We start from the raw sequence: 57,671 nt of genomic DNA on the forward strand, positions 1-57,671 counted from the left end.
CCATCAGAAAGCGCTATTCCCTAAAGGCTGCATACCCAACATTTGACATTATCTCTAGCAGGGCACGGAAAAGCTCTTGTGTTGTTCCGTTGTCTTGGGTGGAGTAGAGGCGCGCTTGACCATTTACTCCGGGAGATTCAGAGAGGGCTCCGGAAATTCGGATAGCATGAGTAGGTTGTAGCCTGGATTCACCAGGGCCGCCGGGCGATGGCGAACCAAAGGAGCGAGACGATGAAGCGAACGAGATGAAATCACGGAGCTATCTTCAAAGCCCAGGTGGCCTTGGCTGCGGTCAAAGGGGACAAGACTGTGGCGGAATTGGGCCAACGTCAGCACTCCTGGACCACTGGGGTGCAAAGAAGTTGGAGTGCATAGCTGAAACATTCGAAGGACAAAACTCGGACAGATCTTGTGCTACATAAATGGGACAACTTAACCTGATATCTACACGGTGGTAATGAAATAGAGATTCTCAATTTTGTGAATTAGAAAGCTACACATGAAATCTCTTTTAATCTTGCAGAATGAAATAATGGAATATCGCAAACCTGTATACAATGGGCTTGCTGAACATTATGACGTTACGGTTTTTCATTCTGGCTTACCAAGTGTCACGGTGAAGGATACATATTACGAGGTCATTGCGCCATACAAGAGGATCGGACCGTTTTTCATTCAGCCTCATTCGTCACTGCGTGAGCGACTTGATCGCTCCGATGTTGTTATCGCAATGTTCGATTTACGCTGGCCGTCTTATTTGCTTCCGCTCCTCAGGGATCAGAGACCTAAGTATATCCTTTGGGGGCAACGATACAGCAGGAACTCACTTGCTAATGCCGTCAGAGACCGACTTATTAACATGGCCGATCGGCTGCTAATGTATGGTGATGAGGAGGTTGAGCAGATGATCACACGCGGAGTGGATCCTCACAAGTTCGTGCTGGCGCCGAATACCATCCATGTTGCAAATCATGCTGACTATAGTGACGCGCCCAAGAGCAGTCTTCTGTTTGTTGGCCGGCTACAGACGCGAAAGCGGGTTGACCTGCTCATCGAGACGTTTGCTCACTTGCTGGGCCGTATTGGTGAGGGGGTAAGGCTGGACATTGTTGGTGACGGGGAAATGCAGAATGACCTCAAGCAACTCGCGGCCAAGCACCACCTGTTGCATAAGGTCGTTTTCCATGGGCGCATCGACGATCCAGAAATACTGGCCAGAATATTTTCCCAAGCTTATGCGTATGTTTCGCCGAGTCCTGTTGGACTTGGTGTGCTCCACAGTCTTGCGTATGGCGTTCCAGTAATTACACTCCGCAATGTGCGGCATGGGCCGGAGTTTCACAATCTGGTGGATGGCAAGAACGCGATCATTTGCGAAGACATGGATGAAATTGAGAAGGCAATGGAAAAAGTTTGCACAGACCAAACCTTCTCCACCGAACTTGGTCGCAACGCTTATCAACGCTATGTAGGCGAACGAACTTTGGTGAAGATGCTCGAAGGCTTTCGCAAGGCAATAGATGAATGAGTGAATATGCAGGAACTGGTGGGGCGATATTCGCGGTATTTGACAAGAACTGGCATCTGGGGCAAAAAGGGTGATCTTATGGATGTGGACATGAAAATGTATCTCTCTGGTGAAAAGCTGTATGGTGATGATTTTTCTCTGGAACAACTCAAGAAATGGGTTGAAGAAGAGGCTGAAGGATATAGTGGTCTTGTTAGAGAGGCGGAGGCAGCATACACCTATGTTTATCATGAGCTAAACAAGATGCACGGTTTTCAGTATGTTAAGTTGCCCCAAAAATGCATTGCGCTGGGTGTAGGATCAGCCAACTGCCAGGAATTCTATCCGATCCTGCCGTACTTGAGTCATATCACATCTTTGGAGCCGTCGAACCATTTCAGCACAGACAAGGTGGGGGGGGTGCCGGTTTTGCATGTGAAGCCTTCCGTCGACGGAAAGATGCCGTTCCCTGACGATCATTTCGACGTCATCACTTGCTTCGGCGTATTGCATCATATCGCTAATGTCACATTTACTATTGCGGAGTGTTTCCGTGTGCTAAAGCCTGGTGGTTTTATGTTTCTACGTGAACCTGTCGTTTCAATGGGAGACTGGCGAAGACCCAGAAAGGGCCTAACAAAGAATGAGCGTGGTATCCCTTATGCCTTGTTCATCAATATGGTCAAACGGCATAACTATACGATTGTGAGGCTCACTCAATTCGATTTTGCTCCTCTGGGCCGACTGCTTAGTTACTTCGGAGTCAGCACATTTTCCCACAGATCGACAACCGTCCTTGATTATGCGCTCAGTCAGATCTTTGCATTCAATAAGAAATATCATAGGGTAACTAGGCTGGAAAAATTTGGACCGGCGTCCGTCTATATGTGTTTGCTGAAAAACCAGTTTTCTAGCGGTTCTAAATTTGCATGAAAACTATCGCCTTCAACGCGCTCAATTCCAATTCAGGAGGTGGCAAGAGTATTCGTGACAGCTTTCTGGAATTGCTCAACAACGAGGTTTTGGTCGATCGATATGTTGTTATCGCCGCCCAGGGTTCGGCTCTCGGTTTTGTCACCAATCCGAACATAGAAATTCTCAGGATGCCGGGCCTTTGTAGTTGGACTCTGGCTGCGCCAATTATCTACCGATTCGTCCTGGGACGAGTGCTCGACAGGGTCGGGGCTGACGTCGTTCTCAATATTGGCGACCTGATCATTCATACTACAGTGAAGCAGATTTACGTATTCGACTGGGCTTATGCGCTCGATGTGCACCCAAAGGTCTGGGCGGATATGAAATCAATCGATTTGCTCATCAGGAAAGCCAAGCTGTGGCTGCTCAAGCGCTACTTCCACCGCCCTGACATCGTTATTGCCCAAACCCACTTCATACAGAACAGGCTTAAGGAGTTGTATAGCCTGAAAGATGTTCGGGTGATCAATAACGCTGTCACCATCAAGACTGCAAAGAAAGGTCTATCGCCCAATTTCGATCTGCCACCGGGCGTCAGGCTGGTGTGTCCTGCTGTCTACTACCCCCACAAGAACATCGAGGTTCTTCTTGATCTTGCGAGCCTCATCATGCACCAAAATCTGGACTATCGCATCGTGACAACGGTTAACCCTGACACCGGTGCGGCACAGCGTTTTGTTGATGCGATTGTCGAGCGTCGGTTGCAATATGTTATAAAGAACATCGGGCAGGTGCCACTCGATCAAATGTACATTTTGTACGAACAGTGCGACGCACTATTAATGCCCACTTTGCTCGAGAGTTTTAGTATCGTGTATTTGGAGTCAATGCATCACGGTCTCCCGATTTTCACCAGCAACATGTGGTTTGCCCGTTCGGTCTGCGGTGAGGCGGCGAAATATTTCGATCCCTTCAATGCGGAGGACATTCTTCGCTCACTCAATGAAGTGATGCCTAATGCCGACGCAAAAGAGGCATTGGTAGCTGTCGGGAGGCGGCAGTTGGCGTCGTTTCCCACGTGGGAAGAGAACTTTGCTGCATATTGCGAATTCATCAACGAACTTTCATGAAAGATTCGTACGGTCTCCAAGGTTCAACCATGTATGGCCGCTGCTCAGTCGAGACCTTCACGGATTAACTGATGGAAGAGACTCACTCTGAAATCAACGTGTTCCTGAATCCTATAGAAGCTGTGCTATTGGGTTAGGCGCTGGCCGATGAACCGTTGATGTCGTTTCCCGCTGGAGGCGCCTTCTGAGACTATGAAACCGAAAGCCACTCATGAATAGCTATCAGATCTGCACAAACTGTGTCATGGACACCACAGACTCCATGATCGTCTTTGACGATAAGGGGGTCTGCGATCATTGCAACACCTTTTGGAAGCATACGTTGCCAAACTGGCATACGGACGACCGGGGACGGCAGGAATTGCAAACCCTCGTTGAAAAAATCAAACAAGTTGGGAAGGGAAAAGACTTCGACTGCATCATTGGTATGAGCGGTGGCATTGATAGTTCATTTTTGACGTATGTGGCTAAAGAGCAACTAGGGTTGCGTCCGTTGGTGTTTCATGTCGATGCAGGATGGAATTCTCAGGAAGCGGTTAACAATATTGAAAAGATGGTGGATGGTCTTGGACTGGATCTGTACACCGAAGTGATTGATTGGGAGGAGATGAAGGATCTCCAGTTGGCGTTTTTTAAATCGGGGGTACCACATATCGATACTCCTCAGGACCACGCCTTTTTTGCGACCATGTACAAGTTCGCGGAACAGTACAAAGTAAATTACATTCTTACTGGTGCGAATCTTTCTACGGAATGCGTTCGCAACCCAGTCGAGTGGATGTACTACCAGTCAGACTCCGTACAGCTTCAGGATATTCATGGGCAATTCGGAACCCGTCCGTTGGTCAATTACCCGGTAACCTCGATTCTCTGGCATAAGGTCTACCTGCCCTATCTGAAGGGGATCAAGGTGGTTCGACCGTTGAACTACGTCTCCTATATCAAGCAGGATGCCATGAAGTTGCTAATCGATAAGTTCGGCTGGCAGCCCTACCTTCAGAAACACTTTGAGTCTCGGTTTACTCGCTTCTACGAAAGTTTCTGGCTGCCTAAGCGTTTCGGCTACGATGTACGGCGAGTTCAATATTCGAGCTTGATCCTCACAGGGCAGATGACGCGCGAGGAGGCCCTAGCCAAGCTGGAACAGTTGCCCTATGACGAGTTAACCATCAGCCATGACCTAGAATATGTGGCCAACAAGTTGGGAATCTCAGTGGATGAACTGAAGAGCTACATAGATCTGCCCAAGAGGACGTATCGGGATTACAGGTCGCAACGGAAGATTTATGACTGGGGAGCCACGGTGATGAAGGCATTGGGGGTAGAGGTGGGTGGCAAGCGATGATCACGTTGGTCAATTACGGACTAGGCAATATCCAAGCGTTCGCCAATATCTATAAACGTTTGAATATTCCGGTCGTCGTTGCCAACACAAGTGATGAGTTGGCCCGGGCAGAGAAGATCATTCTTCCCGGCGTAGGGGCATTCGATTGGGCCATGACCCGGCTGAGCGAGTCGGGAATGCGCGCGTGTCTGGACGATCTAGTATTAGTGAAAAAATGTCCAATCCTCGGTGTCTGTGTGGGTATGCAGATGATGGCGAAGTGCAGTGACGAGGGGAAGCTACCTGGGCTCGGTTGGATTGATGCAGAGGTTCGTCATTTCGGGCAAGGCGTGGGGGGTGAGAAATTTGGAGTTGGGAATACAGTGCTAGGTATGAAGGGGTTGGCTCTGCCGCACATGGGATGGAATGATGTTGCTCCTCAAAAAGCAGAGTACCTTTTTAAGGGTATGCAGACAGGTGCCCGTTTTTATTTCCTGCACTCCTATTACTTTCTTTCGCAAAATCCTGACACGGTGTTGGCTGTGACGGATTACAACGGCCCTTTTACCTCCGCGATCTGCTCTGGGAACATGGTGGGCACGCAGTTCCATCCTGAAAAGAGTCATCAGTGGGGCATCCAACTGTTAAAGAATTTCGCTGAGCTCTAAGTATGTTACGTCCACGGATCATTCCCTGTTTGCTGGTAAAGAATGGCGGACTTGTCAAGACGGTGCAGTTCGACAAACCGAAGTATGTCGGGGATCCTATCAATGCTGTGCGAATCTTCAATGAGAAAGAGGTTGATGAGCTCATTGTTCTAGATATTGATGCCACAGTGCAGAACCGAGAACCGAACTATACGATGATTGCCAATCTGGCGGCAGAATGCCGAATGCCGCTCTGTTATGGTGGTGGCGTCAGAACGGCGGAGCAGGTTCAAAAAATCATCAGTCTAGGGGTTGAAAAGGTGGCGTTGAGTGCCTCCGCAGTGCAAACGTCTAGGCTGATTTCAGAAGCCGCTGAGCGGGTGGGCAGCCAAAGTGTCGTGGTCGTCATGGATGTGAAGAAGTCCGGCCTGCTTCAGCGCTACGAAGTATATACTCATAACGGTGGGCGAAAAACGGGCCTTGATCCAGCTGAATTTGCAAAGCAGGCAGAGGCCCTTGGAGCTGGCGAAATAGTGGTGAACTCGATTGATCGGGACGGTGTCATGAAAGGGTATGACCTTGATCTGATATCACGAGTGCGAGATGCCACATCGTTACCGATGACCGTTCTTGGCGGTGCCGGGTCGTTGAATGACATTACCAACCTGATTCGCTCATTCGGTGTTATTGGCGCTGCAGCGGGAAGTTTATTTGTGTTTAAGGGCGTTTACCGGGCCGTGTTGATCAATTACCCGAGTCGTGCCGACAAAGATGCCTTGATCATGCAGGCGTTTCAATCCGTATAGTTTTCGTGGTGCACTATCCGAGAAAGAGTCATTCATGAAGCAAATCCTGCAAAACCTTTCAAATGGCCAAACAGAACTGGCTGAAGTTCCATGCCCCCAAGTGAGATCCGGACAACTGCTCCTACGCACCCGTACCACACTTGTCTCGGTAGGCACGGAGCGGATGCTGGTCGAGTTTGGTAAAGCTAACCTGCTCGACAAGGCGCGCCAGCAACCGGACAAAGTTCGGATGGTGCTAGAGAAGGTCAAGACAGATGGGCTCTTGCCGACACTGGAGGCGGTGCGCAACAAACTCGATCAGCCGTTGGCGCTTGGCTACTGCAACGCCGGCGTGGTGGTCGAGGTCGGCGCCGGAGTCGAGGGGGTTCATGTAGGCGACCGTGTGGTGTCCAACGGCAAACATGCGGAGATGGTCGCCGTCTCGAAGAATCTCTGTGCACGCATTCCGGACGGCGTCAGCGACGAGGCTGCGGCCTTTACCGTGATCGGTGCGATCGCGTTGCAGGGAATCCGCTTGATTGTACCAACATTGGGTGAGTCCATCGTCGTGACGGGATTAGGGTTGATTGGCCTCATTGCGGTTCAACTTCTACGGGCCCATGGTTGCCGGGTGCTCGGCATCGATTTCGATGCGGATAAACTGGAGCAGGCGCGGGAGTTTGGGGCCGAGGTTGTCAATCTTTCAAACGGAGGAGACCCTGTCTCGGCGGCGCTGGCGTTCTCGCGTGGGTGCGGCGTCGATGGGGTTCTGATTACAGCTTCTACCAAGAGCAATGAACCTATGCATCAGGCCGCCCTCATGTGCCGCAAGCGAGGCCGCATTGTACTGGTTGGTGTTACTGGGCTCGAATTATCACGTGCTGATTTTTACGAGAAGGAACTGACGTTCCAGGTATCGTGTTCCTATGGGCCGGGCCGTTATGACCCGCTCTACGAGGAAAGTGGGCAGGATTATCCCTTGGGTTTTGTCCGATGGACCGAACAGCGAAATTTTGAGGCGATATTGGATATGCTGGCCGACGGACGACTGAACGTTGAACCGCTGATCTCGCACCGTTTTCCTTTCGAACAGGCCACTCAAGCTTATGAGTTGTTTGGCAGCGGTAAGAGAGTGCTCGGGATTGTCTTGCAATATCCGGATAGCACGAAGAATTCTGATACGAACCTTCTGCACCGGACTGTCAGGCTTGCTCAGACCGTACGCCGTGAAGATACGGTGAAAATTGGGATCATTGGTTCTGGGAATTATGCAACGCAGGTGTTGATCCCGGCTCTGAGCAAAACCGGTGCGGTGATGAAATCAGTGGCGTCTGCTACCGGGGTGAGCGGGGTGCATGCCGGGAAGAAGTATGGATTTGAGGAGGCCACGACCGACAGCACTGCCCTCCTCAATGACCCGGACATCAACACGGTGGTGATTACCACGCGCCATGATAGCCATGCACGGCTTGTGTGCGAGGCGCTTAAGCGCGGCACGAATGTGTTTTGCGAAAAGCCGCTGGCGCTCACGCGCGATGAGCTTGACGAGATTGAACGGACATATCACGCGGCACATGAGATGTCCTCCTCGCCACCTATCGAGGGACCGCTGTTGATGGTGGGCTTTAACCGTCGTTTTTCGCCACAGGTCCAGAAGCTTAAATCCTTGCTCGCCAGTGTCCATGAATCCAAGAGTTTCATCATGACGGTGAATGCAGGAGCGATCCCTCCCGAACACTGGACGCAGGACAAGGCTGTAGGCGGTGGACGCATCATTGGAGAAGGATGCCATTTTATTGACCTGCTTCGATTCCTGGCAGGTGCACCGATTGTTTCTGTGCAGGCCATCGGGATGGGACAGGCGCCGGGTATGGTCGTGCGTGATGACAAGGTGAGTATCAACCTCGGCTTTGCTGATGGATCTTTCGGGACGGTCCATTATTTCGCCAACGGCCACAAATCCTTTCCCAAGGAGCGACTGGAAGTTTTTTGCGAAGGTCGGATTGTGCAGTTGGACAACTTTAGGAAGATGAGAGCCTATGGGTGGCCAGGGTTTACCACGATGAACCTTTGGCGGCAGGACAAGGGGCAGGGCGCTTGCGCCGCCTCGTTTGTGAATGCCATTCGAAATGGTGGGCCCTCGCCTATTTCATTCGAGGAATTGATAGAGGTGACACGGGTTAGTTTTGAAGTGATGGAGCGAATGAGCTAACCCAGGATCACAGTTAGATGTTGAGTATATATTCGAAATGCTAGCAGCGGGTCACTCTGTGGAAACCCAGTTAAAAGGTTGTGTCCAGCTAGAATATGTGGGTATCCAGACAGGCCTGGCGTACGCCAGATGAATAACCGATCTGCAACAAATCGCCTGTGTCTTTACCTCCGGACTGCTTCCCACCTTAAGCCAACACAAGTTGCTTTTCAGATCTTACGCAGGGTTTTTCTTTCACGGCCTCCTCAACTTGGTAACGATGCCATCCCTCTTCGCAATGGGATGCACTTGCTGTGTGAGCCCATACCATCAAAGTTCTCCGGCTCCGATACAGCATTTTTGTTTCTCAACGCTACGAAGGCATTCTGTGCTGGGGGCATCGACTGGAAAAGCGCTGAGATGCCCAAACTCTGGCGCTACAATCTACACTATTGCGACTATCTGCTCGATACCGACCGATCGCTTCAGAGTAAGCGCCAACTGATAAGCCACTGGATTACCCATAATCCACCAGGGACTGCGGATGCTTGGGAGCCCTACACTGTTTCACTGCGCATCGTCAATTGGGTCAAGTTGTTCTTGCAAGAACCAGAAATTGTGGTGCCGGAATGGTTGAACGTTCTGTATCAACAGGCAGCCTGGCTTGAGAAGAATATTGAGTATCACATACTGGCCAACCATTATCTCAAAAACGGCAAAGCGCTCTTTTTCGCCGGAAGTTTTTTCGCTGGCACGGATGCAGAACGATGGCTGCAGAAGGGTTTGAGGATATTAATCGAAGAAGCGGACGAGCAGTTCCTGGAGGATGGTGGGCATTACGAGCGGAGTCCAATGTATCATTCGATATGTCTCGAAGACTACCTAGATGTGTTGAACCTCATGACTTCGAACCCTGGTCTCATAAGCCAGGAGGTGGTCGATCGGCTTACGGAAAAGTCAAACACGGCTCTGGATTTCTTAAATGATGTCTGCTTGCCCGATGGGGAGATCCCACTCTTCAATGACTCGGCTTTGGGCATTGCACCTGCGCCCGCTTGTATTTTTGAGTATGCCCGGCGGATCACTGGTTATGAACGGCCATCGCTGCCTACAAATCTGACGATTATTGAGAAGGCAGAAAGCGGCTACTTCGTAATACGCAATGACGGAGACATGATGATCGTTGACTGCGGACCCGTGGGACCCGATTACCAACCAGGGCACGCCCATTGCGATACTCTCAGCTATGAGCTCGCACTCGACGGCCAACGCGTCGTCGTAGATAGTGGTGTGTACGACTATGAAGCGGGTGCACGTCGACGATACTCCCGCAGCACCAAGGGGCACAATACGATCTCAGTGGACGGAGAGGAACAGTCGGAGATCTGGGGGGTATTCCGGGTTGCTAGGCGTGCATATCCCATTGGTGCGACCATCGTGAAGTTGTCGGGAGATCGGGTACGGTTTGAGGGGATGCATGATGGATTTAGACGGTTGTCTGGGAAGGTTATGCACAAGAGGGCGATTGAATACGATGGGCGTGGCACATGGACTGTGCGGGATGAAGTGACCGGGACGGGCAAGCACGATGTCGAAAGCGCTATTCACCTCCATCCGGATTACTCCACAAAACAAGTCAACGATTGCATCAAGATTCTTAAGAAGGATGGGAAAGCAATTGTCCGGCTGGAGCTCGTTGGAAACGCGTTGATTCGTGTGGAACCAGGTCGCTACTTTCCAGAATTTGGAATCGAGCACAAAAATGAGGTTATCGTGCTGTCTTGTTCCGGCACACTACCTCTGGAAATTGGTTATCGAATCAGTAAGGAATGCTGAAACATGCGGGTCCTGTTTCTTTCCCACTATTTTCCTCCTGAGGTGAATGCTCCAGCCTCGCGAACGTATGAGCACTGTAAGCAATGGGTGAGGGATGGCCACGAGGTGACGGTCGTGACCTGTGCACCTAATCATCCGCGCGGCAAGGTGTATGAAGGGTATAGCAACCGTTTCTTTCAACGGGAGGAAAAGGACGAGATTCGAATCATTCGGGTTTGGACCTATGTGACGGCCAATGAGGGTTTCTTTAAACGGACGCTGAACTATGTTTCATTTATGGTGTCGTCGATTGTGGCAGCGCTTTGGTTGCCACAATCAGATGTGGTCGTGACGACCTCTCCCCAGTTCTTCAATGGCCTTGCCGGGTATTTCGTCAGCCGATTAAAACGCATGCCGTGGGTGTTGGAAATCCGAGACCTCTGGCCGGAGTCGATTCTGGCCGTGGGAGCGATTAGGAATAAGGCAATTATTCGCATGCTGGAGTGGGTCGAGCTGTTCGCCTACCGAAAGGCTGATCGTATCGTGCCTGTGACCGACGCATTTAAACGGTATATGGTCAAGAAGGGGATTCCAGCTGAGAAAATCGAGGTCATCAAGAATGGAGTTGATCTGTCCTTCTTCAAGGAAGTCACTGGTCTAAATCCGATTGCGATGGAGCTTGGATTACACGGCAAGTTTGTTGCCGCTTACGTTGGAACGCATGGCATGGCGCACTGCCTTGAGACGATTCTGTATTCGGCGCGTGAGCTTAAAGAACGCGAAGACATTGTGATTCTTCTCGTCGGAGATGGAGCCGAACGTCAACGTTTACTGGGAATGCGGGATGAAATGGTGCTCCACAACGTCATCATGCTTGATCAACAACCGAAGGAGAAGATGCCCTATCTCTGGGCGCTTTCTGACGTGAGTCTGGTCCTATTGAAGAAGTCCGAGCTGTTCACAACGGTGATCCCCTCCAAGATTTTCGAAAGCATGGCGATGAAAAAGCCGATCATCCTAGGCGTGGAAGGGGAGAGTGCTGGGATTATCAAAGCTGCTGAGGCCGGTTTCTGTATCGAACCGGAGAACAGCCACGCACTTGCTGAATGTGTTCTGGAACTCTACAGGAATCGAGATTTGGCAGCGAAGCTCGGTTCAAACGGACGTCGGCATGTTGCGGAGCATTACGATCGTACAGTACTGGCAAGGCGATATGAATCTCTGCTGGCATCGCTCATTCTCTCCTCAAGACCCACCGCATCGCCGTTGGTAGATGGAGACCAGCAATCACTATAATAGCGCTGCCGGTAGTCTGCAGGGTCGTCTTCCTCCTATGCTTCAATGACCGTCTGTGCCTCGGCGAACTCGCGCACGCTCACGCACTCATTTCAAAATAAGCAGGTACTATCCTGCTCCCCTTGAAATTGAGACCACCTTCACGACATGGTCCTATACGGACTGGGAGGTGAACATGGCAGCAGAATCGGCAGATCCAGTTGAACGATGGACAGCCAAACGACGCGTGGTGTTGGTGATGAGCATCTTGAAGGGCGAGACTTCCGTGGCCGAGGCGGCTCGCAGACATGGCCTGACGGTGGCGGAGGTGGAGGACTGGCGGGAGAAGTTTCTGCTGGGCGCCGAGAATGCGCTCCGCACCCGCCCAAAAGACGAAGAGGCCGTCAAGGACGAGCAGATCAAGAAGCTCAAGCAGAAGATCGGCGATCTGGTCCTCGATAACGATTATGTTACGGGAGGCCTTGAAACCGTACCCTTTGGACCGGAAGACATCCGACGCGTGAGAGCGACGCTGTTGGGTGTCTCTGAGCGACGGAGCTGCCAGGTGCTCGGTGTCAGCCGAGCCGGTTTGCACCGAGCCACAGGAGCGGGACGACGCCGAGGCCGCACGGAGCCTCCATGGCTGGAACGGCTGCGGTATTGGATTCAACAGTATCCGACGTTTGGCTATCGCCGGTTGTGGGTGCAGTTGCGATTCCGAGATGGCATCGTGGTCAATCGGAAGGTGGTCTACCGTGTCCTGAGCCAGAAAGGATGGTTCGTGCATCAACGCGTCTGCACCCCACGCCCTCGCGTGCAAGGCTGGACGAGTCGGGCGGATCGCAGCAACGAACGATGGGCCATGGATGTGACGCACATTCCCTGTGGGCAGGATGGCTGGGCGCATCTTGCGGCGGTGATCGATTGTCATGATCGGGAAGTGATCGGCTACGAGTTGGCGCTCCGTAGTCGAGCGAAGGAGGCGGAGCGGGCGGTCGAAGCGGCCTGTCTACAGCGATTCGGGACGTTGCGTCCCATGGGCGCACCGGTTCTCCGCAGCGACAATGGGCTGATCTTTCAGAGCCGGCGCTTTCGGCAGGCGTGTCGGGACTATCGGCTGCAGCAGGAATTTATCACGCCGTATACGCCGGAGCAGAATGGGATCATCGAACGGTTCTTTCGCAGTCTCAAAGAAGAGTGTATCTGGCAACATGTCTTTCAGACATTCGAGGAGGCGCGACGAGTTATTCGGCAATGGCTCCAGTGGTACAACCACGAACGGCCACATCAAGCGCTCGGGTACCGGAGTCCCGTCCAATTCCGCGCGCAACAGTCAACCCAGGTGGCTTGATTTTAGGGGAGCACTACAGTACCTGATTCGCTGACGGCGCTCTCCACTGGGTTGCTTAACTGCCTCTTTGTTGTCTTCTTCTAACTGCCGCGTACGGAAGTGCCGGAAAGCGCTGTTGGAGGGTTGAGGGTGGAGGGAGGAAGAACGTTAGAGATTGGAGGCGAGAAGGAGAAGGGGTGACATACTCTGATTCACGCTGTTGACCATGGTCGTTGACCATGGTATGGTCTCGCATGGGAAAAGAGCGCAAACTGTCTGAGATCGAAGAAGTCTCGATTTCTCAGTTCAAGGCGACATGCTTGGCGATTCTTGCACGGGTCAAGCGAACGAAGAAGCCTATTCTGGTCCTTCGCAAGGGAGAGCCGATTGCGCAGGTCGTGCCACCGCCTCTTCCTTCCATCCCTCCCTCGTGGCTAGGTTCATTGTCGAGTTCCGGTGAGATCCTTGGTGATATTCTTGGCCCAGCCTCCGCTCCGGAGGAATGGGAAGCCTTTCGCGCGTGAAGCTTCTGCTCGATACCCACATCCTTCTCTGGAGCGTGCTTGAGCCGGACAAGCTTTCGACGGAAGTGAAAGCCGAGCTGGAACACGCGCATAATGAACTCTGGCTATCACCCATCACGCTCTGGGAAGTCCATCTACTGGCTGAACGGAAACGGCTTCAGCTCCGGCCTGATCCTGCAAGGTGGATTGAGCACCTCTTGGCGACGATCCCATTTCGGGAAGCCCCTTTGACGCATGCCGTTGCCCTGATGAGTCGACGAATCGATCTTGCCCATCAAGATCCGGCCGATCGATTTCTTGCTGCAACGGTCGTTGTGTACGGCTTGACGTTGCTGACGGCCGATGAGCGCCTTCTTCAGTCGCATCAGTTCCCCACATTGTCGGCACGATAGTATGTGGGATCCTGCGTTCCGTCCTCACAAAGAAACCAGCCCTGGGAACCACTGCCTGCTTTGGTTTTTGTAATGGTCAGGCAGTACGTCCAACTGCCACTTACGGAAGTGCCCGAAATGGCTGTTGGAGGGTTGAGGTTTGAGGGGGGAGGGAGGAAGAATGTTAGAGGTTCGAGGTGAGTGCTGAAGGTAGATAGTAGAAAAAAGACGTGTGGAGGCGATCGAGAAAGGTTGAGGTTTCGAAGGAAACGGATCAGCGACCAATCTCGTCTTGGCGGAGGAAATTGCCGTTGCATGTTTGTGTAGATCGGTCTAGACAAGCGACCTATGAACGCCGAGCAGATGGAAGAGATCAAGCGTCATGTTGGCGTGGTGGCGGAAGCACTCAGGAGCGATATCCGCCGAATAGCGGAGGGGCACGCCGCTATTCGGCATGAGTTGCAAGAACACCGTGGGGAGATTCGTGACGAGTTCAAAGAAATGCGGGCCCTCCTGCGGCTCTCATTTTCTCAGCTCGACCAGCGCGTCCACACCCCCGAAACGGATCTTTCCGCCTTGAAAGCCCGTATGGACCGCCTCGAATCAAGCCGGGCCTACTTCCCGCCGACACCATTCAGTCAACTCACTGCCGAGATCGATCAGGACAGTACAATGTCCCTGATTTCTTCTTCCCGCCAAACTCTTCGAGAGCATGGCCATGGAGAAACCGATTATCCTGGGAGTGGAAGGGGAGCGCGCCGAACTCGTGATGTCGTCTGGCGGGGGAGTCTGTATCGAACCGGAGAACAGCCACGAGCTTGCTGAACATCTTCTGGAACTCTACAGAAATCGAGATTTGGCAGCGAAGCTCGGTTCAAACGGACGTCGGCATGTTGCGGAGCATTACGATCGTACAGTACTGGCACGGCGATATGAATACCTGCTGGTATCGCTCATTCTTTCCTCAAAATCCGCTGCATCGCCATTGGTAGATCGAGACCAATCATCACGATGATGCGCTGTCATAGGGGACAGGTAGTCTGCAGGGTCGTCTTCTCGCTACGCTTCAATGACCGTCTGTGCCTCGGCGAATGAGGCGAACTCGTGCACGCTCACACACTCATTTCATAATCAGCAGTTATTATGATTCACTGATGGCGCTCGACACTGGGTTGCTCAGCTGCCTTGTTGTTTTCTTTCTCCAACTGCCACGTACCGAAGTGCCGGAAATGGCCCCTCACATAGACAATCTGCTCATTGTAATGGCATTCCGATGGTGAGAAATGCTGGGAAAGTTTTTCCGCTCTGTACAAGGCTTATACAAAACTGAACACCGTTGCACAAAATTGAAGCTCGTCGCTGCTCGGCGTCACCATCCTCTTCCTTAGTTTTCAGTCAGATAGAAGCCTGCCTCGGTGGTCTGGGATTTGCTGAGAGTACCCTATCCATTCATATTTTTAGCAATCAATTCTAGGAGGAGCGGAGTTATGCCGATGCTCAAGTCATTACTTTGGAGAAGGTTCATTCTGCCGGCTGCTGTGGTGTGTGCCCTTTCGGTTACGGTCACGGCAGCTCAAGCAGCTCTGGTGAACTATTCGTTCACCGGCAACATCGACGGGATCGCCCCGGTCTTGGCCCCGGTTTCCGGTTCATTTCAATTTGACAGCGACCCCACGAAGAGCGGTGGTGTCTATAACGGTGTCGTAACAGGGTTCACTCTCAAAATTGGAGGGGGCTTCAGCTATCAAACAACGTTTGCGCCTGGTGCCAATGCCGTCACGATTTCGCAGAATACCCCTATGGCTGGTGGCAGTGGTGATCGGTGGGCTCTGGTATCCGCAGCTACGGGACCTACCTTGACAGGGACTGATTACTCGCCATTCAGTTTTGATCTTCGTCTCGACCGTGTGGGTGGGGGATTATTTGGGAATACGAATTTACAGAATCCGCCTAGCTTCGCCGATTTTGCCACGTCGAATTTGACTGCGGCGAGATGGCGGCTTTTCTTCGAGGATGTGAATGGTAATCCAGCCGTGGTTCTTGGATCAATCAGTAGCCTAACCGCGGTGCCGTTGCCGGCAGGAGTTGTGTTGTTCGGTATCGGTCTCATTTCGCTGGTCGGGCTGGGTGCAGGGGGGTTGCGAAATCTGCGTGGATCCCAGGCCTAATTAAGAAAATTACTTTTGAGCAAAGGGCGTGATACCTCGTGGTGGTATCACGCCCTTTGCTATCATCAGCAGGATATTGAAAAAGTCCTCCAACCTCATGGAAGCCAGGGTTGAGAATAAGATTTCGCGCATTGAATCTCTACTCAACTCTAACCTCGACCTCAGCCAGTTACGCCGACCTCAGGTAAGGATTCTGTCGCTCTCCACGCCCATTGCGCATTCCTCTATGGCTTGATCGTGTGACTTCCTGCCTGGCAGGCTGTTGACAAAGTCCGCCAGCAGCGTTCTCGCCTCACTCAGAGGCTCACCGTACGGCAGAGAGTACGATTCGCCTCTTCGCTTGCTGCGGCCTTGCTGGACAGCCTTTCTGAACAGCCTGCGAGACACACTTGTTCCGTCGGTGATCGTAGACCTGGCCGCATTTCTAACGTCGTCATATGGTTTGTCAACACACTGCTAGGGGAGCGAAACGAGTCCGCTACGTCACGCTCAAATTATGTACAGATCCATTCAGCTCCATGTTTACGTGGGATCACTGTTGTGCCTAGAAGGGTTGGGGTTTCGCCCAGTTCAGATATATGTTTCCCTCCTTTATGGTGGGTTTTCCAAAATTAAATGGCGCAATGTGGATGGTGGCTGATGAGTGATATTGAGACTAACAGGATGTCATGTATCAACTTGAAACAGATTTATGTGAATGGTTATGACTTCAGAGTATAGGGATATCAGTACGACTACTTTACGTAGGCATACTGTAGTGTGTAGGTCTTGAATGAAGGCTGATCCATACAGCTACGTTAGGGGAAGATTCGTATATCAATGAATTATAAGGAAGTGAACGTGATCATCGGTTGGCGTGAGAGTTGCTTTTCAAGAACCGATAAGCAACCTCGAAGGCAATATAATTAGTTTCTGATCCTAATGAGTTGAAAAAGTCTTGACATAGGTATACGAACCTCGTAATAAGGTATCCATATGTATTTCGACTATGAGATAGATGTACGTACGAGCGATATACCTATGAAATGAAGTACATAGGTATTTGTTGTCGGACGTGGTCAAGATTCTTTAGAGGAGGGTGTTTATGACTCGCCGTACGTTAGTAGAAGGATCAGCTCCCGTGCCGTAGATCAGCAGATCCTCCAGATTCAAAAGCTGAGATCCATATAAAGCTAGTCAAACTAAGCCATTCTTTATACAAGGAGATCGCATGAGTAGAATTGTACATATCTCAAGAAGTCTCGCGTTGTTGGCCGTGTTGGTGATGTTCGGAGGTGTAGCTGTGGCTCCGGCGATGGCTGCCATAATTACCTATAATTTTTCTGGGACTGTGAATTTTGTTGGCAACAATTTGACCCCACCGACACCCGCACCTTTTAATACCGGTGCCTTAAATAATCTGACGGGTACGATGACCGTCGACAATTCGGATGGAACCTCCGGCGGGGTAATTGGAACGTATACCATTCAGAATATCAATCTCCAAATTGGTACCTACAGCGCGACATTCGGACCAGGTGGTGGCTTGGTTACCATTCGAAATGGGAACGGTGGTGGAGCTGGGGGGGATCGATTTCTCGTAACTGCGGATGTTGATGGTCCTAATGCTGGAAACCGTGCCCCTGGAGCGTTTACGATCAACTTGCGTGGGCCGGCGAGTGGGCCGGGGAATGTTTTTACCACCGATGCCTTGCCAAACCCCGCGCCAAGTGTGTCATCCTTCACCAATAGAAATATATTTCGTTTGCAGTTTGGAAATGGGAATGGAGACAACAGAGCAGTTCAAGGATTCTTGACTTCGCTCACAGCTGTTCCCTTACCGCCTGCCATGATTCTGTTTGGTGTAGGCCTTGTCGCACTGATTGGGCTTGGGGCTGGGGGACTGCGCAACCTCCGATTGCCTCAGGCATAGTACCGTTAGCTCACTGTTGTGTCGTCGTGCAGGGGTTGATACCCCAGTTTCATGGGTATCAGCCCCGGTTCATTTTGATGGACCTATTCGATATAGATACCATTTCAAGACCGGCAACACATCGGCTGAGCTTATGGGGAGAGTAGTTGCCCGCATGGTCGGTACGTGCCCAACAGAATGACAAGCCTGATACACAAGCTATCCTTGTCGGTTATATAAAGTTTGTTTGCCTGACTGGTTTCCAGCGTTAAAGTGTTCATTGCAAGTTCCGCAGTTCCTCGTTACCCAATCGTTTTTAAAAAGGCCTCGATGAGTCACAGGCTTCTTGTTAGCTTGAGTATGCTCGTCACTGCGGCCTTATTGGGCTACCTGTACAGTGACAGTCTCGTCTTTCTCTTCAACCGATGGATCGGAAACGAAGACTATAGTCATGGAGTGCTTGTTCCGGTGGTCTCCCTGTTTTTAGCCTGGCAGGCCAGGCATCGGATTGCCGCAGCCGGCATTGAAAGCTCCTGGTGGGGATTGGCGGTGGTCTCGGTGGGACTCTTGCTGTATGGAGTGGGCGAACTGGCCACCTTGTTTGTTGTGCATCACATTTCCCTCTGGATCGTGATCGTCGGACTAGTGATCGGCGCGATCGGTATTCGAGCGGCGCGAGAGATCATGTTTCCGCTGGGCTATCTGCTGATCGCTATACCACTGCCGAATTTTCTCTATGCAGGCCTCTCCAGCAAGCTTCAGCTGTGGTCCTCAGCCTTAGGGGTCGGGTGTCTGCAGCTGATAGGGGTGACGGCATTTTTGGAAGGGAACGTCATCGACCTGGGGCCGGTGCAACTGCAAGTCGTCGAGGCTTGTAGCGGGATTCGCTATTTATTTCCCTTGAGCGCGTTGGCGCTGCTGTGTGCCTATCTGTTCAAAGACCGGATGTGGAAGCGGGTCGTCCTTGTGTTGTCTGCCATTCCGATCTCGATATTCGTCAATGGTTTCCGTATCGGCATGATCGGTGCTCTAGTCGAATGGACTGGGCAGGGGGCAGCAGAGGGATTTTCGCATCTCTTTGAGGGGGCAGTGTTGTTCATGGTGAGTCTAGGTTTGTTGGTTGTTGAGATGTGGCTGCTTGCAAAAATTCGCCCGGAGACCACGGGGGCGTTTGATGAAAGAGGCTTGAGGTGTGAGGCGAGTGTTAAGACTCTGGAGGGGGGAGGCCTCCAACCTCCAACCTCCAACAGATTGTTCCCCGGCTCCGCCTACTTCTGCAGCGTGGCGGTGCTGGTGCCGGTTGCCTTTGCGTCCACTCTCCTCGTAGAACGCGAGGAAATTGTACCCTCTCGCGCCATGTTTATCGATTTCCCAAAACAGATCGATGGGTGGGCGGGAACGTCGATGGCATTAGAAAAACAGTACATCGATACGCTTCGGTTCGACGACTATCTGTTGGTCGAGTTTCGCTCCGACAAGGGACAGTCAGCTACGTTCTATGCGGCCTATTACCAGTCTCAACGAAAAGGCCAGTCGGTGCACTCGCCGCAAAGCTGTCTTCCCGGCGGCGGGTGGGAAATCCTTTCGATGACTGGTGTGGATGTCCCGGCGAGGAATGGGATGGGCCGGCCGCTGCACATCAACCGAGCCGTGATTCAGAAGGATCATCAAAAGCAAGTGGTGTGGTACTGGTTCAAACAGCGCGATCGGATCCTCAGTAATGAATATTTGGTTAAATTCTATTTGTTGTGGGATGCCGTATCACGGGGACGAACCGATGGGGCGCTCATCCGCATGTCTTCAGTTGTCGGACCAGGAGATACTGAGACAATGGTCGATCAACGGCTAGGACAGCTGGTGTCAGCCGTTGAACCGGAGTTGAATCGGTACGTGCCGGATTGATGGGACATTGGAGGTTGGGCGTTAGAGGTTCACAGAAAAGTTGGGAGTGAGAGGCCGTTGTCTCAGGCCTCATGCCTCCAATCTCTAACGGCCTTGCTGCCGCCTCGGGCTTTTCAAAACTATGAGTACCGATCTCTATTTTAGCTGTCTGACGTCGCTCCTGATCAGTATGGCTCTGATTCCGCCCTTGCGTCTTTTCGCGGACCGCTACCGTTTCGTGGATTTGCCGGGAGGACGCAAAGTCCACCACCATGCCACTCCGAGTGTCGGGGGCATTGCCTTTGGGATCGGAGCCTTTACCAGCCTTCTTCTGTGGTGCCCCCAGAGCCAGATCAAGGTCGCGGTGCTTCTTGGCGGGTTGACCATTCTGGGATTCGGTGCGTGGGACGATCGTGTCGATCTCGGCTATAAGGTGAAACTGCTGGGCCAATTGGCTGCTGCGCTGATCATTGTCTTGATAGGGGGAATCCACTTCCAGAGTTTCCCCGGCCTATCCGACAGTAATCTGCCGTTGTGGATTGCCACTCCGTTCACGGTGCTGTTCCTCATCGCGGTGTCGAATGCCGTGAATTTGACCGACGGTCTGGATGGGCTGGCCGGAGGACTTTCCTTTCTGACACTGTGCGGGATTGCCTATCTGGCCTTTCTCTCCCAGGACTCGATGGTCCTGTTTCTGACGGTTCCATTCATGGGAGGTGTGTTGGGATTCCTCCGCTACAATACCTATCCGGCTCGGATATTCATGGGGGACGGAGGCAGTCAGCTTCTCGGACTCATTATGGGAGTGTTGACCATCCTCCTGACTGACTCGACCAGAGGACCCTTCAGCCCTGCCTTGGCGCTTTTTCTCTTGGGGTTGCCGTTTCTTGATACCCTTGGGGTGGCCGGGCAACGGCTGGCGGAAGGACGGTCGCCATTTGTCGGAGACCGCAGCCATATTCACCACAAGCTGATGAAGGTCGGCCTGTCCCACTACGAGGCGGTCACGGCCATTTATGTGGTGCAAATCGGGATGGTGGGCATCGCCTATTGGCTTCGCTGGCAGTCCGATCTGTTGATTCTTGCGCTCTATTTCGTGATTGCGGGATCGGTGTTGGCGGGTTTTATTGCAGCCGGACGAGGACTGTTCCCCGATCCTCCTTCAGAAGCTGACAGAGTGCGATCGAGTGTGACCGGTCGGCACTCTCTGGACGGTCGATGGCTCAGCCATATTCCCATGCAATGCCTTGGTGTGGCGATTCCCTTGTTTCTCATCGTCCAGGTCTTTCTTCCGTCCGATGTCCCCAGTGATGTGGGATATCTCTCTCTCGCTCTCTTCGGGGTGGTGTTACTCGGACTCAGCCTGTCGTCTCGGATCGTGCCCTACTTTGTGCGGGGCGGACTCTACGTGGGAACGACCTTTCTGCTCTATGTCTGTGAACCTTCTCGGATCGGGACCATGCCCGCTATCGCCATGGTTCACAACATATTCTTTATTTTGGTGGCCGTCATGGTATTGTTGAATCTTCGGTTCAACGAAGAGAATCGCTTCCAGACCACGCCACTCGATTATCTCATGGTGTTCTTGGCCATTCTGTTCCCATTTCTTCCAGGGGTGAGCGTTGATATTTCGCATATGGGTGTCTTTGCTGCGAAGCTGATCGTCCTCTTTTTTTCGTTTGAGTTGCTGCTCCATGCCTTTTCAAACCGTGTACGGCAACTTGGGCTTGTGTCGCTCTGGATCTTGTTCGGTCTCGGCATTCGAACGTTGTTGTAGGTGGATCGCGTGAGATCGAACGTGGTTGACCTGTGTACCGTGTCACGATGATGGATAAAGGTTGGGTGATATCATGATCGTTCAGATTCTCCTGGTCGTGCTCTTGACGATCATCAGTACGGCGTGCGGTGGTCCTGAGGAGAGAAAAGCCAAATACTTTTCTCTGGCACAGGAATATCTCGAGGCCGCCAACTATCCCAAAGCACGGGTGGCGCTGAGAAATGTGTTGAAAATCGATCCCAAAGATGCGGAGGCCTACTATCTCTTCGCGCGGGTCGAGGAAAAAGAAAAAAACTGGCGCAATGCCGTGCAACTCTATCAAGAAACCATCCGGCTCGCTCCCGATCATACCGGCGCTCTGGTCACCTTGGCGAAGTACTATCTCGAAGCCCATATGGTGGAGCAAGTGAGCGAAGTCGCGGACAAGGTTCTGACCCATCACTCGCAACATCCCCAGGCTCGTGCGTTGAAGCTTGCCGCACAAGCGGTGACTGAGGCGGAAATTCCTTCTGTTGTTCCAGCGGCCGAGGCGTTGGCGGCGCAATTTCCAGCCGAGCCTGATGTGGCTATTTTACTAGCTACCCTCTATGGGCAGCAGCATCGGTACCGGGAAGCGGAGTCGACATTACGACGGGCGCTCGAAGCCCATCCGCGGGATATGGACCTGCTCAACAATTGGAGTCTGATCCTGACTCAAGCAAAGGATGTGGCGAGCGTTGAGGCCGTCATTCGCCGGATGATCGAGGCCGAGCCTAAGTCCATGGACCACCGGTTGAGGCTTGCCCGCTTCTATATTGAGCAGGGTTCTTATTCGAAAGCAGAGGCGGTGTTACGCGATGCCGTCGCGTTGGCACCGGAGGACGAAGAGCGCCGAATGGTATTGGCCGAGTATTTTGTGCATCGAAAGGACAATGCGTCTGCGGAACGGGTCCTGCTCGATGCCATGACGCAGATGCCACATTCGAACAAAATTCAGCTTGGCCTGGCGACGTTCTACAGGAAGAGCGGTCAGGATGAAAAGGCTCGTGGTCGCTATACCGCACTGGTTGAAGCGCATCGCGATAAGCCGGTCGGGCTCGAAGCAAAGGTCAAGCTGGCGGAAATGGAATTTCTGGCGGGCAGACCGGCCGAGGCTGAGCGGCAGGTGGAGGAGGTGTTGAAGGCGAATCCCCGATCATCCGACGGGTTGATTCTCTCCGGACGCATGGCCTTAGCCAGACGAAATGGAAAAGATGCGGTGCAGGCCTTCCGTACCGTCTTACATGATCAACCAGAACTGGCGACGGTTCACTACCTGCTCGGCCAAGCACATCAGTTGACCGGGGAGACCAACCTTGCGAAGGAAAGCTTTGAACGAGCCGTTGCGCTCTATCCCAACCAAGTGGATGCGAAACGGTCTCTTGCCGTGCTGGAAACCAGGAGCGGCCGGTACGGTCAGGCGCGTACGCGACTCGATGAGTTGCTGAAACAGCGCCCCGATGATCTCGACGCCCTCGACATGCTCATGACGGTGGATCTGGTGACGAAGAACTGGTCGGGAGCAGAGCAGACTCTTCAGCGGCTGCAGGCTGCCGTTAGAGAACACCCTCTGACCTACATGGCGGAAGGCCGGCTCCATCAGGCACAGGGACGAGTTGAACGAGCAGTCGCCGCATACGAGCGCGCCACAGTTTTGGCCCCGAACGATCCGGACCCCCTCCTGACCCTCGTGAAGCTGGACGTGGATCAAGGCCGTCTGAAGCAAGCCAAAGCCAGACTGGAAACGCTCATCGACAAGCACCCTGAGCACCTATATGCCCATGGACTGCTGGGGGAGGTCTACACGATCGCCGGCGATGTCTCTCGCGCTGATGCTCACTTTGAACAGGCGACAAAGTTGAATCCGAAGTGGCTGACGCCATGGCTGGATTGGGGGAGTCTGTGGCTTGGACAGAAACGGTTCGATCAGGCAGTCCAGGTTGTAAACAATGGACTCGTGGTCAATACTGAAAGCGAAGAGCTGTATATGCTGTTGGCGTCCGTTCGTTCGACGCAACAGGAACTCGATGGGGCGATCAGCGCCTACGAGAGCGCGTTGCGGCTCAACCCCAAAAATGTGCTGGCCGCGAACAATTTGGCGGTTCTGCTGGTCGACCATAGGGGAGACCCGCAAAGTCTTCAGAAGGCGTTTGCGTTGAGCCGCGACTTCGAGAAAGAGACTCCTCACCCGCTGTTTCTTGACACGCTTGGCTGGGTACGGTTCAAGATGGGGCAGCAGGAAGATGCCATCCGTTTGCTGAAAGATGCCGCTGCCAAGGCGCCTGAAATTGCTGTGCTGAACTATCATCTTGGGATTGCCTTCTTTCAGTCCGGGAAACGAGCTGAGGCTCGCACCTATCTATCCAAGGCGCTCAAGAGCGCTGATTCATTCGACGGACGCCGAGAGGCGGAGCAGGTGCTCGCGCAACTAAGGGGGTAAGGATAATCTATGTCTCGTTCAGTGCGAGTATTGTTGGGCGGAGGTCTGATGGCTGCTGCCGTTACGATGACGGTGATGCCTGTGCATGCAGATGAGGTGTTGCCGGCTGCGCTGGTGTCGCAGGTTGATCCTGGATACCGACTTGGTGCGGAGGATGTCTTGCTGGTGTCGGTCTGGAAGGACGAACAGCTGACGCGAGAGGTGGTTGTTCGACCAGACGGCATGTTTTCGTTTCCACTCGTTGGCGATATTCAGGCAGAGGACCGAACGGTTGAAGCCATTCGAGACGAGCTTGTGAAGCGGTTGACGAAGTATATTCCGAATGCCAACGTCTCCGTCGCCGTGACGAAGATCGTCAGTTACAAGGTGTATGTCGTGGGACGAGTCAACAAACCGGGCGAGTACCTGGTCGGCCACTATACCGACGTCCTGCAAGCACTGAGCCTTGCCGGTGGGCTCACTCCCTTTGCTGTGGAAAACGATATTAAGGTTATGCGTCGCGTGAAGGGTACGCAACAGTCGATTCCCTTTCGCTACGGAGATCTTCGGAAGGGGAAGGACTTGGAGCAGAACATCATTCTCCAGCGCGGTGACGTGGTCATGGTGCCGTAGGACAATGCGTTGTAGGCGAAGGGCTGGAGGCTACGATCGATCGCGGTGCTTGAGAGGCCTTGGGCAGTTCGTCTTGTGGGTCTGTCTCATGGAACCTGGCATGGCATTCCAAAGCGAAGCAGCAGAATGGTCACTCGCTCCCTCGCTCAGCGTGAAGGGAGTCTATAACAGCAATTTGCTCCTGACTCCGTTGCCGCATAGTGAAAGCTATGGATATTGGGTTTCGCCGGCTACTGAGTTTGCCGGAAAGACAGAGCGTCTCGATGTCAGCGGCCGGATGGCTGCGGATTTCGTTGGATACTTCGGAGGAGAAGATAGACAATTCACGAATGTCTTTGCTCCTTTGTCAGTGAGTTATAGGACCGAAAAAGATAGCATTGGTCTTACCGGTGGTTTAACCCGGGATAATACGCTGCTCGGTGAATTGCAGGCGACAGGAGTGGTTCTAGATTTTACACAGAGGAATCAGTGGACTGTGAATCCTACTTGGACGAGAAGCTTGACCGAAAAACTGTCCTTTCAATCGAACATACAGTTTTCCGACACCACGTATGAGAGTGCCCGATTGGTTGACTACCGATTGGTTGGCGGGTCTGGCGGATTGCTGTATCAACTGAGCGAGCAGGATCAAATCCAATTGTTGGGATCATATACTCATTTCCGTACGACAGATTCACCATTGGGGTTTCAAGCCAGTTTTCCTGGAATCAACATGAGTTTGACGCATGCCTTCTCCGAATCGCTCACAGGGACCCTTAACGGTGGTCCCAGATTCTTGTCTTCCACCTCACAGACTCCGTTTGGCGACATCACGGCACGCGATATGGTCTGGTTGGCAGGGGCGAGCATGAGCAAGAAGTTTGAAAGGGCCGCATTGCACGTGTCCTTCGCCCGTGATCTTACGCCCAGTGGATTCGGATTATTGATTCAAACCAATCGAGGCGAACTGACAGGTACGTACCGCATCTCAGAGACTCTTGATTTCACGCTGAGTATCCTCGGAGTCCTTGCGTCGGGAAAGACCAAAGCAGCTATCGGAGGGACATTTCCTGACAGTAGCTATGTTAGCCTCATGCCGAAACTGTCTTGGAGGTTTCTTGAGTGGTGGCAAACGGAGGTGTCTTATGCGTATCGATGGCGTGAGTTTGATACTGCTGCTGGATCAGCCCAATCCCATGCGACGATGTTCATGGTGACTTATTCTCCACCCAAACTTTCATTTTCTCACTAGACTATGGCACAGACACACGTTTCGATACAGGCATCCGAGCGCATCATGAGCTTGAAGGACTATCTGGCAGCATTTCATCGACGCCGTAAGCTTATTATCCTGACCGGCTTGAGTCTCTTGACCCTGTCGCTGACAGTGGCATTTCTGTGGCCGCCGACCTATAAGTCGACGGCTACCATCTTAATTGAGGAGCAGGAGATTCCATCTGATCTCGTGCGATCAACCATCACCAGTTATGCCGATCAACGGATTGAGACCATCAAACAACAGGTGATGAGCCGCACGACCCTCTGGAAAGTGGTGGAACAATTCAATCTGTACCAAGAGCAACGGAAGAGCAGTCCCGCTGAAGAAGTCGTGAAGAGTTTTATCAAGGATATCGATGTAGAAGTGATCAGTGCCGATGTGGTGGACAAACGCACGCAACATGCGACCAAGGCGACCATTGCCTTTACCGTGACGTATCAAAACCGGACTCCAGAACTGGCTCAGAAGGTCGCGAATGAGCTCACCAGCTTGTTTCTGGGAGAGAACCTCAAGAGTCGTGAACGACAAGCGCAGGAAGCCACTTCTTTTCTTCAGCAAGAAGCGGAGAATCTCGCCCGGCACATCGGCGAGATCGATGAGAAGATCGCGTCCTTTAAACACCGCGCCAAGGGGGCGTTGCCAGAGTTGATGCCGTTGAATCAGCAGATGATGAACCAGGCTGAACGTGAATTGATGGACGTGGATCAGCAGGTCAGAGGTTTGGAAGAGCGCAAAAGCTATCTTGAGGGTGAATTGGCGACGATCAAGCCGAATACACCCATCTTATCGGTGACGGGTGAGCGCATCCTGGATTCGACGGAACGGCTTCGAGCGCGGCGAGCCGAATACGCGGGGGCCAGCGCGAATCTTTCTGCAGATCATCCCGATATCATCAAGATGAAACAGGAAATCGAGGCGTTGGAGAAGGAGACCGGTCAGCTTCCCGACACCGAGGAAGCTTCCAAACGACTCATCGATGCGCGGGCTGCTCTGGTAGCGGATTTGGAACGGTTGGGTCATGAGCATCCGGACATTCTGCAGGCCCGCAGAAAAATCTCCGCCCTGGAGCAGGAAGTGAATCGTCTCACAGCCGTGCCGCACAAGAATCCTATGCAACGGCCTGAAAATCCTGCCTATATCAATCTGCAGGCTCAGCTGAATTCCGCAACCTCATCGTTGGAGGCGTTTCGTAAAACCCGTACGGACATCAAGCGTCGACTGGGAGAGTATGCAACAAGGCTTGAACGGGGGCCAGAGATTGAGCCTGAGTACCTGGTCCTGACTCGTGATCGCGATACATCGGGACACAAATATCAAGAGATTCGGTCAAGGTTATTGGAAGCGAAGGTGTCGGAAGGCTTGGAGGTTCAGCGAAAGGGCGAACGATTTGCCCTGATTGATCCACCCAGTCTCCCAGAAAAACCTTTCAAGCCGAATCGGTTGGCGATCGTGCTACTTGGTGTCCTTCTTGCCGTGGGCAGTGGGGTCGGCTCAGGAGCTCTCGCGGAATCGCTTGATCGTTCCATTCGTTCACCGGAGCAACTCCTCTCGCTGACGCAGCAATTCCCCTTGGCGGTGGTTCCGTTTATGCCCAATGAAGGGGATTTTTGGAGGGCGAGTATGCGACGGCGCATGATCAATACTGCGGGTGTGAGCGCCTTGGCTGTCATGCTCGTGATCTTGCACGTCTTTGTCATTCCGTTGGATGTCTTGTGGTTTGCCGCGTTGAGGCGCTTCGGCATAGAGTAGCCAGTAGGAGTATCATGGATCGTATACGAACCGCACTTGAACTGTATAAAGAGACGGAGGGCGTCTCTTCTGATAGATCAGACTCGAAACGGACTGCGGAACACTCGTTCCCCTCTGGGATCACCTACACACGAACCAAGTCGCTCACCGTTCCACTCCCTGTTCTGCGTGAGCATCGTATCATGGCCGGATCTAAGTTCGGACCATTCACCGATGCGTACAAAATTCTTCGGACACAGGTGACGCAGCGGCTTCGGGAGAATGGCTGGAATACAGTAGGTGTGACCAGTCCAGGGTACGGAGAAGGGAAGACGTTGACAGCCGTCAATTTGGCTGTGAGTCTCGCGATGGAAACGACGCACACGGTGCTTCTGGTCGATTCGGATCTTCAAGACCCCACGGTGCATCACGTATTTGGTTTAAAGAACTGTCTTGGGCTTGTGGACTACTTGTTAGACGACCAGCCTGTCGAAGATCTCCTTATCCACCCAGGAATAGGACGATTCGTGTTGTTGCCGGGAGGGCGAGCCATATCGAACTCCACGGAGCTCTTGACCTCGCCAAAAATGTTAGCCTTAGTTGAAGAGTTGAAGCATCGGTACCCTTCTCGAGTTATCGTGTTCGACCTCCCCCCACTGCTTCACACGGCTGATGTCTTGGCGTTCTCTCCTTACACGGATGCACTCCTCATGGTGGTTGAGGAAGGGAAGACGACCGGCGATGAGCTGCAGCGGGCATTGGGGTTGGTCAAAAACTCTCGTCCTGTGCTTGGAACTGTGTTGAATAAGGCAGGGCGCTCGTCCCTCACGCTGGCCAAGATGAAGGCGATGTTGTCATCCTAGTGGTGTCGAGGGCTGATTGGCACAACGATGTATGAGTCATTCTACCACCTAAAGGCCAAACCATTCGCCCTTCTTCCGGACAGCAGTTTTCTGTACTCCGGTTCCGAACATCAAGCCGCATACAGTTTGCTGGAGTACGGTCTCCTCAGTCAGGCGCCGTTTATGGTTCTCACCGGCGAGCCTGGTCTTGGAAAGACATCCCTTCTTCAGAAGCTGGTTGCGGAGCACGGCACTCGACACACGATTGGCTTGGTCACCAACGCGCGTTACGACATCGAACATCTGTTACCCTGGATTTTGTTGTCTCTTGGATTGAGCACGAAGCGGCTTGATCCGATCGAGGCCTATCACATGTTCTCCGAGTTTCTCGCTCAGGAGTCGAAAAGTCATCGACGCGTCATCCTGATCATCGACGAAGCCCAAAATCTGGGTGCCGAACTGCTCGAAGAACTCCGCCTTCTCTCCAACTTGAACGATGGCAAGACCTTGAAGCTGCAGATGATCCTCTCCGGGCAACCGGATTTGTATATGTTATTGCAGCGTATGGACATGACGCAGTTCGCCCAGCGGATCGTCGTCGATTATCATCTGAAACCACTGACGGACGTCGACACGGGACACTATATTCGTCATCGACTACGAGTCGCCGGTGGACCGGCGGCTCTTTTTACGAACAAGGCCTGTGCGTTGGTGCATCGCTTGAGCCAAGGCAATCCACGCCTGATCAATCAAGTGTCGGACAGAGCATTGACCTACGGATATGCCGAACAGGCCAAAGTCATCACGTCAAAATTGGTGGCTCAAGCGGCGCTTGATCGCACGAAGGGAGGGATTCTTCCTCTGGCGGCTAAAGAGGAACTGGTTGCGCTGGCCGAGACTCCTGAGGATATGACCGAGGTTGATGACACACTCAGGAGTCTTGGGAAGGACCCTACCACCGAGGACTCGTTCGACGCTCGTCGCCCCGATTCTCCAGAGGAGGCGTACGCCCTTGGAGTGGCGCTCAAGAGCCACGGTCGGTTTAAAGAGGCTGTGGACATGTTTCATGTTGCCGCACAGGGCGAGTCGATGTGGCTGAAGTCTCATGCTCAGGTCGGTCTCTGTTATAGAAGGATGGGAGAACATCAAGCGGCTATCCAAGCATTTCGCACGGCACTGGAGGATCCGTCTGCTCCGGCGAACGAGAGTATTGATGTTTTGTATTTCCTTGGGCACAGTCTCAAGTTTACCGGGCAGACCGAGGAAGCTCTTGCAATCTATAGTCGCATCAACCAGTTGAACCCAGGGTTTAAAGACGTTGCCGATCGAGTGATGGGGTTGCGGCAAGTCCTGAAACAGGCGGGCTCAGGCGGGGCGCCGGCTCTGCCGAATAACCCAGGGTCTCGAGGGCCGGTTGGGAAATTTTTGCATTTTTTATTCGGCCGCAAGAGCTAGTGGTGTCCATCCCAATAGCCTCCACAATCATATTGACGTGTTCGTCTTTTCGATGGTGTTCTTACATGCCTTCCAGTCAGCTCGTAAGGCTTTGATAAATAAACACAGGTTCTTTGAATCTCCTTGATCCAGTGTTAGCATGTTCTTGGAATCCACTGCATCCCTTCTGCTTTTCTTCACAGATCCTCTTGTTGGTTCAGGAGGACAATGAAATCATGCCAGATTCGATGGTGAACTCGGCTGAGTTTGAGGTAGGTCCGGCGGAACGATACGAGCGGGGAATCGCGCTCAAAAAGGCCGGGCTGCATAAGGCCGCCATCGATCAGTTTGAGATGGCTGCCGTCGATACGTCATTGGCCGTGAAAGCTCATGCGCAGATTGGGCTTTGTTATAAATTATCAGGCTGCTATGAGGAGGCCATTCCGGCGTTTCAGAAGGCGCTCAAATCCACACCGGCCTCATCAAAGGAGACCGTTCAGATACTCTATGTCCTCGGTCGAACCCTGGAATCGTTGGGCCGGATTGCAGAAACACTCGAAGCCTATCGCTGGATCAGGCGGGAAGATCCAGCCTATCGGGATGTGGCTGAACGTATCGAGCAACTTAGCTCTCGCCGTCCGACAGTGGCCACAAAAAAGAGCTAGCAGAATGTTGCCAAACCTATCTAACGATCCAGGGATAAAGATTCATTTATACGTACTGATGGAATCCGAACGTCCCGCAGGCTGTTCAGAAAGGTCGTTCAGCAAGGCCGCAGCAAATGAAGAGGCTCAACGTACTCTCTGCCGTACGTTGAGCCTCTGAGCGTCGCGAGAATGCCGCTGGCGGACTTTGTCAACAGCCTGCTAGTTTGAGGCAGTAGCTACGTGGACAATGAGGGGACTCGCAATTCGTATCCGAACCCTTGCCGTCGCAGGCAGATGAGTTCTCGTCGACTGAGTTCATCCACGAGCGAGAACACCTGATTCCAGGTGAACTCTGGAAGATATGATATGAGTTCTTCAAGTTGGATTTGTCGCCGCTCGTGGACGATGGCTAATAGTTTCACTGCAGCCTGTTGAGTCATCAAGATCCTCCTTGGTTACACAGATCATGGTAAACGGAATCGTGAGGCTCTGCCCTCAAGGTCGGACTCCACCGAACGGCCATAACGCGAACGATTCCCAACACCAACACGATGCCGCAGAGCACCGTTAGCGCTTGCCAGTCTCCCCCTTTGAACCACTGGGAAATTACTTCCGTCAGCATGACGACCAGAATCGTATCAACAATGAACGTCACCTTGACGCGACCTTCCCGAAAATAGGTCACCGTGGTTTTGAATACTTCGACAATGGCCAGCAAGATGAGCGTATTGACGATGATCTGTCGCAACACAACTTCGACTGAGTGATCGAGGAGCAAGCGGATATCCCAAAACGTTTTGAGTGCGCCTCCGGTCAGAGCGGTCAGGAGCGTCAGAATCACGAGGCTGAGCACTCCCTTCATGGCCAAGCTCCACACCTCGAGAGGATTGAGATGAGCGGCCCGACGCCAGAGAACCCCGCTATCGAACAGACGAAGTGCTTCGAGTGCTGGCATAGTCTTCTTCCTTTCCGTTGTATCTGTGTAGGAGAATATCCGGCCATTGTTCCAGGATGGTCACGAAGAGGTAAAACTTGTGTTAACTGCCTAGTTGCGGTGTGGTAGGCTCATACCCCATTAGGGAGGTCGTATGGACTGTATTCTGATTCGCCATGGCATTGCGGTAGAACCCGACGAGTGGGAAGGAGCAGAAGAAAATCGTCCGCTTACGGAGAAGGGCAAAAAGCGTGTCAAGCAGGCCGCTGTAGGGCTCGCTGCACTTGACTGTAAGCCGACCCATCTGCTTACGAGCCCGTTCGTGCGGGCCTACGATACGGCGAGGATTCTGCGTACGGTCGTCTGTCCGGTTCTAAAGGTCGAGACACGGGAAGAGTTGGCCGTCGGAGCGAAGCCGGAGCAGCTTGTCGCACTTCTCAACACGCTTCCCTCGGACTCGGTGGTGATCTGTGTGGGACATGAGCCTCAGCTTGGTGAAGTGGTGAGTCTGTTGCTTTGTGGAAAAATCCTTCCCAACTTTCCTTTCAAGAAGTCTGGCGCTGCATGCATTGAGGCAGAGGGTATCATCAAGCCGAATCAGGGGCGGTTGCGCTGGTGGTTGCCACCGCTGCAGCTGCGGGTCTTGGGCAAGCGAACGCGGAGAGAGAATCAGGATGAATCGTCTTAGGACGGGACTGCTTTCGTACCGCTGGGAAGCTTGTGGTTTTGTAATACCGGGAGAATATACCCTCGAAGCTCGTTCTGGATCTCTTCGGGAGACTTTCGCGCGTCGACGACGTTGAAGTGAAATTCCAGGGCCATCTTGTCGAACTCTCCGATCAGCAGCGATTGGTATTTCTTGAAACTATCATACAGGTCCACTCCAAGACGGAGATCCATGCCAGATTCCCAGTAGTTCATTCCAGTGGTTTCGATGACTCGAAGCGCCAGAGTCTCGACGTCAATACGGAGGTAACACACGAGGTCGGGAATCAACGCAAACCCAAGCACATCTCGGATCCATGTGCGGTCGGCGCCACGCACAAAATCGCGGGCGAACGCTGTATAGATATAGCGATCCGCCAGGACGACGAACCCTGATCGAAGAGCCGGAATGATCTGATGTTCGAGGCGATCAGCAAAATCCGTCGCATAGAGGAGACTGAGTGACCAACGGTCAAGAATATTGCCGGCCTTCGCTACTTCGATCGTCTTAGACATGAGGTTGGAGCGGGTCCAACCGGTCGTCATCACCCCGTACCCCTGGATCTCCAGCCATTCCTGCAACATTTCAAGGTGCGTCGTTCGCCCCACTCCGTCCGTCCCCTCGATGGCGATCAACTTGCCTTTCAGGTCACTCGGATCTAGGTATTTCAAACCGTCGCCAAAAAAGCGTGCGTCGGCCATAGGTGCCTCGTCTTGGTTTATAGCCACGGAGCGCCTCTTCCACGAGCGCCCGCATCTGTTCCTGTTGCGTTTCGATATCTTGAGTCGCATCCATCGTCAAAAGACCAAATTCGCCAACGATCTTGTCATACTCTGCGAGGATCCGCGATTGAAAGAGTCGGAAGCTTTCAGTCACGTCAGGGCTCAGGTCCATGTCCATGCCGGCTTCATAGTATTTGAACTGGCCGCGAGTGCCTCGCAAGAGTCGTGAAATGGCGACTTCAATGGGGACGTTGAAGTAAAACGCCATGTCGGGCTTGATCGCAAACGCGTAGAGTTTCCGAACCCACTCGTTGGCCACGCCACGCACAACGTCGCGTGCAAATGCCGTGTAGATATAGCGATCGGCGAGGACGATCATGCCAGCTTTCAAGGGAGGGAGTATTTGATGATACAGGCGGCTGGCAAAGTCTGTGGCATGCAAGAGGCTGAACGTCGTCGGGGTGAGGCTTTTCGACTTTTTTCCTCGTTTCGTGGTCTCCTTCACAAGTTCCGAGGAATTCCACTCGGTAAAGAACACCTTGTGGCCTTTGGACTCAAGCCACTTATGCAGCAGTTGTAGTTGGGTGCTTTTGCCCGACCCATCAATGCCTTCGACGATGATCAGCTTTCCTGGATGAGGATGAGAGGCTGTCGTGAGTAGGTGGGATTCGATCATGATTGTCTGGTTTTTAGCGGCATTCCTGAAAACTGCACCCGTCGGCGGAATACTTGTTCGAAAAGATCAGCTCTACTCTTCGCGGCCCACAACTCCATCTCCGCATCCCCGGTCAGATGAACTTGGATCGTGATTTGCTTCCCCGACTTGACGTGCACGGCCTGAACCAGAGAGAAATGCGTTCGATCGAGTCCGTCGGCGATCCGTAACAACGAGGCAAGGATCTTGACCACACGTTGCAAGCGCGGTGTCAGACGGGTGAATTCTTCATGTTTTAGTGCCGGTACGGATCGCCGGTGGTAGCGGGCGACGGTGGCGACCACATCAATGTCCTCGGCCGTCAATCCTCCTACGTCGCCATGCTTGATCAAGTAGTACGCATGTTTGTGATGCTGCCTCGGGTTGATGAGGTACCCCACATCATGCAAGATGGCGGCATATTCCAGCCAGGTGCGTTCTTGATGGCCTAAATGATGTTCCCTCTTCGTTTGATCGAACAAACTCAGTGCCAAGTTGGCCACATGCAGTGAATGAATTTCTGGTGCCTGGCAGCGTCGAGCAAGGCTGATCACGTTGCGACGACGAACATCGGGAATATCTTGTTCGGCTTTTAGCCCCTCTCGGTGCCGTGCGATAAAATCGTAGATCACACCCTCACGAATAGCCTTGTCGCACAGCGTGAGTGCGTGAAGGCCCGACAGTTCCAACAGACATCGCAGGACTACGGTCGCCGGCAAGAGTGTGTCGATCCGCTTGGGGTCCAGGCCGGGAATGGCCAGGCGAGCCTTCACTGATGATCGAGACAACTCCGCTTCGAGGCTGCGGATATCCTTTAATGACACGGTTGCAAGATTCAGCTGAGGCAAGGGTCTGCCGGTATGACGGAGATGGATGATCTCACCGGCACTTCCTGCCATACCGGAGGTGGCGACCAAGGAGTGGAACTTTTTCATCTTGAAGCATCCAAGCGCATCCCGTAGCTCTGTGATGACGACCTGCTTGAGGGTGCGCATCATCGATTCCGACGGAGGTGTCTTGGGAAGGCATTGTTCCGCTAAGCGGATTGCTCCCAGCTTCAGACTCTTCCCGTGGATCAGGCCATCTCGATTCCCCACGATCAATTCGACGGAACCGCCACCGATGTCAACGACAAGTGTCGGTCCGTCCGGAAGGGCGATACTGTGCTTGACTCCCAGGAAAATGAGCCGGGCTTCTTCCTCCCCACTGATGACCTTGACCCTCAGTCCCATCTGCTCCATGAGCAAGGAGACGAAATCACCGCCGTTTTGAGCTTCACGCACGGCACTGGTTGCGATGGCGACGATCCGGTCGAAGCCTTTGTTCCGGGCCAACGTGACCAACGTTTTGAGGACGTCCAGGGCTCTGGACATGGCTTCATCCGAGAGCCGCTTGGTGGCAAAGACGCCGTTGCCCAGCCGCGTCATATCCTTAAATCGATCGAGTATCTTAAAACTGGCATCGGGGAGAACTTCAGCCAGCACCATATGAATCGAGTTGGTCCCAATATCGATGACGGCGAGCTTAGACACAGAAGGTTCCTACGGTGGAAGAATCATTGGACCTTAATAAAAGCGCAGGCGCCTGTCAACAATCAGCGTGTAAACTGTGTGTGACAAGCACAGGCCAGAAGGAGCGCATGGCGGAGTGGGATATGCCTATTCGTTGACGACGAAATGGACACTCCTGTTTTTCTGCCTGCAATCGTCGGAATACTCAAAGCATAGCGGACGATCTTTTCCGTAACTTGTTGTCGTCACATCGATGGAGAGCCCCAGTTCTCGAAGGTAGGACTGTACATTTCGTGCTCGGCGTTCACCCAGCACGAGATTATACGCCGACGTGCCAAAGTCATCGCCGCGCCCTTCCAACAGGAGGCGGGTCGCTCGGTCGTGTTGCAGGTGTTTGGCGTCAGCGTCCAAGGCACGTATCGCCTCCATCCTGAGTGTGTCTTGATCAAAATCGAATAGGACGTCACTAAAGGTCTCGTGGGCCAGGCCGGTCGCATTTCGAGAGAACAGCTCAGACTGCATGGCCGGGCTGGTTCGGGAGCCGGTCAGGTGCCTGTCGTCAGGAGGTATCTCTTTGATCACGGGCTCCTTGATCAGTTCTGCTTGAGCCTGCCCCTCTTGCCCCGATTCGGATCCCCACCACCATTTTGCTGCGCACCCTTGGAGTAGGAGCATGACGAGGAGGAACGTGCTTGATGCCATGACACCGCGAACCTGTCTCATAGATCCTCCTCCTCAGGAAGGATGAGCCGATTGTTACCGAGGCAGCATCAGTGCCGCTTCATAGATCGGCTGGGTCTCTCTGATCGGTTCCCATCTCAAGATCGCCAAGGAATCCTCAACGTATGTCGGTGTCCGCATACCGTTTAACACGCAGGTGACTCCCGGCGTACTCGTGAGGAGCCACAACATTTTTTGGGAGAGCGATGCGGTGTGGTGTGAGGCTGGCAACAGAGGGTCGATCGTTCGCGCGACTCGTTCTGTCTGTGCCTGGCTCCTCAAGATGGCTTCGCGCCGGAATCCACGCAGCAGCGTCAGAAGCTCAGGAATATAGCGTTGACGCCAGCGTTCCCATTGTTCGGCTCCATCTCCGGAAAGCTGGCGCGTGAGCAGCTGTAAGACCTGGTTGATCTGTGGAGCGATCATGTGGTGTTCGATCTGTTCCCAATGTTCGAGCCCCTGTATCTGCGGATGAATGCGATGCAGTTCGGCTGACCAATTGAAGTATTCGGCCGGTGCTGTCTCGGTTCCGGACGAGAGGATGTTGGGTGCGAGAGTAGTCCGGTATTCCTGTTCGAGCGCACCCACCGTACTCAGCTGTTGATCGATATCGATGGGCGGATCTTCGAGCGGGAGATCTGCCAGCCGCAACATCCTATTGGGAGTCATCATGGCATTCAACGGCCGGTTCACCAACACAGCGATGTTGTCCTGGCGCGCATAGTCGAGCACGGTCTGGAGCTGAGGTTGGCCGGTGTTGAGGGTTCTGGTGGCTCCAGCCTCGATGAGATTCATCGGACATTGAAGCACTCGAAAATGATGGGCAGATGCACCCACGGAACGGGCTGCGGCTTCAGCGGCTTGCACTATACGCGCAAGCGACGTCGATTCCGGATCGTCAGTCGGAGAGGTGACGGTGTTGGATGACACGCCATAGAAGCGGAGCCGTCCGGCCGACACCTGTGTTTCAAAATAGGCAAAGGCTCGTTCAAGTCGCGCATAGAACTCCCCGCGAAGTGCGGTGAGATCAGCTGAACCACGATGCTTCGATTCTGCGAGGAAATATTCTGGATTGTGCAGCAGGCAGAGGTCAAGTGTCGCCAGCCCCAAACGATCGAGAGACAACGTTAGCTGGTCCGCCAAGAATTCAGGATGAATGCAATGCCAAATGCCCTCTCCGTATTTCACCAGTTCAGGGTAGGGGCGGCCGGATTTGTCCTTGGCTTCGGCAAGTTTGAGATTCTGCCCCTGGACATATCCGATCTTGGAGACCACGATGATTTCCTCTCGGCGAACCTCACCTGAGGCAGCCAGCTCGGCCAGCACGGAGCCGACTAATCGCTCGCTGTCGCCATCCGTGTAATTCGTCGAGGTGTCAATGAGATTACAAGACGCTCGCAAGGCCTTTTTCAACGCATGGCGGTGGTCGGCCTGCTGCATGTCGACGCGGTATGTTCCGAACCCTATCCGTGTCGTGGTCAAGCCTGTTGCACCGAGCACTGTAAAGCCGTGCGCCAAGCCTGCATCGCCGTCCCGCGCCATTGATCGAGACGCATAGGCCGCCGTACCCTGGATCGTGGCGTGCCCTGGAAGGCTGATCCCTTGCAACAGCGTTGGTTCCGTTCCATGCTCGTTCGGCGCAGTCTGGTCAGCCTGCAACGCCGCTGAGACCGCATCAGGATCGGTGAGCGGTTGCCGGCAGGTGTAATTCCGACAGATGTACAGTGTCGGCTTGCCGGACACGGCTGGACGGTCTCGCAAGAGTGGAAGTGAAGAGGGGTGCCCTGGAGAACCCGTTGCCAGGATGCGGTTGGGAAGATAACACTGTGCCACCGCCTCGCGGATGGCGCGAAGGTCATTGTGCGACTCATGACCGATGAGGGCCAGTTCCACTGGTCCTTCGATCAGAAAATCGACTACGGCCAGACTTTTTGCGAAAGCGCGTGGATAGCGAATCAGTTGCCGACCGTAGGCGCGTGTGGCAGCGATGGCGGCGCGGCGCCAATCGTCACGATCAAAGTGGAAGGACAGTCGGGCCAGTGCGGACGCGGCGACGGCGTTGGCGCTGGGCGTGGCTCCGTCCGTGCCCTCCCGGTGTCGGAGGATGAGGGATTCATGGTGTGTCGCCGTCGTGAAAAATCCGCCCAGCTCGTGGTCCATAAAGTCACTGATCAAGTACTCCGCCAGTCGTGCGGCTGCCTGGAGATACGATTCGGATGAACCGGCTTCATAGAGATCCAGCAATCCCTCTGTCAGGTATGCGTAGTCTTCAAGATAGGCATCGAGGTGGGCGCGATCGCCGCGCGAGGTGCGCAGTAAGCGGCCGTCCGGCTTAGCATGACTGCGGAGCAGAAAGTCGGCCGTCCGTTGCGCGCTCTCGAGATAAGCGGCGTTTCCGAAGACCCGGGCGGCCTCGGCCATGGCCGACAGCATCATGCCGTTCCACGAGGTAATCACCTTGTCATCCAGACCCGGAGGGACACGATGTCGGCGTGCTTCGTACAACAGAGGCTTCGCACGGGGCGCGATTTCCATCAACTCGTCGGCGGTCAGATTCAGCTGTCTGGTCACGTCGTCGAGAGGTCGCAGCCGATTGGGGATGTTCGTCTGTTCCCAATTGCCTGACTCCGTGATGTCGTAGAGTGCACAGAACCGTCGTGCGTCCTCATCGTTCTTAAGGACGTCCTGTATCTCGGCAGGGGTCCAAACAAAGAATTTTCCTTCGACGCCTTCGGAGTCGGCATCCGTCGACGAATAGAAGCCGCCTTCCGGTCCGGTCATTTCTCGGCGCACATAGTCGAGAATCTCGGTGGCCACCTGTCGATAGAGCGGCTTCTTGGTCACCTGATAGGCTTCGACATACACGCGGGCCAGGAGCGCATTGTCATACAGCATTTTTTCAAAATGCGGCACCAGCCACCGTGCGTCGGTCGAATAGCGTGCAAAGCCGCCGCCGATGTGGTCGTAGATCCCTCCGGCCGCCATCATGTCGAGAGTCTTGGTCACCATCGTGAGCGTATGCGGATCTCCCGAGCGTCGGTGACTCCGGAGTAAAAACGACAATCCCATCGCCGGGGGAAACTTGGGTGCCGTGCCGAACCCACCGTGGGTTTCGTCGAAGTCCTCCGTGAATTGGACGACCGCTTCTTCAAACACCGATTCGCTGATGGAGATGGGGGAGGGGGGCTGTTTTGAACGTTGCAACTGGGCCGTCAGTTCTTTGGCCTGATCCTGGACTTCGGAGGGACGTGTTGCCCAATAGTCAGCAATCTTCTTCAGGACGGAGCCGAAGCCAGGCCGTCCCCACCGGTCTTCAGGAGGAAAATATGTGCCTGTAAAAAATGGCTCTTGCGCGGGTGTCAGAAACACCGTCATCGGCCAACCGCCCTGACCATGATTCATCGTGACGGTGGCGGCCATATAGATCTCATCGAGATCAGGCCGTTCTTCCCGGTCGACCTTGATGCAGACAAACCATCGATTCATGAGCTCCGCAATCGCTTCGTTCTCGAAGGACTCCCGTTCCATGACATGGCACCAGTGGCAGGCGGAATAGCCGATCGAGAGCAGAATGGGACGATTCTTTGTCGTCGCTAACTGCAGCGCTTCCGGTCCCCATGGATACCAATCGACGGGGTTGTGTGCATGCTGCAGGAGGTAGGGACTGGTTTCATGGATGAGTCGATTCGGGGGTCGTGTAGTGGTAGAGATTGACATGGGGGGCACCCTAGCATCGTGGCGAGAACAGCGTCAACGGATTGAGGGGTGACGCGTGGGTGAGTGAGTGAGTACTGATGGGGTCTTACCGCTCGTGCCCTGCGTGGAGGTTATGATACGCTAGGCAACGGAGGCATTCAATGAGAGACATTGGCCCCTATTCGAACTACCGCTTGACGGTTCGCCTCGAACTCGCGAACAAGCCCGGCATCTTTGCCAGAGTGGCGGCGCTCTTGGCGGAAGAACAGGCCAATCTCGGCGCCGTCGATCTTGTGTCGGCGACCAAGACCCGCATGGTTCGAGATATGACCTTCGACGTGCAGAACGAGGAGCATGGCGAAAAAGTCGTCGCCCGGCTGGGCGAGCTGCCCGACGTGACCGTGCTGTCGGCGTCCGATCGTATTTTCTTGCTGCATCTCGGGGGGAAGATTCGAGTTGAGGGGAAATATCCCATCCGTACCCGGAATGTCCTGTCGATGGTGTATACCCCGGGTGTCGGTCGTGTCTCCCGGGCAATCGCACAAGACAAGTCCAAAGTGTATACCTTTACGTGTAAGAGCAACAGTGTCGCGGTTGTCTCGGATGGGTCTGCGGTGTTGGGATTAGGCAACCTTGGTCCAGAGGCGGCTCTCCCGGTCATGGAAGGCAAGGTGATGCTCTTTAAAGAGCTGGCCGGTATCGATGCCTGGCCCATCTGTGTGAATACGCAGGACCCAGATGAGATTGTGCGTATCGTGCAAGGAATTTCGCCAGGCTTTGGCGGCATCAATTTGGAAGACATCAGTGCTCCGCGGTGCTTTGAGATTGAACAGAAGCTAAAACAATCGCTCGACATTCCGGTGATGCATGATGATCAGCATGGCACGGCCGTGGTGCTCCTGGCCGCGTTGACGAATGCGCTCCGGGTCACGGGCAAACAACTCGATCAGGTTCGCATTGTCGTCAATGGCCTTGGCGCCGCAGGAACGGCGTGCTGTCGAATGTTGTTGGCCGCTGGTGCGGCACATGTGCTGGGATGCGACAAGGAGGGCATCATCTTGTGTGGGGAGGCTGAGCAACTACGGGCTTGCCGAACTGATCTTCGTGCCTGTTTGACGCGCGACAGTCCCAAAGGCACATTGCGTGATGCGCTGAAAGGCGCCGATGTGTTTATCGGTCTGTCCGTCGGCAATGTGGTGACTGCTGCTGATCTCGATCTGATGGCTCCGAGTCGAATCGTCTTTGCGCTGGCAAATCCGGATCCGGAGGTTGCGCCGGAGTTAGGGGTCACGCACGCCGCGATTTTCGCGACCGGCCGATCGGATTATCCGAACCAGATCAACAATGCGCTTGCATTTCCCGGGATCTTTCGGGGCGCACTCGATGTTCAGGCCAGCGAGATCAATGAGGCCATGAAGTTGGCTGCCGCACAGGCCATCGCCCACGTGATTCCAGAGAATACGTTGAGCGAAGACTACATTATTCCCAGCGTGTTTGATAAAGCAGTCGTTCCTTGTGTTGCGCGGGCCGTCGCCGCCGCGGCGCGAGCCAGCGGGGTTGCCAGAAGACGGGCAAAAGCGGACGATTCCCCCATCGTTGATGCTCCCCCCTATAGCGACGGAGAGTAGCCAACCCTCGACGAGAGCCTTCAGGCTGGGGATCTGGCTGTGGTACAATGCGCCTTCTTTGAAGGTTGGGGGGCCATGCCGTTCTCGACTGCAAAATTTCTGAAGTTCCGAAGCGGCATGCAAAAACGCATCGGTTCACTCCGTTCAAAGACGGAAGACAGCTTGGAACTCGCCGTTGATACGATGATGGAAGAGCGAGTGGATGGGTTCTTCCAGGTCGAACAGGGGCTTGAGGAAGTCATCAAGTCCCTCATCGAGATCGAAGAAGAATTGGAGGCGATCCGAGATCTGAGCGGAGCCGTGCGCCTCGAGTCCAGACTGGAGTTTGTCGAAGACCGGTGGGATGAATTCGACAGCGAAATTCGTGAACGCCCTCGACGGCGTCGTAAGCGGGTTAGTCTCGCCGATATGCTCAAGGCTGCAAGCGGATCCGGACAGTTGTCGGAGAGTCCACATGCGGTGACGAACGCCGTGGATGCCTATGCGATCATGGGGGTGGAGTTCGGCAGTTCACTCGCCGATGTCACGGCCGCCTTTCGAATTAAGGCGAAACAGTTACACCCGGATGCGAACAACGGTGATCGCACCTCAGAACCGGAACTTCGCCGCATGTTGGAAGCCTATCAGTTTCTCAAGGAATATCTCAGCCTCAGCAATACGGAACCGATGTCGCCCCCGAATCGTTCCTACAGCCCGTCTGAGTGAGGCACGTGTACGATGACCACCCCACAGCACTACATCACAAGCGCCCCTGCACTCAATGAATTGTGCGAGCAATTGCGCGACAGCCCTCGCCTGGCGCTCGATACGGAATTTGTGGGTGAAGAGACGTTTGTGCCGAAGCTGGAACTGATTCAAGTTGCGACCGAACACACCGCCGCCATCATCGACTTTCCAGCCGTTTTCTCTGGGGGCGCTCTCGATCAGTTCTGGGAGATTGTCTGCGATGCGCGCGTTCAGAAGGTCGTGCATGCCGGGCGGCAAGACCTGGATCTCTTTGCCGTCCATGCCGGACAAATCCCCAAACCGTTCTTTGACACTCAGATTGCCGCAGCGATGGTTGGCTTCGGGCCTCAAGTCGCCTATGCCAATCTGGTCCAACGGGTGCATGGAAAGAGGCTGGACAAAGCCCATACCTTTACGAATTGGAGCGCTCGCCCGCTGTCCCACGATCAACTGGCCTATGCACTGGAGGATGTGACGTTTTTATTGGCCATCTATGACCATTTGCACAGCCGACTGTCGAAACTTGGACGCCTCCAGTGGGTGGATGAAGAGTTCTCTCGTCTTGAAGGGGCCGTCGGCGAGACTCGTCGTGAACCGCAAGAACGCTACCAACGCATACGAGGTTGGGATCAGCTCAAGCCGAAATCCGCCGTGGTGCTTCGGGAACTTGCCACGTGGCGCGAAGGGGAAGCGAAACGGAGAAATGTGCCACGCAGTCGGGTCGTCCGGGATGAAGTGCTGCTTCAGCTGGCGCGACAGCCACCACGACATCAGGATGAGTTGCGCAACGTGAGAGGTCTCCATCCGTCAGAAGTCGATCGCAATGGAGAGTCGATACTCGCAGCGATTTGCGCGGCGCTTGCACTTCCACCCTCGGCGTGGCCGGTGCTCACCAAGGAGCGAAAGCCTGAGCCTGAAGCGAACGGGTTTGTCGAGCTGCTGCAGGCGATCGTCAAAGCGCGTGCGCTGGAAGAAGAGATTGCGCCGACCTTGCTGGCCACCACGGCCGACCTTCAGGAGTTAGTCGAGGCCAAGACGAATCGATCGGCTCTGGATCTCCCACTCCTGAGGGGGTGGAGACGAATCTTGGTAGGCGAGCTGCTACTGGACGCGCTGGACGGAAAGGTCGCCTTCACCGTTGATCAAGGCACACGGACGCTCCGGTGGTCGCCCTCAGAGCCTGTCTCCGATCGCTGAGTGATCCCGCTTGCGTGGAACTCCGTCTCCGATCGCACGTCATTGAGGTTCGGAGTCCAGAACCTACAAGAGCTTTTTAATCGAGTCCGCCGGTCTTGCCAGCACTGCCTGGTCGCCTTTCTCCACGATCGGCCGTTGAATCAGATCTGGGTGTTTCACCATCAGGTCAAGGAGCTCATCATCGGAGAGCTGTTTCTTTGCCAGGCCCAGTTCTTGATAGATATCTTCTTTGGTTCGCAGCACCTCTTTAGGGGAGAGGCCAGCCTTCTTCAAGATGGCTTTTAACTGTGCTTTGGTAAACGATTGCTCGTAGTAGTTGATGGCCTTGAAGGGTTTGCCGCTGTCCTTGAGCATCTGTACGGCTTGTCGGCACGTCGTGCAGGTCGGTTTGTGATAAATCGTGATATCTGCCATAGTCACTCCTTGGTGAGAAGACGCGTCTTGACGAGTTTTTTCAGCCTATGATTAGATCCCAGTCGGTGGTGTTCTTGCAACAAGGTCGCGTATGCCGTGGGTCGGAACCAGCTCTGCCGGTCAGTTCGCGTGTGCCACTGCCTCCCAGCGAACACTCAAGGATCTCCGCATCAAGCGTAAAGGTCAGCCGGTCTTTGTCCTTGGGCATATGCTTGCTCGCAAAGGACAGGAAGCGACGTTCGAATCCTTCAACGACCGACTTGCCGTGGTCAAGTTTAGTGACGAGGGGCTGGTTGGGTATGACCCACAAGAGCTCCTCCTTCCGACTGAACTCGATGAGCACGGCGTTCCCTATTTTGAGATCCGATCCTGCCTATCCTGTGGGATGCTCTTCCCCCTCACGCTAGAGGAACGCGAGTCAGATCAGGAACCGGAGCAGTGCCCAGACTGTACCATCTGACGATCAGCATTACCCACAGGATGTTCAAAAGACCTTCCAGCAAGGCCGCAGCAAGCGAAGAGGCGAGGCGTACGCTGCGGTACGTTGAGGCTCTGAGCGACGCGAGAACGACGCTGGAGGAATTTTTCAACATCCTGTCAGATGTTAATCGACAAAGGGGGCCACTTCCAATGCCTTTTTGAGTAGGCAATCTCCCGCATAGCCCTGTAACACCATCGGCAGCATGGCCCCGTCAATGGCGCGCAGGGAGTGGATCCGGAATCCCTCGGAAGACTTCTGGCCTTCGAGTTTGAGCGCATGGCAGATTTCCAATTGTTTCCAGGCTAAGTTTGACAGGATGTGATCGGATGCCAGCAGCTTCATGTCGGTGACCGATCCTTCGATTGCGACTTTCGCTGGAACCCGTGTCTTATCTTTGGGAAGCTCGCTGACAACGGCGAACGCGATCACATCCTCTTCTGTTCCGGCGGAGACCGTGTGCGCGACGCCGACCAGCACGATGAGAATGCTGCAGAGAAGGAAGGCTGGGTATCTCATTCACGTCCCTAGGTCATTACCTCGTCTGGCCCTGGTTGTGGATGCGCTCTGAATTCAGTATGCCAAGCAGAATTTTCCATTGCAAGAATGACGTACGGTCATGCTAGGGTAAAAAGAAGCACTACAAGAATTCTTTTCATGTGAGGATACATCATGCCCCATGATTTCATGCCAGGCTTGGCTGGTGTTCCTGCGGCGACCTCATCCATCAGCGATGTCGATGGTCAACGCGGCATACTGGAATACCGCGGTATCCGAGTTGAGACCCTGTGCGCCGAGTCATCGTACCTGGAAACCGCCTATCTCTTGCTGTTCGGGCATCTTCCATCAGCGGCTGAATTCCAACAGTGGACCACGGACGTGACCCATCATCGGCGCATCAAGTTCCGTATCATTGATTTGCTGAAGTGCCTTCCCGAACAGGGCCATCCCATGGATGCGCTTCAGGCGGCGGTGGCGGCACTCGGCATGTTTTATCCAGGCCGCCACGTCAAGGACGTCGAGAATAACTATTGGAGCGCGGTGCGACTGGTCGCCAAGCTACCGACGATCGTTGCAGCCTGGGCAAGACTGCGCCACGGTGATGATCCGATCCCGCCGCGGGATGATCTCGGATTCAGCGAGAACTTCTTATACATGCTCACTGAGTCAGTTGCTCCATCCGTGTGGGCGGATATCTTTGATGACTGTTTAATTCTTCATGCCGAACACACCATGAACGCATCCACGTTTACGGGACTGGTCACGGCTTCGACGCTGGCTGATCCCTATACGGTTGTGGCTTCGTCGATCGGCGCGCTGAAAGGCCCCCTGCACGGGGGCGCAAACGAAGAAGTGGTGGTGATGCTCCAGGAGATCGGTACGGCGGAGAAGGCGAGACCGTACGTTGAACGTGCCTTGCAGAATAAGAAAAAACTGATGGGCTTCGGCCATCGTGTCTACACGGTCAAGGACCCTCGTGCCACGGTCCTACAGGAACTTTGTCGGCGCTTGTTTAAGGAATGCGGCAGCTCGCCTCTCTATGAAATTGCCTTGGAAGTGGAGACGACGGCTGGAACAATGCTGAACAGCAAGGGCATCTACCCGAACGTCGATTTCTACTCCGGCATCATTTACGACAAGATGAGGATTGATGTCGATCTCTTTACTCCACTGTTTGCCATGTCGCGGGTGTCGGGTTGGTTGGCCCATTGGCTGGAGCAGTTGCGGGAAAACAAGCTGTTTCGGCCTGATCAAATCTATTCCGGCGAGCATAACCGTCCCTACGTGCCTATTGATCAGCGATAATCCATGTATTTGCGATGCAGTGCAGGCTCTTGACTTTCCCATCGGTCGAGTTATCTGTCAGGTAGGCAGTTGAATCGACGCGGCGCCAGCGACGATAACCTGACAACCAAATACGAATCCAAGAGGAGGTTGCTATGGCACTCGTACGATGGGATCCGTTCCGTGAATTGGAAGAAGTTTCAGACCGGTTGAATCGGATGTTTGCGCGCCCCGCTGAGTCGCGAACCAACGGGAAAGAGACCATGATCGTGGCGGATTGGACGCCGTCGGTGGACATCAGTGAAACAGAACAGGAGTATCAGATCAAAGCGGAAATTCCCGATGTGAAGAAAGAAGACGTCAAGGTGACGGTGGAAGACGGCGTGCTCACGATTCAGGGCGAGCGAAAACACGAGAAGGAAGAAAAAGGAAAGAAGTACCATCGGATCGAGCGGTCCTATGGCAGCTTCGTCCGGACCTTCTCGTTGCCTGATGTGATTGAAGAGGAAAAGGTGAAAGCCGAGTTCAAGGATGGGGTGCTTAACCTCCATCTGCCGAAGTCGGAGAAGGCGAAGCCGAAGGCTATCGAAGTGAAGGTGGCGTAAGCTGCCTTGATTAAGGTTCCTGAGAACAAAGGCCCGCCTCATCAGGCGGGCCTTTGTCTTTGAGGTTTCCCCACCTGGGCACTGGTTCCCGTGATCGCTCATCGGGTCATTTGGTGCATCGAAGGCTAGGGCCCTATCGGATCTACTCATAGGGTCATCTTTGCGTATTGTGTATTTGATGAAACCGAGTAGAGTGCGCAGCACTATCCTCAGTGTCATCGGCATGCGCAAGGGCTGACGCCTATGGTAATGCCAGCCGCTTCACACGGATCCAATCAGTCAGGCAGATCGTTGCCATAATCTCTCCTGATACGAGACAGGAGGCGAACGTCATCGCGATTTTAATGGTAATCAGGCAGGAAATAGATAAATTATGATGGAGGTCTTGATCGGTATTCTGTACACATGAAAAAAGGCGTGTCGGCCGTTGGCTCAGCTGTCGACCCTATTCAAACACCTGACCTGTTTGAGGAGGCCAAGATGAAAACTCTCAGCTATTCGCTGGTGATAGTCGGAATGGTGCTGGCACTCGGGGGTGTGGTGGCCGTCTTTGACTTCGACCAGCCTTCGGATGTGTTTTCGTTAGCCTGGTGGATGATCGTCGGTGGATGGGGCCTTGCATTGATAGGCATGGGGATCGATATCGTGCATGTATTCAGGATTGCTAAATGCGAACCAGCGTACGTATTCCAGCCGAAGACGAATAGAGCTGACGGAGTCGAGGGAGAAATCGCTCGTATGTGATGATCTGATAGGAGCCCATCACGCTGGGCCGCTCGCCTAGGATGAGCGATCGGAATGGATCGTTGGATTCACTGATTGTCGCAAAGGCCACCTTCTCAGGTGGGCCTTCTTATTTGTCGGTACACCGCTCCTAGCTCACTCATTCCAAACTGATTCATCGAGTGAGACCTCAAGACATACTGCCTGCCATTGTTGGCGTGGGTTCGAAAACGCTAGAGATCTCCGCGTGGCGACAGCCGAGAATTTCAGGCCATGTCAGGGGGAGTCATGCTGTCTGCTCTTGTGAAAGTGAGCGGGCTAAGTTTATCATGACGCCCGCAAGGAGTTGGAACCTCTTACCCTGGAGCACTGTGCATGAAACAGGATCAGAACAAGCCGTCAGCATCGACTCGAATGGAACGAGACACCATGGGGGAACTGGCTGTTCCCGTTGAGGCCTATTACGGAGTACAGACCGCACGCGCGATCGAGAATTTTCCGATCAGTTCGCTGCGCATGCCGCGAGCAGTCATCCGAGCCATGGGGATGATCAAGCGGGCTGCCGCGACGGTGAATCACTCCTTTGGATTGTTGGATAAAAAACCTGCTGAGGCGATCAACCTGGCGGCGACTGAAGTGGTCGATGGCAAGCTGGATGCCGAGTTCCCGGTCGACATTTTTCAGACGGGGTCCGGTACGTCCACCAATATGAATACGAACGAGGTGATCTCTAACCGCGCGACGGAGTTGCTGGGTGGCGCGCGTGGCAGCAAGCTGGTGCATCCGAACGACCATGTGAATTTAGGCCAATCGAGCAATGATGTGATTCCAACCGCTATTCACATTGCTGCGTCGGAAATGATGCAGCAGCAGCTGCTGCCAGCGCTGACTCGATTGCATAAGGCGTTGAAGCGTAAGGCGAAGGAGTTTGATCAGATTGTGAAAATTGGGCGTACGCATCTACAAGATGCGACGCCGGTTCGCCTTGGGCAGGAATTCGGTGGCTACGCTCGCCAGATCGAGCTCGGTATTCAGCGGGTCAAGCAAGCCCAAGCCGCCTTGATCGAAGTCGCATTGGGTGGAACCGCAGTGGGCACAGGGTTGAACTGCCATCCGCAATTTTCGAAAAAAGTCATGGCCATTATTTCCAAAGAGACTGGCTGTTCGTTTAAGGAAGCCAAGAATCATTTTGAGGCTCAATCGGCACAAGACTCCCTTGTGGAGGCGAGCGGGTGTCTGCGCACCGTGGCCGTGAGTCTCATGAAGATTGCCAATGATATTCGATGGCTTGGTTCAGGGCCTCGGTGCGGACTTGGCGAAATCAATGTGCCCGAGACGCAGCCTGGTTCTTCGATCATGCCGGGGAAGGTCAATCCGGTGATCGCCGAGTCTGTCACGATGGTCTGCGCGCAAGTGATCGGGAACGATGTGACGGTGACCATCGGTGGGCAGGCAGCGAACTTCGAGCTCATCGTCATGATGCCGGTGATGGCGTACAATCTTCTTCAGTCCATTGAGCTGTTAGCCACCGCCTCCAACAATTTCTCGGTCAAGTGTATTGAAGGGATCAAGGCGAACGAAGAGCGATGCAAGAGCCTCATTGAAGAAAGCCTGGCAATGTGTACTGCGTTGGCGCCGGAGATCGGCTACGAAGCTGCGGCCAAACTGGCGAAGGACGCCTACAAGTCAGGCAAGACGGTCAGACAGATGGCAAAAGACCAAAAGGTCTTGCCGGATAAACGTCTCGCGCAGCTCCTCGATCCTTGGCGTATGACCGAACCGGGTGGACCGGTGGGGAGCGCGGGAGGGTAGCTGAACCGCATGCGGGGATTGTCTTACGCGAGCTGGTCGGTATACTGAAGCATGATGAGGTCAGTCGGCGACAGGCATTTCTTCAGGCTCGGTCTCGTGGTTGTGCTCGTTGCAGGCACGCTCGGCGGGTGTGCCGCAACCGTGCGTCAGCCTGTACCGGATCAGAGGAGTATGATTCCTACGATGGGCACACGGGGAGCTCATTGCTGTGCCATGGTACAGGGCGTTCCACGGCAGATGGCGCTGGCGAAGACAGCGGTGAGATTTGTCGGACAGTCCCGCATTCAGGTGGATGGACGGAACTATACTCCAGATTGCTCAGGCTTTGTTCGAGGCGTCTACGCCTCGCAGCTGGTGGACTTGTACGGTGGGCTCGGCGAACTTGATGGCGGTAACGGCGTCGGGCGTATCTTTACCCATATGGTAGAACATGGGCGAATTCACTATGGACCCACTGTCCATCCTGGAGATCTGGTATTTTTCCACAACACCTGGGATTTCAACCGAGATGGATTGCCGAACGACCCGCTCACGCATGTCGGTGTCGTTGAGAAGGTGGACCTCGATGGGACCGTGGTGTTCGTCAGTTCGGTGTCAGCAGGGATTGAACGGTATCGCATGAATCTCAAGCATCCGGACACACGCAAAGCCCCGGATGGGCGAGTGCTCAACGATTTCCTCCGACGCAAGCACGTGGGCGACGCCCGTGGGACCTATTACCTTGCGGGGCGACTATTTGCCGCGTTTGGAACCCTTGCTCATTAACTCGTGTGCCGAATTCCTGTCATGTCCTCCTGAATTCGACGTATCCCTTTGATCACCATGTTTCTTCTTCTACCGAACTCCGGGAGAACTTGATTGATGCCAACCATATGGCTGGAATGTTCTGTACAATGCGAATGTCCAGAATAACCGCATCCTGCTCACTCTTAGAGAGCGCGGACCGCTGACGCGTTCGGAAACATAGGCTCATGAGACCGATGACAACTGAAACGACTCAAATTTCCCCTGATGTGGTGCAGGTCAAGATTGTTCCGATCATTGCCAAGGAGCTCAGCGTTGGGGCCCATCAAGTTGCAGCAGCGATCACGCTGCTCGACGAAGGGGCCACGGTGCCCTTCATTGCGCGCTATCGGAAAGAGGCGACTGGTAACCTGGACGATACACACCTGCGCACGCTGGAGGAACGGTTGCTCTATCTGCGCGAATTGGAGGAGCGCCGCACTGCTGTCTTGGTTTCGATCGAGGAACAGGGGAAGCTCACGGATGCATTGCGGGCGAGCATTGAGGCCGCGGCCACCAAGCAGGCTGTCGAAGATCTGTACCTCCCCTTCAAACCGAAGCGACGCACACGCGCGCAGATTGCCCGCGAAGCTGGGTTGGAACCGTTGGCCGATAGTCTCTTGGCTGATCCGAGGTTGGATCCCGAGCAAGAAGCGCTCAAGTACATACGCGTTGTGCCGGCTGCCGAAGGGGTGGAGGCGATCAATGTGCCTGATGCCAAGACTGCGCTGGAAGGGGCACGGGACATTCTGATGGAGCGGTTTGCGGAAACGGCCGATCTCTTAGCCGTGTTGCGGACTCGGCTGTGGGATCAGGGTGTCCTCACGTCGACGGTGATGAAAGACAAGGAAACGGCGGAAGAGGAGAAGTTTCGTGACTACTATGCGTATGCGGAGTCGATCAAGACTATACCGTCGCATCGGGCTCTTGCATTATTCCGAGGTCGTTCGCTGGGAGTCTTGAAACTTGAATTGGGTTTAGGTGAGGCGCTGGACAAGGTCGTTCCCCATCCCTGCGTATCAACGATTGCGGCTCACGCGGGCATCGAAGATCGAGGGCGATCTGCGGACAAGTGGCTAGCCGGTGTGTGCGAATGGACGTGGCGTGTCAAGATGCATCTCCAGATCAGTACCGAACTCTTGGTGCAGTTGCGCGAAGCCGCCGAGGCCGAGGCGATCAAGATTTTTGCCAGGAATCTGCATGAATTGTTATTGGCGTCACCGGCTGGGCCAAAAGTGATCCTCGGTTTGGATCCAGGTATTCGCACCGGATGCAAAGTGGCGGTGGTCGATGCCACAGGGAAATTATTGGCGACCGAAACCATCTATCCGCATCAGCCTCGCAATGATTGGCAGGGGTCGTTGCAGGCACTTGTTCGTCTCGTCGTTCAACATGGCGTGGAATTGCTGTCCATTGGGAATGGAACGGCTAGTCGTGAGACGGATAAGTTGGCGGGTGAGGTGATCAAGCTGGTCGCCACGCAACGACCAGAACACAATGTTATGAAACTCGTGGTGAGTGAGGCAGGGGCGTCGGTCTATTCGGCCTCGGCCTTTGCCGCGGCCGAGTTCCCAGAGTTGGATGTCAGTGTGCGAGGCGCGGTGTCGATTGCTCGGCGCGTACAGGATCCGTTGGCCGAGCTGGTGAAGATTGAGCCGAAGGCGATCGGAGTGGGACAGTATCAGCATGATGTTGATCAGCGGGCCTTGGCTCGGTCGCTGGATGCTACGGTTGAAGATTGCGTCAACGCCGTCGGCGTGAACGTCAACACGGCTTCGGTGCCTTTATTGGAACGGGTCTCGGGCCTCAATAAGGCATTGGCCAGGAATATTGTGGACTATCGCAACGCAAACGGGCCGTTTCTAAATCGGTCGGCGATTCGCAAGGTTCCGCGTCTTGGTGAAAAAACATTCGAACAGGCGGCAGGCTTTCTGCGCATCCCCGATGGCGACAATCCCTTGGATCGGTCCGCGGTGCACCCAGAGGCCTATCCGGTGGTTGAGCGCATTCTGACGCGACTGGGAGCCGGGATTACCGACGTGATGCGTCAGCCGGCGGTCTTGAAGGGCTTGGCGCCGGCTGATTTTACCGATGAGCAATTCGGGGTGCCGACGGTACGGGATATTTTTGTCGAGCTGGAAAAGCCAGGCCGAGATCCTCGTCCAGAATTCAAAACGGCAAGTTTCCGGGAGGGGGTTGAATCTCTGAGCGATCTGCAGGCCGGCATGGTGTTGGAGGGAGTGGTCACGAATGTGGCGGCCTTCGGGGCCTTCGTGGATATCGGCGTGCATCAGGATGGGCTTGTGCATGTGTCGGCGCTGGCCAATAAATTTATCAAAGATCCACACGAGGTGGTCAAACCGGGTCAGATCGTCAAGGTGAAGGTCATCGACGTTGATCTGAAGCGTCAGCGGATTGCACTGACGATGCGTCTGGAGGATGCGGCCAGCCGTCCATCTGGTCAGGCACAGCCTGGGAGCCAGGCAACACGTGACTCGCGTGGGCGTGGGCCGTCGGTGTCTAGCCAGACGGCGCGAGCGCCTCAGCCGATCAGCGCGATGGCGTTGGCATTGGCAAAGGCGAGACAGAAGTCATAATAAACATCCAATCGAACAGGCGTTAGGGAAAGCGATGGGTTATCCCTCTACTAGACCCTCAATCCTAACCCTGCTCAGTTGACGCATGAAGGAAAGTGTCCTAAAGTGATGTTCTGCGAGGTGATCGGCCATGGCTACCGATACGATGAAACAAAAGATTCTGCAGGTCGTCCAGGGGCTTCCTGACACGGCCACATTTGAGGACGCGATCGAACGGCTCTGTTTCCTCGCAAAGGTCGAAGAGGGCATACGCCAATCTGATGCCGGTGAAACGGTGCCTCATGCCGAAGCCGTTCGTCAGCTCCTCACATGACTCCGCTGATCTGGACTCGTCGAGCCATAGAAGATGTTCGCTCCATCAGGCAGTTCATTGCCCAAGACTCTCCTCACTACGCTGAACTTGTCAGGCAACAACTGATTGCAGCAGTCGAGCGATTGCCTACCTTCCCTCAATCCGGACGTGTCGTCCCGGAAGCCAATAATCCAGCGATTCGGGAGGTGATCCAAGGCTCCTACCGAATCGTCTATCGGCTCATTCATGGCGAGATCCATATTCTCACCGTTCACCACGCCGCCCGCCTCCTCCATTTGGAGTCGTGATTTCGTGTACTTTTGGGTGGTATTGCAGCACAGCATTCAATGCACATGCCCGGCCCCAACCTGATCCTCAATTTCTTGAAGACCAGCACGAGGTGGTCAAACCGGGGCAGATCGTTAAGGCGAAGGTGATCGATGTCGATCTGAAGCATCAGCGGATTGCGCTGACGATGCGACTTGAAGATGCCGCGAGCCGCCCATCTGCTCAGGCACAGCCTGGGAGCCAATCCGCGCGTGACTCGCGCGGGCGTGGGCCGTCGGTGTCGAGCCAGGCGGCGCGAGTGCCTCAGCCGATCGGGGCGATGGCGTTGGCATTGGCGAAGGCCAGGCAAAAGTCATAAGGAACGTCCTATCGTAAGGGGAGGTACACAGAGCAATAGTCAATGACTCATCTCAAGTTGCGTATATGCTTTCTCAAGGTCGGCAGAAGTGGCTCTGGGGATGGTTGTTTCAATTGCTGAGAAGAAATCTATACCTGCAAGAAGGGCAAGTCTGGTCAAGGTACAAACTTTCAACCGGATAGCTGAAAGTTCTTTGCTCGAAGGCGATATAGAGCCGTGCATCAGTTTAGAGCGGTAATCGTATATTTTCTTTGCTAGGATGTGACTTTCGCTGTATTGGTCCTGGTTCCCAACAGAACTGAGTAGCGCAGCTCTTCGTGTGAGTATATTGGTGATGGTTGAAGATTTCTTTGTTATTGTCATTCGTTCAAGGGCTGCAACGTACTTCACAATTGCAGAAGCCGAATTCAACTCCCTCACCCCTTGCCCATACCAATTCAGGCTATCGAGGAATCTTTGCGTCAGATGAGAAGTTTTTTGTGGATCTTGTAGACCTGTAAGGGCATTTCCAACGAGGGCGAGGTACCATCCTCCTTGTTGGTTTAACCTTTCAAACCATCCATCTGGTGCATGCCTATCTTGCCATTCGCGATTAATCGAGAACCCAATCCGACCTGAGTTGTCTTGTCTAAGGGAGGCACTCTCAGAAAGAGCAACAGGGGTGTGTGCCTGCCGGAATCTTGCCGTATAGGAGTTGCCAATGAGCAGGCGTAAAGCGTCAAGGGCTCCTTCGACGGTTGCACTGGCTCTGAGAGCAGATGTTGGTTCATCACATTGAGGCACTGTTGTCTGAGCGACCCAAGGAAAGCGTGAGTAATAGGGGATTACATCTCGTCTCACTAACTCAGGGTCTCGTGAGGTAATCATTTCTGAATTGTCTTTTAAGAAGTCCTTCATCCAAATGAATCTTACGGGTCCAATCTCAAATTGATCAGGAATCTTATCTAAGAAAACGACGCAGGGTACAAAGTGGGTAAGGTCATAGATCCGTTTCTTGACCGTTTTAATTGCAGCTGCGAGCATTCTAGCGACTTGTCTTTCATTCACCTGTCTCTCTTCTTTGAGAAATCTACTGAGTAGTTCTTTGGTCACAGCTTTACGGAACCTATCTTGGTCAATGCGTTGGTCCAGATCGCCTTGTGTTACGAGATAGCGCTTTGATATTTCTCCAATCTTGAAGTAGGCCTCTTTCCCACAGGGGAGTAATCCACTCTCTTCAGGGTGTGGGATATGATAGCCCCAATTCTGGTCTCGTCGCATAAATGTGCGCAGGTCATGTGCCGACATGGCTGACAACCGGTGAACCTCAGAGACAACGAATGTGATATCTCTGATATTCTGTTGGGCTATAGTCATCTGTGGTTCGTTAATAGCCATGTCAGATTATGATTTGGCTTAGCCTGACTCGCCGTAATAGTTGTTGGATAACTCCCGAAACACTCCTCGTCTTGCTGAGGAATTGTTTGCTGCCTTTGGCCTTCGCTTGTGCTACCCGTATTTGATTTTGAGCGAGACGATGCCAAGCTGGAGAAGAAGGGTCACTGCATTGGCCAGAATCACGGGCAAGGAATCGATCCAGATTCCGTAGATCAGCCATAGCAGCACGCCGATCGTGAACGTCAGCACCATCCCCCAGGATAGATCGCCAGTCGATTTTGATTTGAAGGCCTTTGCGAGTTGAGGAATAAAGGCAACCGTGGTCAAGGTCCCGGCCGTTATCCCCAGGATCATGGCTCCGTCCATTGCCTATACCGGCCATTTTTCTTCGCGCCACGCCATGTCCCAGAACATCCACTCATAGCGTGAACTGACGATGAAAGAGTCTTCCATGCGCCGGAGTTCTTCTTTGCCGGCGGTCTTGGCCCACTGATCGACTTTCTTTCGCATCCACAGCTGGACTTGGGCAAACTCCGGCGACGCATACAGCATGAGCCAGTCGCGGTAGGGATGATTCTTGGGCGGCGCACCTTTCTTCAGAAGGTGTTGTCCCACAACGCAATAGACCCAGGCGCAGGGGAGCGTGACGACGGTGATCTCTGCCGCGGTGCCTGAGGCGGCGACGGCCAGCATATGTCTGGTGTAGGCATAGTTCGTTGGCGCCATCGGCACAGAGGTCATCTGCTTCGCCGTCAGTGCCCATTTCTTTCCGTAGCTCTCGTGCAGGCTCCGCTCGACGATGATGGTCTCTTCTGCCAGCTTATTGAACCGCAAGGCCGATTCCGAATCAGGGGCTTTCAGCGCGGCGGCGGAAAACACACGTGCCAGATCGCCGAGAAATCTAGCGTCTTGCAGAATGTAATATTTGAATTTCTGCTCAGGCAATGTGCCGTTGCCGAGGGCCACAACGAAAGGATGGCTCAGCTGGGCATCCCAGATGGATGTGGCGAGCTTGCGCAGGTGGTTTGAAAATGACATAGGCTACTCCTTTTGGTATGTGTTGAGGCTCTCACGCACGAGAGGCATCTCACGCCATATACTGTACTGTCAGATGTAGGAAACCCAGGGTCCTGACATACGATTCATGCCGTCTAGGGCTGCGACTTTGTAACATTCAGCCAGGGTCGGATAATTGAAAACCGTGTCGATAAAATAATTGATCTTGCCGTGAAAGGCCATAACGGCCTGGCCGATGTGGATGAGCTCAGTCGCGCCCTCGCCGATAACATGAACGCCCAGTAGATGTTTGGTGTCTCGGTGGAACAGCAGCTTGAGCATGCCGGTGTCGTCGCCGATGAGCTGTCCGCGGGCAATCTCCCTGTAACGGGCGATGCCAACACCAAAGGGGATGGCTGCCTGGGTAAGTTCTTCCTCGTTTCGTCCCACCATTGAGATTTCAGGAATGGCGTAGATGCCATATGGGAGGAGCGAGGTGTCCGTGCGATCCGAGTGTCCAAACGCATGGCAAGCCGCGTGGCGGCCCTGTTGCATCGACGTCGAGGCCAGTGCCGGAAAACCGATGACATCACCGGCTGCATAGATGTGAGGAATCGAGGTTTGGAGGTGTTCATTCACGGTCACCCGTCCTCGGGTATCCGGGTGCAATCCGATGGCTTCCAGATTGAGCGTCCGTGTCGCCCCGACGCGACCGATCGCGTACATGAGTGTCGACGTCTGGATCGGCCGGTTGTTCCGCAAGGACACGTGAATAGAGTTGTTCTGCTCTCGCGTGATCGCGAGGACTTCTTCATCGTGATACAGCGTCACACCGAGATTTTTCATGCATTGTTGGAGCGTGTCAATGATCTCAGCGTCCACGAATTCCAACAACCGCGGTCGTTTGTCGATAAGGGTGACGGGGATTCCTAAGGCAGCGAGCATCGAGGCGTATTCCGTTCCGATCACGCCGCCTCCGACAATGACGATGGTGTCGGGGATGTGTTTCAGGGTCAGGAGGCCGTCTGTATCGATGACCGCATGGTCGTCGAACGGAATGTGGGACGGCCGAGCCGGTTCTGTCCCCACGGCGATGACAATATAGTCCGCCGTCAGCTCAAGCGCGCCATGATCTCGTTGAATGCGAAGACGATGGGGATCGAGAAAGCTGGCGGAACCAAACACCATATCAACCTGATTCCGGGCCATCTGATTCTGCACGATTTCGATCTCGTGTTTGATGATATGATTCGCGCGGAAGGCCAAGTCTTCGATCGTGATCTTCTTCTTGACGCGGTAGTCATCTCCGTAGATATTCCGCTGTCGAAAACCGGAGAGGTAGAGTACCGCTTCGCGGAGGGATTTGCTTGGGATGGTGCCGGTATTGATGCAGACTCCACCAACAACGGCCTTTCGCTCGATGATCCCGACCTTCCTGTTGAGCTTGGCTGCCTGAATGGCAGCCTTTTGGCCGGCAGGTCCCGTGCCGATGACGAGCAAATCGTAATGAGCCATGAGAGTGTTGGGAAGGTAAGGAGGTACCTGAGAGAGCGACTCAACGCTCCCCCAGGATCTCAGCTTCGAGCGATCTTCTGGCTAACTCTCCGTCACCAATCGACGAGCAAATTGCAAGGCTTCTTCCATATCCGGGAGTTGAGTGAGCTCCGGGGTAACTTGAAGATAACGAATGGTGTTCGTCTTATCGACGACCAGGACCGCTCTCGTCAAAATGTGCGGCCCTTCCAAAAAGAGACCATGCGTCTTGCCAAACTCGGCACCTCGGTAGTCGGACAGGAAGGTGACGTTGGCGATTTTCGCTTCTGCCGCAAACCGTTTTTGGGCGAAGGGCGTATCGACGCTCACGGTGATGAGTTCGACCATCTTATCAAGGCCTTTATTGCGCTCGCTCAGAAGATGCGTCTGTTGTTCGCAGACCGGGGTGTCGAGCGAAGGGACCACACTGATGATACGGACTTTTCCCGCGCCTTTGGTCTGCGCGATGTTCACGAGGGACAAGTCGTTCTGCGCGACCTTCACATCGCGGAGCGCATCTCCGACTTTGACTCCGTTACCGGCGAGCGTTAACGGGTCGCCCTTGAAGAGGACCTTGTTGCCTTCC

Annotated in this window: 52 protein-coding genes (1 of these 52 only partly in view); 38 read left to right on the plus strand and 14 right to left on the minus strand. The window is 53.9% G+C overall.

Translation table 11 applies throughout. The features are described 5' to 3' along the window. Positions 1 to 499 precede the first annotated feature (499 nt). From E8D52_15380 to E8D52_15495, 24 genes are all read left to right on the plus strand, one after another. Positions 500 to 1,528 carry a glycosyltransferase family 4 protein gene (locus tag E8D52_15380; GenBank protein TKB65776.1) on the plus strand — a complete coding sequence of 343 codons (1,029 nt, stop codon included), beginning with the start codon at positions 500 to 502 and terminating at the stop codon, positions 1,526 to 1,528. 6 nt (positions 1,529 to 1,534) lie between these two features. Continuing rightward, complete coding sequence (locus tag E8D52_15385; protein TKB65777.1) at positions 1,535 to 2,440, plus strand: class I SAM-dependent methyltransferase; 906 nt, start codon at positions 1,535 to 1,537, stop codon at positions 2,438 to 2,440. Next, positions 2,437 to 3,552, plus strand: coding sequence for a glycosyltransferase family 4 protein (locus E8D52_15390; protein TKB65778.1), 1,116 nt, complete (start codon positions 2,437 to 2,439; stop codon positions 3,550 to 3,552). The genes E8D52_15385 and E8D52_15390 overlap by 4 nt, the downstream gene beginning before the upstream one ends. A 211-nt stretch (positions 3,553 to 3,763) precedes the next feature. After that, complete coding sequence (locus E8D52_15395; GenBank protein ID TKB65779.1) at positions 3,764 to 4,897, plus strand: N-acetyl sugar amidotransferase; 1,134 nt, start codon at positions 3,764 to 3,766, stop codon at positions 4,895 to 4,897. Then, positions 4,894 to 5,544 carry an imidazole glycerol phosphate synthase subunit HisH gene (hisH, locus tag E8D52_15400; protein TKB65780.1) on the plus strand — a complete coding sequence of 217 codons (651 nt, stop codon included), beginning with the start codon at positions 4,894 to 4,896 and terminating at the stop codon, positions 5,542 to 5,544. The genes E8D52_15395 and hisH overlap by 4 nt, the downstream gene beginning before the upstream one ends. Positions 5,545 to 5,546: 2 nt before the next feature. Beyond that, the gene (gene wbuZ / locus E8D52_15405) at positions 5,547 to 6,329 is read left to right on the plus strand and encodes a glycosyl amidation-associated protein WbuZ (GenBank protein TKB65781.1); all 783 of its coding nucleotides are present in this window, start codon (positions 5,547 to 5,549) and stop codon (positions 6,327 to 6,329) included. Between the two features lie 34 nt (positions 6,330 to 6,363). Further along, positions 6,364 to 8,520 (plus strand): dehydrogenase, encoded by a 2,157-nt coding sequence (locus E8D52_15410; protein ID TKB65782.1) that lies wholly within the window; start codon positions 6,364 to 6,366, stop codon positions 8,518 to 8,520. A gap of 129 nt (positions 8,521 to 8,649) precedes the next feature. Beyond that, positions 8,650 to 10,335 carry a heparinase gene (locus E8D52_15415; GenBank protein ID TKB65783.1) on the plus strand — a complete coding sequence of 562 codons (1,686 nt, stop codon included), beginning with the start codon at positions 8,650 to 8,652 and terminating at the stop codon, positions 10,333 to 10,335. Positions 10,336 to 10,338: 3 nt separating this feature from the next. Continuing rightward, entirely contained in the window at positions 10,339 to 11,610 is a 1,272-nt protein-coding gene (locus tag E8D52_15420) for a glycosyltransferase family 4 protein (protein ID TKB65784.1), read from the plus strand. Positions 11,611 to 11,785: 175 nt separating this feature from the next. Continuing rightward, the gene (locus tag E8D52_15425) at positions 11,786 to 12,940 is read left to right on the plus strand and encodes an IS3 family transposase (protein ID TKB65785.1); all 1,155 of its coding nucleotides are present in this window, start codon (positions 11,786 to 11,788) and stop codon (positions 12,938 to 12,940) included. Between the two features lie 218 nt (positions 12,941 to 13,158). Then, positions 13,159 to 13,443 (plus strand): type II toxin-antitoxin system Phd/YefM family antitoxin, encoded by a 285-nt coding sequence (locus tag E8D52_15430; protein ID TKB65786.1) that lies wholly within the window; start codon positions 13,159 to 13,161, stop codon positions 13,441 to 13,443. After that, on the plus strand, positions 13,440 to 13,835 hold the full coding sequence (locus tag E8D52_15435) for a type II toxin-antitoxin system VapC family toxin (protein TKB65787.1): 396 nt from the start codon (positions 13,440 to 13,442) through the stop codon (positions 13,833 to 13,835). The genes E8D52_15430 and E8D52_15435 overlap by 4 nt, the downstream gene beginning before the upstream one ends. Before the next feature lie 691 nt (positions 13,836 to 14,526). Beyond that, positions 14,527 to 14,829: a glycosyltransferase family 4 protein gene (locus E8D52_15440; GenBank protein TKB65788.1), complete on the plus strand. Its 303-nt coding sequence runs from the start codon at positions 14,527 to 14,529 to the stop codon at positions 14,827 to 14,829. A gap of 472 nt (positions 14,830 to 15,301) precedes the next feature. Then, a complete protein-coding gene (locus E8D52_15445; GenBank protein TKB65789.1) occupies positions 15,302 to 15,982 on the plus strand; it encodes a hypothetical protein in 681 nt (226 codons plus the stop codon). 1,210 nt (positions 15,983 to 17,192) lie between these two features. After that, a complete protein-coding gene (locus tag E8D52_15450; GenBank protein ID TKB65790.1) occupies positions 17,193 to 17,894 on the plus strand; it encodes a hypothetical protein in 702 nt (233 codons plus the stop codon). Between the two features lie 309 nt (positions 17,895 to 18,203). Next, positions 18,204 to 19,775, plus strand: coding sequence for a VPLPA-CTERM-specific exosortase XrtD (gene xrtD, locus E8D52_15455; GenBank protein ID TKB65791.1), 1,572 nt, complete (start codon positions 18,204 to 18,206; stop codon positions 19,773 to 19,775). Between the two features lie 121 nt (positions 19,776 to 19,896). Continuing rightward, entirely contained in the window at positions 19,897 to 21,531 is a 1,635-nt protein-coding gene (locus tag E8D52_15460) for an undecaprenyl/decaprenyl-phosphate alpha-N-acetylglucosaminyl 1-phosphate transferase (GenBank protein ID TKB65792.1), read from the plus strand. Between the two features lie 73 nt (positions 21,532 to 21,604). Continuing rightward, a complete protein-coding gene (locus E8D52_15465; protein ID TKB65793.1) occupies positions 21,605 to 23,989 on the plus strand; it encodes a tetratricopeptide repeat protein in 2,385 nt (794 codons plus the stop codon). 9 nt (positions 23,990 to 23,998) lie between these two features. Continuing rightward, positions 23,999 to 24,601, plus strand: coding sequence for a polysaccharide export protein (locus tag E8D52_15470; protein TKB65794.1), 603 nt, complete (start codon positions 23,999 to 24,001; stop codon positions 24,599 to 24,601). 100 nt (positions 24,602 to 24,701) lie between these two features. Next, complete coding sequence (locus E8D52_15475; protein ID TKB65795.1) at positions 24,702 to 25,832, plus strand: hypothetical protein; 1,131 nt, start codon at positions 24,702 to 24,704, stop codon at positions 25,830 to 25,832. Between the two features lie 3 nt (positions 25,833 to 25,835). After that, entirely contained in the window at positions 25,836 to 27,608 is a 1,773-nt protein-coding gene (locus E8D52_15480; GenBank protein ID TKB65796.1) for a lipopolysaccharide biosynthesis protein, read from the plus strand. A gap of 14 nt (positions 27,609 to 27,622) precedes the next feature. Continuing rightward, positions 27,623 to 28,450 carry a CpsD/CapB family tyrosine-protein kinase gene (locus E8D52_15485; protein TKB65797.1) on the plus strand — a complete coding sequence of 276 codons (828 nt, stop codon included), beginning with the start codon at positions 27,623 to 27,625 and terminating at the stop codon, positions 28,448 to 28,450. Between the two features lie 27 nt (positions 28,451 to 28,477). Further along, the gene (locus E8D52_15490) at positions 28,478 to 29,884 is read left to right on the plus strand and encodes a tetratricopeptide repeat protein (protein TKB65798.1); all 1,407 of its coding nucleotides are present in this window, start codon (positions 28,478 to 28,480) and stop codon (positions 29,882 to 29,884) included. Between the two features lie 215 nt (positions 29,885 to 30,099). Continuing rightward, positions 30,100 to 30,528, plus strand: a complete 429-nt coding sequence (locus E8D52_15495; GenBank protein TKB65799.1) for a tetratricopeptide repeat protein — start codon at positions 30,100 to 30,102, stop codon at positions 30,526 to 30,528. Between the two features lie 218 nt (positions 30,529 to 30,746). Here the strand turns inward: E8D52_15495 and E8D52_15500 are convergent, their stop codons facing one another. Both E8D52_15500 and E8D52_15505 read right to left on the minus strand, forming a co-directional pair. Continuing rightward, entirely contained in the window at positions 30,747 to 30,950 is a 204-nt protein-coding gene (locus tag E8D52_15500) for a hypothetical protein (protein ID TKB65800.1), read from the minus strand. Further along, the gene (locus E8D52_15505; GenBank protein TKB65801.1) at positions 30,950 to 31,465 is read right to left on the minus strand and encodes a hypothetical protein; all 516 of its coding nucleotides are present in this window, start codon (positions 31,463 to 31,465) and stop codon (positions 30,950 to 30,952) included. The genes E8D52_15500 and E8D52_15505 overlap by 1 nt, the downstream gene beginning before the upstream one ends. A 133-nt stretch (positions 31,466 to 31,598) precedes the next feature. Here E8D52_15505 and E8D52_15510 point away from each other — a divergent pair, with 133 nt between their 5' ends. Beyond that, positions 31,599 to 32,132, plus strand: coding sequence for a phosphohistidine phosphatase SixA (locus E8D52_15510; protein ID TKB65802.1), 534 nt, complete (start codon positions 31,599 to 31,601; stop codon positions 32,130 to 32,132). Here E8D52_15510 and E8D52_15515 read toward each other — a convergent pair. The 5 genes from E8D52_15515 to E8D52_15535 form a co-directional block, all read right to left on the minus strand. Further along, on the minus strand, positions 32,129 to 32,851 hold the full coding sequence (locus E8D52_15515) for a thymidylate kinase (protein TKB65803.1): 723 nt from the start codon (positions 32,849 to 32,851) through the stop codon (positions 32,129 to 32,131). The two genes, E8D52_15510 and E8D52_15515, sit on opposite strands and share 4 nt — an antisense overlap. Then, positions 32,799 to 33,548 carry a dTMP kinase gene (gene tmk, locus E8D52_15520; protein ID TKB65804.1) on the minus strand — a complete coding sequence of 250 codons (750 nt, stop codon included), beginning with the start codon at positions 33,546 to 33,548 and terminating at the stop codon, positions 32,799 to 32,801. Before tmk ends, E8D52_15515 begins: the two co-directional genes overlap by 53 nt. Next, on the minus strand, positions 33,545 to 35,098 hold the full coding sequence (locus tag E8D52_15525; protein TKB65805.1) for a Ppx/GppA family phosphatase: 1,554 nt from the start codon (positions 35,096 to 35,098) through the stop codon (positions 33,545 to 33,547). The genes tmk and E8D52_15525 overlap by 4 nt, the downstream gene beginning before the upstream one ends. A 126-nt stretch (positions 35,099 to 35,224) precedes the next feature. After that, positions 35,225 to 35,800: a hypothetical protein gene (locus E8D52_15530; GenBank protein TKB65806.1), complete on the minus strand. Its 576-nt coding sequence runs from the start codon at positions 35,798 to 35,800 to the stop codon at positions 35,225 to 35,227. Positions 35,801 to 35,833: 33 nt separating this feature from the next. Continuing rightward, positions 35,834 to 39,514, minus strand: coding sequence for a DUF255 domain-containing protein (locus tag E8D52_15535; protein ID TKB65807.1), 3,681 nt, complete (start codon positions 39,512 to 39,514; stop codon positions 35,834 to 35,836). A 140-nt stretch (positions 39,515 to 39,654) separates the two neighbouring features. Here E8D52_15535 and E8D52_15540 point away from each other — a divergent pair, with 140 nt between their 5' ends. The 3 genes from E8D52_15540 to rnd all read left to right on the plus strand — a co-directional run bounded on the left by E8D52_15540 (position 39,655) and on the right by rnd (position 43,044). Then, positions 39,655 to 41,121: an NAD-dependent malic enzyme gene (locus tag E8D52_15540; protein TKB65808.1), complete on the plus strand. Its 1,467-nt coding sequence runs from the start codon at positions 39,655 to 39,657 to the stop codon at positions 41,119 to 41,121. Between the two features lie 75 nt (positions 41,122 to 41,196). Continuing rightward, entirely contained in the window at positions 41,197 to 41,826 is a 630-nt protein-coding gene (locus E8D52_15545; GenBank protein ID TKB65809.1) for a J domain-containing protein, read from the plus strand. A gap of 12 nt (positions 41,827 to 41,838) precedes the next feature. Further along, positions 41,839 to 43,044, plus strand: a complete 1,206-nt coding sequence (gene rnd, locus E8D52_15550; protein TKB65810.1) for a ribonuclease D — start codon at positions 41,839 to 41,841, stop codon at positions 43,042 to 43,044. 63 nt (positions 43,045 to 43,107) lie between these two features. On the opposite strand, the gene arsC is transcribed toward rnd, so the two are convergent. Further along, the gene (arsC, locus tag E8D52_15555) at positions 43,108 to 43,458 is read right to left on the minus strand and encodes an arsenate reductase (glutaredoxin) (protein ID TKB65811.1); all 351 of its coding nucleotides are present in this window, start codon (positions 43,456 to 43,458) and stop codon (positions 43,108 to 43,110) included. 91 nt (positions 43,459 to 43,549) lie between these two features. Here arsC and E8D52_15560 point away from each other — a divergent pair, with 91 nt between their 5' ends. After that, positions 43,550 to 43,918: a hypothetical protein gene (locus E8D52_15560; protein ID TKB65812.1), complete on the plus strand. Its 369-nt coding sequence runs from the start codon at positions 43,550 to 43,552 to the stop codon at positions 43,916 to 43,918. A gap of 144 nt (positions 43,919 to 44,062) precedes the next feature. Here E8D52_15560 and E8D52_15565 read toward each other — a convergent pair whose 3' ends face one another. Then, on the minus strand, positions 44,063 to 44,455 hold the full coding sequence (locus E8D52_15565) for a hypothetical protein (protein TKB65813.1): 393 nt from the start codon (positions 44,453 to 44,455) through the stop codon (positions 44,063 to 44,065). Positions 44,456 to 44,605: 150 nt separating this feature from the next. On the opposite strand from E8D52_15565, the gene E8D52_15570 reads away from it, so the two are divergent. From E8D52_15570 to E8D52_15610, 9 genes are all read left to right on the plus strand, one after another. Continuing rightward, positions 44,606 to 45,742 (plus strand): citrate synthase, encoded by a 1,137-nt coding sequence (locus tag E8D52_15570; protein ID TKB65814.1) that lies wholly within the window; start codon positions 44,606 to 44,608, stop codon positions 45,740 to 45,742. A 134-nt stretch (positions 45,743 to 45,876) separates the two neighbouring features. Next, positions 45,877 to 46,326: an Hsp20/alpha crystallin family protein gene (locus E8D52_15575; protein TKB65815.1), complete on the plus strand. Its 450-nt coding sequence runs from the start codon at positions 45,877 to 45,879 to the stop codon at positions 46,324 to 46,326. A 480-nt stretch (positions 46,327 to 46,806) separates the two neighbouring features. Next, positions 46,807 to 47,070, plus strand: coding sequence for a hypothetical protein (locus E8D52_15580; protein TKB65816.1), 264 nt, complete (start codon positions 46,807 to 46,809; stop codon positions 47,068 to 47,070). Positions 47,071 to 47,424: 354 nt separating this feature from the next. Continuing rightward, positions 47,425 to 48,861: a class II fumarate hydratase gene (locus E8D52_15585; protein TKB65817.1), complete on the plus strand. Its 1,437-nt coding sequence runs from the start codon at positions 47,425 to 47,427 to the stop codon at positions 48,859 to 48,861. A gap of 213 nt (positions 48,862 to 49,074) precedes the next feature. After that, positions 49,075 to 49,626 carry a hypothetical protein gene (locus tag E8D52_15590; protein ID TKB65818.1) on the plus strand — a complete coding sequence of 184 codons (552 nt, stop codon included), beginning with the start codon at positions 49,075 to 49,077 and terminating at the stop codon, positions 49,624 to 49,626. Between the two features lie 215 nt (positions 49,627 to 49,841). After that, on the plus strand, positions 49,842 to 52,241 hold the full coding sequence (locus E8D52_15595; GenBank protein ID TKB65819.1) for an RNA-binding transcriptional accessory protein: 2,400 nt from the start codon (positions 49,842 to 49,844) through the stop codon (positions 52,239 to 52,241). 130 nt (positions 52,242 to 52,371) lie between these two features. Continuing rightward, positions 52,372 to 52,554, plus strand: a complete 183-nt coding sequence (locus E8D52_15600; protein ID TKB65820.1) for a hypothetical protein — start codon at positions 52,372 to 52,374, stop codon at positions 52,552 to 52,554. Further along, positions 52,551 to 52,841 (plus strand): type II toxin-antitoxin system RelE/ParE family toxin, encoded by a 291-nt coding sequence (locus E8D52_15605; GenBank protein TKB65821.1) that lies wholly within the window; start codon positions 52,551 to 52,553, stop codon positions 52,839 to 52,841. The genes E8D52_15600 and E8D52_15605 overlap by 4 nt, the downstream gene beginning before the upstream one ends. Then, entirely contained in the window at positions 52,838 to 53,179 is a 342-nt protein-coding gene (locus tag E8D52_15610; GenBank protein ID TKB65822.1) for a S1 RNA-binding domain-containing protein, read from the plus strand. Before E8D52_15605 ends, E8D52_15610 begins: the two co-directional genes overlap by 4 nt. A gap of 39 nt (positions 53,180 to 53,218) precedes the next feature. Here the strand turns inward: E8D52_15610 and E8D52_15615 are convergent, their stop codons facing one another. From E8D52_15615 to E8D52_15635, 5 genes are all read right to left on the minus strand, one after another. After that, positions 53,219 to 54,556 (minus strand): hypothetical protein, encoded by a 1,338-nt coding sequence (locus E8D52_15615; protein TKB65823.1) that lies wholly within the window; start codon positions 54,554 to 54,556, stop codon positions 53,219 to 53,221. Between the two features lie 111 nt (positions 54,557 to 54,667). Further along, positions 54,668 to 54,922 (minus strand): hypothetical protein, encoded by a 255-nt coding sequence (locus E8D52_15620; protein ID TKB65824.1) that lies wholly within the window; start codon positions 54,920 to 54,922, stop codon positions 54,668 to 54,670. 3 nt (positions 54,923 to 54,925) lie between these two features. Then, positions 54,926 to 55,594: a thiaminase II gene (tenA, locus tag E8D52_15625; GenBank protein ID TKB65825.1), complete on the minus strand. Its 669-nt coding sequence runs from the start codon at positions 55,592 to 55,594 to the stop codon at positions 54,926 to 54,928. Between the two features lie 69 nt (positions 55,595 to 55,663). After that, positions 55,664 to 57,067, minus strand: coding sequence for a Si-specific NAD(P)(+) transhydrogenase (locus E8D52_15630; GenBank protein ID TKB65826.1), 1,404 nt, complete (start codon positions 57,065 to 57,067; stop codon positions 55,664 to 55,666). An 81-nt stretch (positions 57,068 to 57,148) separates the two neighbouring features. Continuing rightward, positions 57,149 to 57,671, minus strand: the 3' portion of a protein-coding gene (locus E8D52_15635; protein TKB65827.1) for a thiol peroxidase. The gene runs 143 nt beyond the window's last position; the window shows 523 of its 666 coding nt (coding positions 144-666); its start codon lies beyond the right edge, outside the window; it ends in the stop codon at positions 57,149 to 57,151.

It is taken from the genome of Nitrospira sp. (assembly GCA_005116745.1).
Classification (GTDB): domain Bacteria; phylum Nitrospirota; class Nitrospiria; order Nitrospirales; family Nitrospiraceae; genus Nitrospira_D.

Bases quoted from the DNA above. Each gene is read 5' to 3' on its own strand.
- tmk (TKB65804.1), bottom strand. From the start codon at position 33,548: ATGATCGAATCCCACCTACTCACGACAGCCTCTCATCCTCATCCAGGA.
- E8D52_15485 (TKB65797.1), top strand. From the start codon at position 27,623: ATGGATCGTATACGAACCGCACTTGAACTGTATAAAGAGACGGAGGGC.
- E8D52_15540 (TKB65808.1), top strand. From the start codon at position 39,655: ATGAGAGACATTGGCCCCTATTCGAACTACCGCTTGACGGTTCGCCTC.
- hisH (TKB65780.1), top strand. From the start codon at position 4,894: ATGATCACGTTGGTCAATTACGGACTAGGCAATATCCAAGCGTTCGCC.
- E8D52_15600 (TKB65820.1), top strand. From the start codon at position 52,372: ATGGCTACCGATACGATGAAACAAAAGATTCTGCAGGTCGTCCAGGGG.
- E8D52_15630 (TKB65826.1), bottom strand. From the start codon at position 57,067: ATGGCTCATTACGATTTGCTCGTCATCGGCACGGGACCTGCCGGCCAA.
- E8D52_15390 (TKB65778.1), top strand. From the start codon at position 2,437: ATGAAAACTATCGCCTTCAACGCGCTCAATTCCAATTCAGGAGGTGGC.
- arsC (TKB65811.1), bottom strand. From the start codon at position 43,458: ATGGCAGATATCACGATTTATCACAAACCGACCTGCACGACGTGCCGA.
- E8D52_15560 (TKB65812.1), top strand. From the start codon at position 43,550: ATGCCGTGGGTCGGAACCAGCTCTGCCGGTCAGTTCGCGTGTGCCACT.
- E8D52_15620 (TKB65824.1), bottom strand. From the start codon at position 54,922: ATGGACGGAGCCATGATCCTGGGGATAACGGCCGGGACCTTGACCACG.
- E8D52_15380 (TKB65776.1), top strand. From the start codon at position 500: ATGAAATCTCTTTTAATCTTGCAGAATGAAATAATGGAATATCGCAAA.
- E8D52_15490 (TKB65798.1), top strand. From the start codon at position 28,478: ATGTATGAGTCATTCTACCACCTAAAGGCCAAACCATTCGCCCTTCTT.
- E8D52_15470 (TKB65794.1), top strand. From the start codon at position 23,999: ATGTCTCGTTCAGTGCGAGTATTGTTGGGCGGAGGTCTGATGGCTGCT.
- E8D52_15410 (TKB65782.1), top strand. From the start codon at position 6,364: ATGAAGCAAATCCTGCAAAACCTTTCAAATGGCCAAACAGAACTGGCT.
- xrtD (TKB65791.1), top strand. From the start codon at position 18,204: ATGAGTCACAGGCTTCTTGTTAGCTTGAGTATGCTCGTCACTGCGGCC.
- E8D52_15615 (TKB65823.1), bottom strand. From the start codon at position 54,556: ATGGCTATTAACGAACCACAGATGACTATAGCCCAACAGAATATCAGA.
- E8D52_15395 (TKB65779.1), top strand. From the start codon at position 3,764: ATGAATAGCTATCAGATCTGCACAAACTGTGTCATGGACACCACAGAC.
- E8D52_15580 (TKB65816.1), top strand. From the start codon at position 46,807: ATGAAAACTCTCAGCTATTCGCTGGTGATAGTCGGAATGGTGCTGGCA.
- E8D52_15505 (TKB65801.1), bottom strand. From the start codon at position 31,465: ATGCCAGCACTCGAAGCACTTCGTCTGTTCGATAGCGGGGTTCTCTGG.
- E8D52_15440 (TKB65788.1), top strand. From the start codon at position 14,527: ATGGCCATGGAGAAACCGATTATCCTGGGAGTGGAAGGGGAGCGCGCC.
- E8D52_15565 (TKB65813.1), bottom strand. From the start codon at position 44,455: ATGAGATACCCAGCCTTCCTTCTCTGCAGCATTCTCATCGTGCTGGTC.
- E8D52_15445 (TKB65789.1), top strand. From the start codon at position 15,302: ATGCCGATGCTCAAGTCATTACTTTGGAGAAGGTTCATTCTGCCGGCT.
- wbuZ (TKB65781.1), top strand. From the start codon at position 5,547: ATGTTACGTCCACGGATCATTCCCTGTTTGCTGGTAAAGAATGGCGGA.
- E8D52_15510 (TKB65802.1), top strand. From the start codon at position 31,599: ATGGACTGTATTCTGATTCGCCATGGCATTGCGGTAGAACCCGACGAG.
- E8D52_15475 (TKB65795.1), top strand. From the start codon at position 24,702: ATGGCATTCCAAAGCGAAGCAGCAGAATGGTCACTCGCTCCCTCGCTC.
- E8D52_15595 (TKB65819.1), top strand. From the start codon at position 49,842: ATGACAACTGAAACGACTCAAATTTCCCCTGATGTGGTGCAGGTCAAG.
- E8D52_15590 (TKB65818.1), top strand. From the start codon at position 49,075: ATGGTACAGGGCGTTCCACGGCAGATGGCGCTGGCGAAGACAGCGGTG.
- E8D52_15415 (TKB65783.1), top strand. From the start codon at position 8,650: ATGAATAACCGATCTGCAACAAATCGCCTGTGTCTTTACCTCCGGACT.
- E8D52_15430 (TKB65786.1), top strand. From the start codon at position 13,159: ATGGTATGGTCTCGCATGGGAAAAGAGCGCAAACTGTCTGAGATCGAA.
- E8D52_15465 (TKB65793.1), top strand. From the start codon at position 21,605: ATGATCGTTCAGATTCTCCTGGTCGTGCTCTTGACGATCATCAGTACG.
- E8D52_15420 (TKB65784.1), top strand. From the start codon at position 10,339: ATGCGGGTCCTGTTTCTTTCCCACTATTTTCCTCCTGAGGTGAATGCT.
- E8D52_15425 (TKB65785.1), top strand. From the start codon at position 11,786: ATGGCAGCAGAATCGGCAGATCCAGTTGAACGATGGACAGCCAAACGA.
- tenA (TKB65825.1), bottom strand. From the start codon at position 55,594: ATGTCATTTTCAAACCACCTGCGCAAGCTCGCCACATCCATCTGGGAT.
- E8D52_15500 (TKB65800.1), bottom strand. From the start codon at position 30,950: ATGACTCAACAGGCTGCAGTGAAACTATTAGCCATCGTCCACGAGCGG.
- E8D52_15495 (TKB65799.1), top strand. From the start codon at position 30,100: ATGCCAGATTCGATGGTGAACTCGGCTGAGTTTGAGGTAGGTCCGGCG.
- E8D52_15535 (TKB65807.1), bottom strand. From the start codon at position 39,514: ATGTCAATCTCTACCACTACACGACCCCCGAATCGACTCATCCATGAA.
- rnd (TKB65810.1), top strand. From the start codon at position 41,839: ATGACCACCCCACAGCACTACATCACAAGCGCCCCTGCACTCAATGAA.
- E8D52_15545 (TKB65809.1), top strand. From the start codon at position 41,197: ATGCCGTTCTCGACTGCAAAATTTCTGAAGTTCCGAAGCGGCATGCAA.
- E8D52_15460 (TKB65792.1), top strand. From the start codon at position 19,897: ATGAGTACCGATCTCTATTTTAGCTGTCTGACGTCGCTCCTGATCAGT.
- E8D52_15530 (TKB65806.1), bottom strand. From the start codon at position 35,800: ATGAGACAGGTTCGCGGTGTCATGGCATCAAGCACGTTCCTCCTCGTC.
- E8D52_15450 (TKB65790.1), top strand. From the start codon at position 17,193: ATGAGTAGAATTGTACATATCTCAAGAAGTCTCGCGTTGTTGGCCGTG.
- E8D52_15515 (TKB65803.1), bottom strand. From the start codon at position 32,851: ATGGCCGACGCACGCTTTTTTGGCGACGGTTTGAAATACCTAGATCCG.
- E8D52_15385 (TKB65777.1), top strand. From the start codon at position 1,535: ATGCAGGAACTGGTGGGGCGATATTCGCGGTATTTGACAAGAACTGGC.
- E8D52_15585 (TKB65817.1), top strand. From the start codon at position 47,425: ATGAAACAGGATCAGAACAAGCCGTCAGCATCGACTCGAATGGAACGA.
- E8D52_15575 (TKB65815.1), top strand. From the start codon at position 45,877: ATGGCACTCGTACGATGGGATCCGTTCCGTGAATTGGAAGAAGTTTCA.
- E8D52_15605 (TKB65821.1), top strand. From the start codon at position 52,551: ATGACTCCGCTGATCTGGACTCGTCGAGCCATAGAAGATGTTCGCTCC.
- E8D52_15480 (TKB65796.1), top strand. From the start codon at position 25,836: ATGGCACAGACACACGTTTCGATACAGGCATCCGAGCGCATCATGAGC.